Below are 56,631 nucleotides of genomic sequence, written 5' to 3' on the forward strand. Positions count from 1 at the left end.
GGTGGGGACACTGTCGCGCGGAGCGTGTCCGTCAGGGGCGGTGGTCGGGCTGGCGGGTGGGAATTCATGATGAGGCGATCCCACAGCCAGGGGCCGCCTCAGGTTCCTCTACCCGCACCGCCACGCAAACCACATTCGAAACACTTCCTAAGGGGTGCCGTGCGGGCGCTGGTAGTTGCCTTCGGCCAAGCCCTGGAGCAACGCCCGTCGCGCGGAGTGGACGTGTTCTTCGGCGACGGCGGCGAGGCGCTCGGTGTCCCCGGCGCGGATCAGTTCGGCCAGTTCGCGGTGTTCGTGCACGACGCGGGCCGCGTAGTGCTCATGGCCGTAGCGGATCCGGTGTGACTGGAACAGGTACACCTGCGAGCGCACGGCGTGCCAGGCTTCGAGCAGGCGCCGGTTGCCCGCCGCCCGGTAGACCGCCTCGTGGAAGTCGAGGTCGAGGGAAAGCAGCCGCGTGCCGTCGTTTTCCTCGGCCATCGCTGCCACCAGGCGATCCAGCTCGTCGAGGTTTTCGCCGCGCCCCGCGGCCGTGACCGCGGCCAGCCTGTCGAGCGCGGCGCGCACGGCGTAGACCTCCTCGACGTCGGCCTCGGTCAGCTCGATCACGCGGGTTCCCTTGTGCCACACCGAACGCACGAGGCCCTCGCGCTCCAGCAACGCCAGCCCTTCGCGCACGGAACCGCGGCTGACTTCCAGTGACGCCGCCAGCTCCACCTCGCGCAGGGCACTGCCGGGCGGCACCCGGCCGCTCAAGATCTCCTCGCGGATGCGGTCCGCCGCTTCCTCCGCGAGCCCGCGGCGTCGTGCCGGTCTCACCATGTCTGAATGTTGACATTAACCGTACCCGCAGGTCAAGCTGGGCGTATCCGCCACACAGAGGAGCTGCCGATGACACGCCCCGGTTTCCACCTGGCCATCCCGGTCGACGATCTGGCCCGCGCCCGCGAGTTCTACGGCGGTGTGCTCGGCCTGCCCGAGGGGCGCTCGGCCGAGGCTTGGGTGGACTGGAACTTCCACGGCCATCAGGTGGTCACGCACGTGGTCGCCGGTGCGCGCGCCGAGTCGGGGCGCAATCCCGTCGACGGGCACGACGTGCCGGTGCCGCATTTCGGGCTGATCCTGTCGGTCGAGGACTTCCACGAGCTGGCGGGCAAGCTCCGCGCGGCGGGCACCGAGTTCGTGATCGAGCCGTACCAGCGCTTCGCCGGTGAGCCGGGGGAGCAGTGGACCATGTTCCTGCACGACCCGGCCGGGAACGCCTTGGAGTTCAAGGCGTTCCGGGACGAGTCGCAGCTGTTCGCCCGATGAGCCGGGGCGTACTGGTCACCGGCGCGGCGACGGGCCTCGGCCGTGCGGTCGCGTTGGCGTTCGCCGGGCGCGGGGAGCGGGTGGCCGTGCACTACCGCTCCGGCCGGGCAGGCGCGGAAACGACGCTGGCCGCCTTGCCGGGCGAAGGGCACGCGCTCGTCCAAGGCGACTTGGCCCATGACGCGACGCAGATCGCGGACGCCGCCGAGGAAGCGCTCGGCGGGGTGGACGTGCTCGTGAACAACGCCGCCGTCGCGCCGGGCGACGACAACGCGCATCCGTTGGCCAGTACGGATTTCGAGCAGTGGCAGCGGGTGTGGCGGCAGTCGGTCGAGGTGAACCTGCTCGGCACGGCGGACCTCACCTACCGCGTCGCCCGGCACATGATCGCCCGCGGCGCGCCCGGCCGGATCGTCCACGTCGGTTCCCGCGGCGCCTTCCGCGGCGAGCCGGACTACCCGGCCTATGGGGCGACCAAGGCCGCGCTGCACGCCTTCGGGCAGTCACTGGCTGTTTCCCTTGCGCCGCATGGCATTTCGGTGGCTTCGGTGGCGCCGGGCTTTATCGCGACGGACCGGCAGGCCCACCGCCTCACCGGCGAAAGCGGCGAGGCACTGCGGACGCAGAGCCCGTTCGGTCGTGTCGCCGAGCCGGGCGAGATCGCCGACGCGATCGTGTACCTCGCGGATCCGGGCTCGTCGTGGGCTTCGGGAACAGTCTTGGACCTCAACGGCGCGTCGTATTTACGGACGTAACGCGCGGCTGTCGAACACCGCGCCCGCGCCACCAACGGCTGGGATCCGGATGCGCGAAGCGGGCGATGAGGCCATCATCGGTCGCATGCCCAAGCCTCTCAGCGAAGCAGCACGCCAGGAATTCCTCGCCGGCAAGCACGTCGCCGTGCTGTCCGTCGCGGCGAACGACGGACGCCCGCCGGCCAGCGTCCCGATCTGGTACGACTACACGCCCGGCGGAAACATCCGGATCAGCACCGGCGCCGGACGCCGGAAAGCCCGGCTCATCGAAGAAGCCGGTGTGGTGACCGTGGCGGTTCAGCAGGAGGAGCTGCCGTACAAGTACGTCGTCGTCGAAGGTACCGTCGTCGACATCAAGACCCCGTCTCCGCGGGACGCGCGAGAGGCGATCGCCGCCAACTACCTCGGCCCCGAGGAGGCGCGTGGCTTCGCGGAAAGCTCAGACGGCAGCGGCTCGGTCCTGTTCACGATCCGCCCCGACCGGTGGTTCACCCAGGATTTCTCGGGCGACCTCTGACGCGCTCACCCCACGGGCGGCGCGGAGCCGAGCACCTCGTCGAACGTTTCGCCCGCGTCCGGAGTCAGCGGCCCCGCGTACTCGATCCCGAGGCGTTCCGCGAGATCGCGGGTGTGCAGCCGGACGGCGGCTTCGACGAGCTGGGCGTACGTGTCCGTCGTCGCCCGGACGCGGCCGCGGGCGCCGATCGCGAGCACGACGGCGACCACGCCGGCGGGCCACCACAGGATCACGAGCGGCGCGTACAGCAGGGCCCAGGCGCCGAGTTCGGTCGCCCGGGTGATCGACGTGCGCGCCGCCGTGATCTCGGTCCGCTCCTGCTCCGGAAGCACCAGCCACAGGTGCGGCCACAGGAGTGCGAGGTCGAGGCGGTGGTCGCGCCGCAGGCGTTCCGATACGCCGTGGATGCGGTCGCCGCTCCACGTCGGCCTGTCCGGGCGTTCCGCGGCGATCGCCGACCTTGCCCGGAGCGCGGCGTGCCGCGGCTCGGCGTCTACCTTGCGCCCCAAGGCTTTCGCCTGCGCGGCTTCGGTCCAGGCGGCGCTGTATCCGGCATGCGCGTTGTCCCACCGCCTGCGCCGGGCCAGTGTGCGCCACTGAGCGAGCGGGCGGATCCAGCGCGGCCATGAATGCCAGCCCGCCGCCAGCACCACGCGCTCGATCCCGGCGCCGAGGACGCGCGCGACGAGACCGGTCATCACGGATCCCGCGAGTAGGGCCAGCAGCAACACCACCTGACCGCCGACGGTGCCGGCAGCCGGAGCGTGCGCCCACGCGGTGACCTGACGGACCAGCTGGGGAACGTCCAGCGCGTGCGACTGACCGAGCGCACCGGCAACGGCCACGACAGCGAGATACAGCGCGCCCGGGAGCGCCAGCAGGCCCAGCCACTTGTCGGCCAGGCTCTTGCCGAGCTGGCCGCCGAACCCGCCGAGAAACCCTGTCACGGCGCCAGCGTCGCACGTCGGAGGTGCGCGCCCGTCACTTCGCAGACCGGCGGTTCGCCTCGCCCCGGCCAGGCGAACCGGGCGCAGGGGTGACTCGCGCGCGGGCAGAGCAGCACCGGCTCGTGCGGGCGGTCGCGCTCGATCCCGGCCAGCGTGATCATCGACGCGTCCCTGGTGCGGCCGAACACGCCCAGCGCGTCCTGTGCGCGCCGCAGCGCGCGATGGACGGCTTCGAGGTGCTCGGCCGGGTCGGCTCCGGCGCGGAGCGCGGCCAGCAGTTCGTCCAGCTGCCGCAAGCCTTCCGCGGGGCCGCCGGCCAAGGTGGCGCGAAGGGAATCCCCGTGCTCGCAGACGTACGCGACGGCCTCCGCGATTTCTTCGCCCGACCTGTTCCCCACTGGACCTTCCCCGGAAAAACGACGAATACCCACGAATCCCAGCGCCGTGAGACGCGGTAATCGTACGCTGAAACAAGATCGCCACAAGGAGGACGGATGACCCGCCGCGACGAACTGACCGAGTTGCTCGCCGGGTTCGTCGGGCGGATCCGGGAAAGCGGCGACCCCGCGCAGGCGTTCGCGCCCGCCGTCACTTCGCTCGCCGCGGATCTGGCGCGGAGTATGGACGAAACCGCCCCGGACAACGTCGAGGCGTGGTATGTCCTCGGCTGGCTGAGGTGGCTCCAGGCCGAAGCGCTGACGGGGGAGGAGCGGCAGGCCGCGGCCGGGAATGCCTTGGGGCTGCTGCTTCCCGCCGCGAGTCTGCTCGGCAGGGCGGAGTTCCCCGCGCCGCTGCTGCCCGCGCTCGGGGACGAGATCATGCCGCAGCTGGCCGCCATGATCGGGCAGGCGAGCCGCGCCGGGAACACGGCGATGCTCTCGGAGGCGGTCGTCATCTTCGGCCACGTGCTGGCGGCGACCTACGAGGACAATCCCGATCTCCCGCAACGTCTCTCGCTGTTCGGTGCCGCGCTGATGACCCGGTTCCAGCTCGCCGGGGATGAGCGGGACCTCGAAAGCGCGCTGTCGGCCCTCCGCGACGCCGTGCGTCTCGGGGCCCGGGATCGCGGTCTCGACACCTATCTGCTGAACCTCTGCGCGACCCTCAAACTCCGGCACGGCCGGAACGGCGACCCGGCGGATCTGGACGAGGCCATCGAGGTCGGCCGGCGCGCCGTCGCCGCGTCGGAGGAGCGGGACAAGCTCGTGGCCGCGCTGACGAACCTGAACAGCGTGCTGCTGACGAGGTTCGCGCGCACGGCACGGCGGGAAGATCTGACGGAGGGCACCGACACGATCCGGCGAGCGATCGCCACCGCCCGCCCGGACGACCCGAACCGGCCCGCCATGCTGAACAACCTCGCCGAGGCGTTGCGCGAGAGCTTCGCCCACGGCGGCCCGGCGTCCGATTTGGACGAAGCGCTGCGTGCCGCCCGTCTGGCCGTGCAGACCGGCGAAGGCAGCCTGGACGCGCCGATGTTCGCGTCGAACCTGCAGCGGATCCTGCGGAGCAAGGTCGAGGTGGGCGGGTCCGCCGAGGAAACCGACGAGCTGATTTCCTTGCTGCGCAAGGCTGTCGCGGCCGACCCGGACAATTCCGCGCTCGCGACCGACTTCGGCTACCAGCTCGTGCGGCGGAACGCGGCGGGAGATCTGGACGAAGCCGCCGCCCTGGCCCGGCGTGCGGTCGCGCTCACCGATTCCGGGGAGGTGCACGTGCTCGCGCTGGTCCTGCTGGATCGCGCGCTTTCCCTTGGCGCGCCTGAACGACTGGACGAGGTGATCGCCACCCGGCGGGCGATCGTGGGGACGCTCCCCGCCGACGACGATGGCCTGTCCGAATCGCTGACGAGCCTGGCGTATGTGCTGCTGGACCGGTTCAAACGCACCGAGGACCCGCGGGATCTGGCCGAGGCCGAGGAAAGGGTCCGCGCGGCGTTCGAGGTCGCGCGCACCGAAACCGACCGCGCGTACTGCCTTTCCGACATCTGCGGGGTGCTCTTCGCCCGCTACACGCACGAGGGCAAGCGAGAGGCGCTGGACGAGGCGGCAGCCGTCGCGCGCGGCGTCGCTGACCAGCCCTTGCCGCCGGGCGTCCTGCTCAACCTGGCGCACCTGCTGGAACGGCGCGGGCAGGCGGCGGCGGAGCTGGACGACCTCGACGCGGCGATCGCGCTCGTCCGGCGTGCCGCCGCGGCGACGGCGGAAGGGCGGGAAACACCGCCACGGGTGTACATCCAGCTCCGGGCGTCGGACATCTGGAGCGCCCCGATGGCCGAGGAAGCGCTGGGGCACCGGGAAGTGCTGCAGCTGCTCGGCGCGTACCTGTTGCGGCGCTTCGAATGGACCAACGTGGCCGCCGACGCCGACGCGCTGGTGGACGTGCGGCGTCAGCTGGTCGCGACAGCCGACGGGGCGAACCAGGCCGCTGGCTTCGCGTCGCTGAGCTACGCGCTCAAGGCACGTTTTCTCGTGTCGGGCAACCACTCCGACCTCGACGAAGCGGTCGAGACGGGCCGGCGTGCCCTCGCGCTCGAACCCGAAAACGGCCTGTTCCTGGTGTCGTTGAGCGACACGGGCCGGATCCGGTTCGAGCACGGCGGCGACAAGGCCGATCTGGACGAGGCCATCGAAATGGGGCGGAGGGCGACTGCCCTTCCGCTGAAGGGCAGCAACCGCGCGCAGGCGTGGGTGAACCTGTCCGTGCTCCTGCGCACCAGGTTCGCCCGGGACAGATTCCCCGCGGACATCGACGACGCCGTGGACGCGGGGCGGCGCGCGCTCGAATTCGCTGACGAGGAGGACTACGACCGGCCGAACTGGATGCTGAGCTACGCGGAGGCGCTGATCACCCGGTTCCGGCGTGACGCGCGGCGGGCCGAACGCTCCACGGAAATGGAGGCGGACCGGGCGGAAGCGATCCGCGTGGCGTCGCGGCTCGCCGGCCGCGCCACCGCGTCGCCGAGGGCGCGGATCCGGGGCGCGAAGATCGGCGCCTGGCTGGCCGTCGAGGAGCGGGTGCCCGGCACGGAAGACCTGAAGACGGCGGCGGATCTGCTGGAGACAGCGGTGCACCTGATCCCCGAGGTGGCGCCGCGCAGTATGCGCCGCCGAGAGCAGCACGGCGCGCTCGAACTGGCCGAGGGCTTCACCGACGACGCCGCGGCGATGGCGTTGCTCGCCGAGGACCGTTCCCCGGAGGAACGGGCCCAGCGAGCGCTTTCCTTGCTGGAGGCGGGCCGCGCCGTGCTGTTGAGCCAACTCCTCGACACCCGTGGCGACCTCACAGACCTCCGGGATGCCCGCCCTGAACTGGCGGCCCGCTTCACCGGTCTGCGGGAACTCCTGGACGCCGACGACGAAAACGCGGACCGCATCGCCCTCGCCGGGGAGCTGGCGGCCACGCTCCGCGAGATCCGGAACGTCGACGGGTTCGGCACCTTCGCGCTGCCCCCGGGGCCGGCGGAGTTGCGGGCAGCCGCGGCCGAGGGGCCGATCGTCACCCTCAACCTCGCGCACGGGGGCCACGCGCTCTTGCTCACCACCGAGGGCGTCACGGCCTTGCCGCTGCCGGGCCTCACCGCGTCGGCGGTGATCGACCAGATCAACACCTTCCACGTGGCGCTGCGCGAAGCCTACGACCCGGACGCGGATCGAGCGGCAGCTCAGACGGTGTTGAGCGACGTGCTGAAATGGCTCTGGGACAACGTGACCGGCCCGGTACTCGACGAGCTCGGCTACCACGGAACGCCCGCGGACGGCGAGCCGTGGCCGCGGTGCTGGTGGGCGCCCGGCGGGTACTTCAGCCTGCTGCCGCTGCACGCGGCCGGGCATCACGACGACGCCGGTGGCCGTACGGTGATGGACCGCGTGGTGTCGTCGTACACGCCAACTATCAGGAGCCTGCGTCACGCGCGACGACGGCCTTCGGCGGAGCGGCCCTGCCGTTCGCTGATCGTCGCGATGCCTTCCACGCCAGGGCTTTCCGAGCTGCGGAACGTCCGCGCCGAGGCCGAGCTGCTGACCGGGATCCTGCCCGGCGCGATCACGTTGACCGAGCCGGAACGGGAGCAGGTGCTGGCGGAGCTGCCCCGGCACGCGATCGCGCATTTCGCCTGCCACGGCAGTTACGACGTGGAGAATCCGGCGGCCGGCAGGCTTTTGCTGCGTGACCACGAACGGAATCCGCTCACCGTGGGAGATTTCAACGCGGTCAACCTCGACGGCGCGCGGCTGGCGTATCTTTCGGCCTGCCACACCGCGGTGAACATCAGCGACACCTTGCTCGACGAGGCGATGCACCTGGCCGGTGCGGTGCAGGCGGCCGGTTTCCCGCAGGTGATCGGCACGCTGTGGGAGCTCGACGACGAGGTCGCCGTCGAGATCACCGGGGACTTCTACCGCGGGCTCGCCGAGCCGGGTGGCGCGCTCGACCCTGGCCGGGCCGCCCGCTCCCTGCACCGCGCGGTGCGGGCGCAGCGGGACCTTTACCCCGCCACGCCGTCACTGTGGGCTTCGCACCTGCACTTCGGCGCGTGATCAGAGCCTGCCGAAGACGATCTTGCGCAGCGACGGCAGGTACCGGACGAACGGGTCGTCCTGGAAGGACAGCGGGCCCGACCGCAGCGGCGTGGCGCCGAAGCCGGGGCTGTCGGGTCGGGGGCCGTGCACGCCGTCGGGTGTGCCGTCGCCGCCCGCGGAGGCCGCGTACACCGGGCCACCGAAACGCAGCTCACTCGCCGACTGCACGCCGACACCGGCGCAGCCGAGGAAGACCAGCGCATCCGCCGTCAAGCCGTGGTCCCGCGCCGTGAGCCCGGCGACGAGCCCGCCGTAGCCGCGCGCGACCACCACGACCCGGGCCGCTTTGCCGTAGCGGCCGTGCTTCGCCGTCACGGGCAGAGCGGCGAGAAAGCCGGCGAACTGGCCTGTCGCCGCAGCCGCGTGGGACGGATCCCTGGCGTCCGCCGCGCTTTCCGGCACTGTGTAGTCCGCCCAGGTGATCACGGAGACGTCGCGCTCGTCCTGACCGGCCGCGATCCTGCCGTGCAGGCTTTCCGCCTGCCCCTGGATCTTGTCGACGGCGAGGAACCCGCCGCCGATCCCGTGTACCAGGACGACGACGTAGCGCGCGTTGTCCGGGTTGTTCCGCGCGAGGATCAGGCGCTCTTCCTCAGGACGGAATCCGATGAGCATCATGCGTTCGTCGTCCGGCATTACCGCAGTGTGCCCGTTCGGGCGCGGCGGTGTGGTCGTTTTCGCTAACCTCGCCGATATGACCGAGGATGCCGTCGCGCTGGCCGCCGAGCTCGCCGAGGATGTGCTGTACCCGAACGCGATCGACGTGGACACCGGGCGGCGGCCGCTGTCGGCGAACCTGGACCTGCTGGCGGAGCACGGTTTCTATGGCGGGATGCTGCCGCGCGCGGCGGGCGGGCTCGGGCTTGATTTCGCGGCCGCGAACCTGGCGGCGGAGATCCTCGCCTCGGGCTGCCTGAGCACTACGCTCACCCTGGGCCAGCATCTGGGGATCACCACCACGCTCGCCCTGCAGGGCAGCCCGGAACAGCAGGCGCGCTGGCTGCCCGGGCTCGCGGCCGGGAAACTGCGCACCGGCGCGGCGTTCACCGGAGCCATCCCGGGCCCGCCGCGGCTGACGATCCGCGAAACCCCCGGCGGCCCGCGGATTTCCGGGACCGCGCCGTGGGTGAGCGGGTGGGGGATGATCGACCTGCTCGGCACCGCGGCCCGCGACGAGGACGACAACATCCGCTGGCTGCTCATCGACGCCGAGGAAGCGCCCACGCTGCGCGTCACGCCGCAGCGGATGCTCGCGGCCAACGCCAGCAACACGGTGGTCGCCGAGTTCACCGACCACCCCGTGCCCGCGGACAGGCTGATCACCGTGAACACGCCGGCCGATCACGCGGCGGGGGAGCCGTTCAGCAAGCGGCTCAACGGTTCCCTGGTGCTCGGCGTCGCACGGCGCGGCGTGGCCCTGCTCGACGATCCGAAGTGGACGGACGAACTCGACGCCGTGCGCGCGGATCTCGACGCGATGGCCGACATCGACGCGGCCCGCGCGCGGGCGGGGGAGTTCGCGGTGCGCGTGGCCACGGCTGCCGTGGTGCGCGGCGGTGGCCGCGGGGTGCTCGCCGACGCGCATCCGCAGCGGCTGTTGCGGGAGGCCGGGCTGATGCTGGTGTTCAGCTCCCGCCCGGCCATCCAGGACGGCATCCTGCGCCGTCTGTCCACTTAGGTCAGTTGACGTACCGGCCGAGCGCCGACTGGTAGTCGGCGAAGTCCGGGTCGGTGTGGATCCGGTCGCCGTTGTCCGGTACGAGCGCGGAGAAGGGGCAGTCCGGGTTCGTGCTGCCCGCGATCTCCCCGCTGCCGACCTCCTTGCCGGTTTTGGCTTCGTACACGGTGAAGTCGTACTCGCCCTGGTACAGCTTGAGGCTGTCCCCGTTGAAGTCGCAGTCCGTCAGGTACTGACCGTCGTCCGGGGCGTCCAGGCAGGCGATGAGCTGGACGTCGTGCGGGTCGAGGTCGTCCCCGCTCCAGTAGTCCGCGACGCCGGTGTCCGGGTGCATCTGGTTGACGTCGTCGGCCTCGCCGTGGTCGAACATGACGATCGGGTGCGGGCCGCTGCCGGTGTAGCCGGCGGTATCGGGGAAGTACTTGCGGCCGCCGGATCCGTAGCATCCGGCCTCCAGATCGGAGGCGCGCTCCAGGGCCTGGTCACTGGACTTCGGGGCGGCGAACACCCAGTACACGCCATAGCCGAGCACGGCGACGAGCCCGACCGCGACCAGCCGCAGCACCAGGGTCCGCTGCTTCCCGGCCGGTTTCCGCGGCTCGTTCCCGCGCGTCGCGGAGAAGTACGCGAGGTAGAGCAGCGGCGAGAGCGCGAGCAGCGCGAACACCACCCCGACGAAGACGTTGCCGTCCTTGAACCCCATCACCGAGAACAGCACGGAAAGGCCGATGAGCACGACGGCCAGCCTGATCATGAAAACACCCTCCGACGAATTCCGACGGGGCGGACGCTAGCGGCGGAGGATGAGTTCCCGATGACAACCGGATCGGCCGCGCGCGGCTTTTTTCGTTGCGGAAACCGGCATTTTGTGGCTCCCCCGGTGGCCGGTTAGCTTCGACGCCATGGAGTGGAACCTTCGGCCGGCCGGTGAGCTGGCGGCCGCGTTGCGTGCTGGTGAAGTGTCGTCGCTGGAGTTGACGGACGCGGCGATCGCCGCGATCGAGCGGGACGACGGGGCGGTCAACGCGATCTGCGTGCCGGACTTCGAGCGCGCGCGGGCGGCGGCGCGGCAGGCCGACCAGGCCCGTGCCCGGGGCGAGGACCGGCCGCTGCTGGGCATCCCGGTCACGGTCAAGGAGTCCTACAACCTGGCGGGCCTGCCCACGACGTGGGGCATGCCGCAGTTCCGGGACTTCGTGCCGGACGAGGACGCGGTCCAGGTGTCACGGCTGAAGGCGGCGGGCGCGGTGGTGCTCGGCAAGACCAACGTGCCCTTCGGGTTGCAGGACCTGCAGAGTTTCAACGAGATCTACGGCACCACGAACAACCCGTGGGATCACGCCCGCACCTCGGGCGGCTCCTCCGGCGGATCGGCGGCGGCGCTGGCCTCCGGCTTCGGTGCCCTCTCCATCGGCTCCGACCTCGCCGGTTCACTGCGCACCCCCGCGCATTTCTGTGGCGTCTACGCGCACAAGCCGACGCTCGGGCTCGCGGCGACGCGCGGGATGACCCCGCCGCCCGCTCGGGCATTGCCGACCGAAGCCGACCTTGCCGTCGTCGGCCCGATGGCGCGCACCGCCGGTGACCTGAGTCTTCTGCTCGACGTGATGGCCGGACCGGACCCGTTGACGTTCGGCTTGGCACACCAGGTGACGCTGCCGCCCGCGCGCCACGAAAGACTCGCCGAGTTCCGCGTCCTTATATTCGACGAGCATCCGTTCATCGGGACCGGGGCCGCGGTCCGGGCTGGCGTGGACCGCGTGGCCGACGCGCTTGTCGACGGCGGCGCCCGCGTCGAACGGCACAGTCCGCTGCTGCCCGATCCGGCCGAAGCCGCGCGGGTGTACACGCAGTTGCTGTTTTCCGGCTCCACGGCACGATTTCCGGTCGACGCGTACGAGCAACTGCGGACGCGCGCGGCCGGCCTGAGCCCGGACGACCAAAGCCTCGACGCGGCCCGGCTGCGGGGAATGGTGTTGAGCCACCGCGATTGGCTCGAACTGACCGACCGTCGTGAACTCCACCGCGACGGTTGGCGGCGGCTGTTCGGCGAGTTCGACGCCGTCGTGTGCCCGATCACGCCGACTCCGGCGTTCCCGCACGACCACAACCCGGATCTGCTGGCGCGCAGGCTCGACGTCGACGGTGTCGAATACCCGTTTTTCGACCAGCTCGTCTGGGCCGGTCTGGCCACCATGCCTGGCCTTCCCGCGACGGCCGTACCCACGGGCCGGTCCGCGGAAGGCCTGCCGGTCGGAGTGCAGCTCATCGGCCCGATGTTCGGGGACCGCACCACCCTGCGGCTCGCCGAACTGCTCGAACAGCGAATCGGCGGTTTCCAGCCCCCGAAGCAGAGCAGTCTCTAAGCGCGGTGCTCCAGCCGGATGACCACTGCCTTCGACACGGGCGTGTTGGACTTCTTCGCCGTGGAATCCAGTGGCACCAAGGCGTTCGCCTCCGGGAAGTACGCCGCCGCGCAGCCGGGCGCCGTCGAGTAAGCCACGATCCGGAACTTCTCGGCGCGGCGCTCGGCGTCCTCCCACTCCGACACGAGGTCGACGATCTCGCCGTCCGCGAAGCCCAGCTCGGCCAGGTCCTTCGCGTTCACCAGCACGACTCGCCGCGCGTCCTCGATCCCGCGGTAGCGGTCGGAGAGCCCGTAGATCGTGGTGTTGTACTGGTCGTGGCTGCGCAGCGTCTGCAGCAGCAGCCTGCCTTCGGGCACCTGCGGGAATTCCAGCTCGCTGCTGGTGAAGTTCGCCTTCCCGGTGCCGGTGCGGAACTCCCGCGAGTCCCGCGGCGGGTGGGGAAGCACGAACCCGTCCGGCCGCCGCACCTTCGCGTTGTAGTCGTCGCATCCCGGGACCACGCGGGCGATCCGGTCGCGGATCCGGTCGTAGTCCTGTTCGAACTCCCGCCACGGCACGACGTGATCTTCGCCGAGCACCGTGCGCGCGAGCCGGCACACGATGGCCACTTCGGACAGCAGGTGTTCGCTGGCGGGCTGGAGTCTGCCGCGCGAGGGGTGCACGCAGGACATCGAGTCCTCGACCGTCACGAACTGCCGCCCGGACGACTGCGCGTCCAGCTCGGTGCGCCCGAGCGTGGGCAGGATCAGCGCCTGTTTCCCGTGCACCACATGGGATCGGTTGAGTTTCGTGGACACCTGCACGGTCAGCTCGCAGGATTCCAGCGCCCGCTCGGTCAGCTCCGAATCCGGGGTGGCCGCGGCGAAGTTGCCGCCCATCCCGAAGAACACCTTGCCCCGGCCGTCCCGCATCGCGCGGATCGCGTCCACCGTGTCGAACCCGTGCTTGCGTGGCACGGGAATCCCGAACTCCCGCTCCAGCGCCGCCATGAACGGCTCGGGCATCTTCTCCCAGACGCCCATCGTGCGGTCGCCCTGCACGTTGGAATGCCCGCGCACCGGGCACAGTCCCGCGCCCGGCTTGCCGATCATGCCGCGGGCGAGCGCCAGGTTCGTGATCTCCTGGATGGTCGCCACCGCGTGCTTGTGCTGCGTGACGCCCATCGCCCAGCAGTACACGGTGCGCTCGGACTCGGCGATCATGCGCGCGATGCGGACGATCTGCTCGCGCGAAAGGCCGGTGGCGCTGTCGATCGCGGCCCAGTCGATCTCGCGCAGGTGCTTCGCGTAGTCCTCGAAACCGTGCGTGGCCGAGTCGATGAACTCGTGGTCGAGCACCGTGCCCGGCGCGGCTTCCTCCCACGACAGCAGGAGATGCCCGATCGCCTGGAACAGCGCCAGGTCCCCGCCGAGGCGGATCTGCGCGAACTCGTCGGCCAGCGGCGTGCCCTTGCCGATCACCCCGCGCGGGTTCTGCGGGTTCTTGAACCGCATGAGGCCGGCCTCGGGCAACGGGTTCACCGCGATGACGCGCGCGCCGTTGCCCTTCGCCTCCTCCAGCGCGGACAGCATCCGCGGGTGGTTGGTGCCCGGGTTCTGCCCGACGACGACGATCAGGTCGGCGTGGTGCACGTCGGCCAGGCTCACCGAGCCCTTGCCGATCCCGGTGGACTCCGTCAGCGCCGCGCCGGAGGACTCGTGGCACATGTTGCTGCAGTCCGGCAGGTTGTTGGTGCCGAAGGACCGCACGAGCAGCTGGTAGGTGAACGCGGCCTCGTTGCTGGTGCGGCCGGAGGTGTAGAAGATCGCCTCGTCCGGGCTCGCGAGGCCTTTCAGTTTCTCGGCGATGAGGCCGAAAGCGTCCTCCCACGAGATCGGTTCGTAGTGCGTGCCGTCCTCGCGCAGCACCATCGGATGCGTCAGCCTGCCCTGCTGGCCGAGCCAGTAGTCCGTCTTACCGGCGAGCTCGGCCACCGGGTGCGCGGCGAAGAACTCCGGCGTGACCCGGCGCTTCGTGGCCTCCTCGGCCACGGCCTTCGCGCCGTTCTCGCAGAACTCCGCCAGCTTGCGGTGCTCACCGTCGGCGGCCTGCGGCTCCGGCCACGCGCAGCCCGGGCAGTCGAACCCCTCGCGCTGGTTCAGCAGGCGCAGGGTGCGGACCGTCCGGCCGGTGCCCATCTGCTCGACGCTGCGCAGCAGCGACACCGCGACGCCGGGAACCCCCGCCGCCCAGTGCTTCGGCTTGTGGACTTCGAGTGCGGCCTCGTCGATGTCGTCGGTGGGTGCGTTGCGAGTCACCCCTTCATCCTGCGTCCTCGGCAGCTTCGACGCTATCCCGGGTGCGCCGCAAATTTCGGTCGAACACCGTCACCGCCAGCAGCAGCACCCCGATCCCGGCCAGCGCGAATGCCAGGTGGTGCAGGCCGGTGGACGTGGCCTGGTTGCCGAAGCACAGCGCGATCAGCGTGGACGCGCCGATCGCGCCCAGGTACTGCGCGGTGCGGAAGAGACCCGAGGCGGTGCCCATCTGCTCGGCGGGCGCCTGCCCGTACAACGCTGTCTGATTGGTCACGCTCGTGAGGCCCTGGCCGAGACCGAACACCGCGGCGACACCGATGAGCGCCAGGAACCACGTGCCGTCGCCGACGAACAGCAGCAGCGCGGAACCGGCGAGCAGGGCCAGCGAGTTGATCACCAGCCGGGGGAAGATCCCGCCCGGTTTGCCGCACGCGGCGGCCGCGAGCACCGCCACCGCCGACATCGGCAGCAGCAGCGCGCCCGCGCCGGACTCGCTCATCCCGCGCGCCGCTTCCAGCCACTGCACGTAGCCGAACATGATCGAGTAGACGATGAGGAAAGCCAGTGCCTGCCGGAGATAAGTGCGCAGCAGCGGGCGGTTGCCGCCCAGCATCTTCAGGTCGATGAACGGCTTGCCGGCACGCAGTTCGGTGGCGGTGAACACGGCGGCCAGCACGACGGCCACCCCCAGCAGGTACAGGTCGCTCAGCCGCGGCTCCATCACGAACAGCAGCACGACCAGCAGCGTCGCCGAGAACAGCACGATGCCGGGCACGTCGATGCGCGCCTTGGTCAGCGTTCGCGGGTCGTCCTTCGGGACCCAGAAAATCGCCAGCAGCAGGGCCGCGGCGGCGAGCGGGATGTTCACGGCGAAGATCGACTGCCAGCCGAACAACGCGATCAGCGCGCCACCCAGCGTCGGGCCGATCACCATGACCGTCTGCGAGGCCATCGCCAGTACGGAAAGGACGTGGCTCGGCACGCCCTGCCCGGCCGCGTCGGCGCGTTTGCGCAGCACCGCCATCGCGGCCGGGAACCCGGCACACGTGCCGATGCCCAGCACCACGCGGACGCCGATGAGCCAGGACAGCGAGAACGACAGCAGGCCGCCGATCCCGGCGAGCATCACGATGACCGCGCCGGTCAGCAGCACCTTGCGCGCGCCGAAGCGGTCCACGAACAGGCCGACCACGGGCTGGCCGACCGCGGTGGCCAGGTACAGCGACGTGATCAGCCAGGCGGTTTGTTCCGCCCCCGCGCCGAAGGCATGTCCGATCGGGACGAGCGCGACGGCGATGAGGGTCGAGTTGATGGGGTTGAGCACCGCGCTGGCGACCAGTGGGGTCACCAGGCGGGGGGTGAATCGGACAGAGGCTCGGGTCGCGAGCTGCTGCGACGTCGTACTCACCGCTCCCTTTCAGTGTTCGGCGAGCCGCTGCAGGAGCGGGATCGCCTCGGCCAGTTTCGCCCGCTCGGCAGGATCGAGCCCGGTCAGCGCGCCGGCCAGCCATTCCTCCCGGTGCTGGGCAACCCCGCGCACCGTCTTGGAACCGAGGTCGGACAAGGCGACGACCACGCGCCGCCCGTCCTTCGGGTCGCGCGTGCGTTCCAGATAGCCCAGCTCGTCGAGCGCGCCGAGCGTCGCCGCCATCGACTGCTGGCGGACGTGCTCCGCGGCGGCGAGCTGTGTCTGGGTGGCCGGGCCTTCCCGGTGCAGCCGCGCCAGCACGGCGGACTGCGAAGGCGTGAGGACCTCGGCGTTGTCCACCTGGCGGAGGCGCCGGTGCAACTGGCCGACCACGCCGCGCAGCCCACCGGCGAGCCGGGCCACTTCCTGCGTTGTGCGGGTCATATGCACAGTCTAGCCTGTGCAGTCTGGCCTGGGCGGGCTCAGGGACAATTCTCACCCGTCGGCATGGGTTGCGCGGGGTCGAACTGGCCGGGTTCGCCCGGCAGGCTCGAAACGACGAGCTGCTCGCTGAAGGCCGGGGCCACCTTGTCCTCGGCGCCGGCGCCGCACGCCACGTCCAGGAAATAGCGGTGGCTGCCGTCGAGCCAGAGCGCGCCGGAGTCGAGCGCGTAATCCTGCTGGTAGCGAAGGAAAGGCTCGATGTCGCCAGGGCCCTGGACCCGCTCGCTGCCGGGGTCGAAGGCGTAGGCGACCAAGTAGTCGGCGTGCACCAGGAGCTCACCCGCGCGGCCCGCGCTCACGGTCAGGGTGCCGTTGACACGCGGCGAAACGGGCAGCAGGCGGAAGCCGTCCGCGATCTGGACGGTGTACGACCCGGGTTTCGCGCGGACGTCCGCTCGCGCGCCGGGCGCGAGCAGTTTGGCGTACTTCTCGATGTTGTGCTGCTGGGTGACCTCGGGGTCGAGGGTGGCGGTTTCGATGGCGTGCCGCACCTTGTCCAGCGCGGAACCGACCTGCTGCGCGGAGAAGGAGCCGGTCTTGGCGGCGGGCGGGATGGTCAGCCCGGCGATGCCCTCCTTCCAGGCCTGCGCGGGCGTGTTGTCGAACGGATGGGAAAGATCGACGCGTGCATAGTCCGGCAACGTGGTCGGCGCGGGCGGCGTGGTGGTCACCCCGGCACCGCCGTCGCCGCCGGAGGACGCGGGGTCGTAGTGCTCGGAGGTCGACCTGCCCCATTGGACGAACGCGTAGCCGCCGCCGGCGAGGACGACGAGCACCGCGGCGATGATCGTCAGGCGTCTGCCGCGTCTGGCCTTGGCACGGTTCTTCCGGTAGTCGACCCAAGCCTCTTTCTCGGCGTGGCGCTGCCAGTCGGGGTCGAGCAGTTCGGGGTGGGGGTCGGGGAGGTCGTCGGTCACGCGGATAGATCGGCGGCCCCGTCCGTCCGTTACGGAATTTCAGGTCACGAAACGATGTCCGCCACCAGCTCCGGCCGCGAGACGTGCGGGCAGTGCCCGCCGGGCACCTCGACCGGCTCCACGCCGAGCCGCTCCCGCGCGACCCGGCGCATCCACTCCGGGCGCAGGGTCCGGTCCCCGGTCGGCAGCACGTACGTCGACGGCAGCGGCTCCCCGGTCACGGTCTCCCCGTACACCCCGCGCGGGTACCACGTCCGCACGGTCGGCAGCGCCCACCGCAGCGTCGCCAGATCGCAGTCGTGGAACAGGAAGTACGCCGCCACAACGGGATCCGACGCCGGCGGCTTCTCAAGACCCCGCCACTCCGGCGTGACCACCTCCGCGGCGGCCGCGCGCATCTCGGACAGGAACGGCAGCTCGCTCGGCACCGCCGCGGCCAGCCACACCAGCCGGCGGGCCTTCAGCGCCGCGCCGACCGCGGGCAGCACGAGCCCGGCGCCCGAGTGCCCGATCACGACGGGACTGTCCACATCCGTCTGTTCCACCGCGCAGCGGGCGTAGTCCTCGGAGAGCAGTTCGGGCCGGTTGGTCGGGAGATCGACCGTGACGGCCCGGTGTCCCCGCTTCTCCAGCACGCGCACCAGCCGCCCCCAGCCCGCCGGGGACTGGGTGGTGCCGTGGATCAGCACGAAGTCCATGCGGGGATCCTGCCCCGGCGAGGCCGTTCGCGCACCTGTTTCGCGGCACCGCCACCCCGGTCAGCGCAGCGCGGCCCGGATGATCCCCGCCATCCCGGTCATCCCGGACAGGAACGGGTGGTACGGCGCGGCGACGAGGCTCAGCGACTGCCCGTTGATCCACGCCGCCGCGCCGGCACAGGCGTCGTGCCCGAGCGACGGGGTGAATGTGTCCACATAGGACGAAGAGCCGTCGTCGGCCGCGGCCTTCGCGATCGCCGTGTTCAGTGCTTCCTCGACGCTGTTGAGCCAGGCGTAGTCCCCGTCGGCGAAGGGCAGCACGTCGGGGCAGGTCCCGCTCGGCGGCGCGATCCGCGGGTAGCCGATCGCGAGAACCTTCGCCTTCGGTGCCCTGGCGTGGATCTCGCCCAGCACAGTGGTGATCTTGGCCTGGGTCTGCTCGATCTCGGCCTTGATCGTGTCCACCCCATCGACCGTGAAGTGCCGCTGGCACGGGTTACCCGAAGGATCCGAGGCGCGCAGCGACGGGCAGGTGCCGACGACCGTGCCGAACACGGCGCCGTCGTTTCCGCCGATGCCGATCGTCACGAGGTCGGTGTCCGTGCGGAGCGCGTCGAGCTGCGGGGCGTTGGTGCCGAAGGTGATTGTCTGCGGCGACGTCATGTCGGTGGTGTCGGCGCCGCTGCAACTGACGTCGGTGTAGGAGGACACGCCCAGCCGGAAGGCGAGCTGCGCGGGGTAGTTCGACGTGGAGCGGAAGCAGCCCGCGGGGTCGAGCCGGGGGAGCGGGATCAGCGGCCCGGCGGTGTAGGAGTCGCCGAGCGCGACGTAACGGGAATAGTGCCGGGTGGCCGCGCCGGCCGGGAGGGCCGAGGCCAGCAGGGTCAGGGCGGCGAGAACAGCGACGGTGATGCTACGGCGTGCGCGCATGGTTCTTTCCTAGTCGCGCGCCACCTCGCCGGTCGCCGCCCGTTCGGGTGGAGTTACGCCCGGTACACGATCAGGTAGCGCCAGAAGACGAGTGGCCGCACCGTCCGCCCTGGCAGCAGCGCCGCCGACTCCCGGCGGACCGCGGTCATGGCCGGGAAGTCCATCCGCACCGGCGGCCGCGGCTCGGAACCGGCCCCGCCATTGAGCCGGTCGCCCGCGGCGACGGCCAGCCGCGCGGCCAGGTTGAGCGGCGGCGCGGCCAGCCACCAGTGCGCGAAATCCCGTGGCGCGCCCGGCCTGGCGACGCCCAGCACCACGAGCACACCACCCGGCGTAAGCGCTTGCCGGAGCTTCGTCACGGTGGCGAACGGGACGTGGTGCAGCGACGCGAGACACGAGATGAAGTCGTAGCGGCCCAGTTCCGCGGTCGTGATGTCGTCGTGCCGGTAGTCCTGCTCGCCGAGCGCGCGGGCGGTGTCGATCACCCGGCGGTCCGCGTCGATCCCCGTCACTTCGAGCCCCGCCGCGGCGAGGCGGCGGGCGAAGAGGCCGGTGCCGCATCCCACGTCCAGTGCGGTCCGGGCGCCGCGGGGCACCTGCCGCAGCAACAGCGGGTGGTAGTGGTGGTTGTGGTCAAAGGGCATGGGATCACGATGCCGGAAACCGCGAACGTAGACTTGACAACCGTGGAAGAGGAGTACCCAGCCGAGCTGTCCAGCGGCGACAACTTCGTGGCAGGGCCTCTGCCGGACGACCCAGAAGAGACCGAGACCGTCGACGTCGAGGCGGTCGAGAGGCAGGCCCGCCAGGAGCTGCTGGCGGTCGAGGCCGAGCTGAACCAGCGCTGGCCGGAGAGCCGCATCGAACCTTCGCTGGACCGGATCAAGGCACTGGTCACGGTCCTCGGCGACCCCCAGAAGACGTATCCGGTGCTGCACGTCGCCGGCACCAACGGCAAGGGCTCGACGGCCCGGATGATCGACGCGCTGCTGACCAGGATGGGCCTGCGCGTCGGCCGCTACACCAGCCCGCACCTGCAGCTGGTCACCGAGCGCATCGCGCTCGACGGCGCGCCCATCCCGGCGTCGCGCTACGTCGAGATCTACCGCGACATCGCGCCGTACGTGCACATGGTGGACGCGGCGGGCGGCCCGGCGATGAGCAAGTTCGAGGTGCTCACCGGCATGGCTTTCGCCGCCTTCGCCGACGCGCCGGTGGAGGCCGCGGTGGTCGAGGTCGGCCTCGGCGGCCGGTGGGACGCGACGAACGTGGCCGACGGCCAGGTCGCCACGATCACCCCGATCGGCATCGACCACGTCGAGTACCTCGGCGGCGACATCACCGGCATCGCGGGGGAGAAGGCCGGGATCATCAAGCCCGGCAGCGTCGCGGTGCTGGCCGAGCAGGAGCCCGAAGTCCAGAAGGTGCTGCTGGAGCGCGCCGTCGAGGTGGACGCCACGGTGGCCCGCGCGGGCAGCGAATTCGGCGTACTGCAAAGGGAAATCGCCGTGGGCGGGCAGCTGCTGAAGCTGCAGGGCCTCGGCGGCGTTTACGACGAGATCTTCCTCCCGCTGCACGGGGTGCACCAGGCCAACAACGCAGCGCTCGCGCTCGCGTCGGTCGAGGCGTTCTTCGGCGCGGGCAAGGACAAGCAGCTGGTGATCGAGGCCGTGCGCGAAGCGTTCGCGGAGGTCGAGACGCCGGGCAGGCTGGAGCGCGTGCGCGCGGCCCCGGCCGTGATGATCGATGCGGCGCACAACCCGCACGGAGCGCGGGCGCTCGCGGCGACGATCGCCGAGGAGTTCGCCTTCCGCCGCTTGGCGGCGGTGGTCGGCGTGATGGCGGAGAAGGACGCGCGCGGGATCCTCGAGGCGCTCGAGCCGGTCGTCTCGGAAATCGTGGTGACGCGCAACAGCTCCCCGCGCGCGATGCCGCTCGACGAGTTGAACGAGCTGGCACTGCTGGTGTTCGGCGAGGACAGGGTGGTCGCGGAGCCGAGCCTGGAGGCCGCGATCGAGACGGCCGTGGCGCTCGTCGAAGAGAACGACGACCCGGAGGAACCGCTGTCCGGCGGCGGTGTGCTGGTGACCGGTTCGGTGGTCACCGCGGGCGAGGCGCGGACGTTGTTCGGAAAGGAACCGGCGTGAGCGAAGAGCAGCAGGCCGTCCGGCCGCCGGCGAAGGACCCGATGAAGGGCTTCCGCGGCGTCATGTCCGGCACCCTGATCCTGGAAGCGATCACGGTCGGCCTCGCGGTGCCGGTGATCGCGCGGCTCGGCGGCGGCGTCGGCACCGCGAAGGGCTGGACGGTGATCGCGGTGGCCGTGCTGCTCGTACTGTGCTGCGGCGTGGTGCGGCGGCCGTGGGCGGTGCCGGTGATCCTGGCGCTGCAGGTCGTGCTGATGGCGTTCTTCTTCCTGAACCTCACCGCGATCGGCGTGATCGGCTTGCTGTTCCTCGCCTTCTGGCTGTGGGCGCTGTGGCTGCGCCGCGACGTCGCGCGCCGGATGGCCGCGGGCACGCTGCCGAGCCAGCAGCCGCCCGCGGCGTAACCCGTCAGACCTTTTCGGACATCCGGAACCACTGCCCGAGCGCCTCGGTGAGCCCGTCGCCGCCGGCCCAGGCCACATAGCCGTCCGGGCGGATGAGCACGGCGTCGGCGGGCGGCTCGGCGGTTTCGGCGCGCACGTAGTCCACCTGCTCGTGCTCGAAGCCGTCATGCGCACCCGTGAAGTCCAGCAGCACGGCGCGGCCGGAGCGCATCAGCTCGGCCACCCTCGTCACGCCATCGGCGCGTAGCGGGACATCCGGCATCCACCTGCCCAGCAACGGATGCGCGGGCGCGGTCAGGTCGTACCGCACGTCGGCCCCGGCGAGCATTTCCGCGATTCGTTGCCGCACAACGCTTTCGTCCAGCAGCTCGCCGAACAACGCGCGCACCGAGCCGACTTCCTCGCCGGGGGAGAGCAGCGTCATCTGTGCCTGGGTGTGCAGCAAAACCCTGCGTCCCAAGGGAAGCCGCTCGCTCTCGTACGTGTCGAGCAGGCCGGGCGGAGCCCACCCTCGCACCTCCGCGGCGAGTTTCCAGCCGAGGTTCACCGCGTCCTGCAGACCCAGGTTCAGCCCCGGCCCACCGACGGCGGGGTGGACGTGTGCCGCGTCGCCGAGCAGGAGCACCCGGCCTTCGCGGTAGCGCTCGGCCTGTCGCGCGTTGCTGCCGGTGCGGCGCCGCCACACGAGCGGATCGTCGTCCTCGGGCAGGCTCATCGGCAGGTCGCGGCCCAGCACCCGGCGCACCGCGGCGCGGAGTTCGTCGAGTGTCACCGGGATGTCCTCCGACACCGCGGGCCGGCCCCATTCGAGCAGGCTCACCCGGAAAACGCCGGGCTCGAACGGCGCCAGCGCGAACGCGCCCCGCGGTGACCGGTGCCATTGGAACGGCCGCACCGGACCGTCCGGGGTCTCGATCTCCCCACCCGTCGTGAAAGCCGACGGATCGAGCAACACGCGGCCCTGCACCGAAGTGAAGCTGTCGTCGCTGGTGCCGGGGAAGCCGATGCCCACCTGCTTGCGCACGACGCTGTGGCCGCCGTCCGCGCCGACGAGGTACCGCGTCTCCAGCGTGCCGTCGTTCGTCTCGACGACGACCTTGTCCTCGTCCTGGCTCAGCGACACCAGTTCCTGCCCACGCCGGATTTCGACGCCCAGCTCCAGCGCGTACTCGGTCAGGCGCGCTTCGAGCGTGCGCTGCGGGAGCGGCAGCACGTACAGCGGATGGTCGCCGAGCGAACGCAGCTCCAGCGGGAAACCGGCGAACTGGTAGCCGGGCGCCGGGCTGGGTTTCCCGGCGCCGGAGATCCGCTGGTACAGCCCGCGGTAGTCGAGCAGCTGCACCACGCGGCCGACGAGCCCGTTCGCCTTCGGGGTGCTCGGTGGCTCGGGAAGTCGTTCCAGGACAACGGGTTTCACCCCGGCGAGGCGGAGTTCACAGGCCAGGAACAGCCCGTTCGGCCCGGCGCCGGCGATGACGACGTCCTCGGTCATGACGGTCTCTTTTCGTCGAGTTCGATGTGGATCCGGGAAAGTGCTTGGCGGAGCAGGGTTTCCAGTGGCGCGGGCGGGTCGGCACGCAGCCACTGCTCGCTCGCGACCTGCACGGCGAGCTGGATCGCGCCCGCGACCAGCCTGGGTGTCAGGTCCTGTTCACCGAGGCCGAGCCGTTCGGCGACGGCCAGCGTCAGCTCGGCCTCGGCCGCACGGGAGCCGCGCAGGAATTCCCCTTGCAGCGCAGGGTTTTCCAGCATCATCCGCACTCCGGCGAGCCACGACTCGTCCGGCGTGTCGCGCGACGCGTGCTGCGTCAGCGTGGCTTCCGTGAGCGCCTCCCAGAGCGGCTCGCCGGACGGGCGCGCCCGGAGCTGCTCGGCGATGCCGGTGGTGCGCTCCGTCGCCCGCCACACGATCGCCGCCTGTTTGCTGGGGAAGTAGTTGTTGAAGGTGCGCGGTGAGACGTTCGCCGCCGCCGCGATGTCCTCGACGCGCACGTGCTCGAGCCCGCGCTCGACAGCCAGGTGCAACGCCGCGTCGCTCAGCGCCTGCCGCGTTTCTCGCTTCTTCCGCTCACGCAACCCCATGCCCTCGACTGTAGCGCAAAACTTGCGTGTTGCGCAAAGTTTCGCACTAAGCAAATAGAGAACAGTGCTCTTGACAATGACCGCTGCTCCAGTGTTGACTCGGCACATAGAGAGCGGTGCTCTCGAAAGTCATCGCTGATCTCGGAGGCTGAAAATGAAGAGAATCGCCAACGCCCTGCTCGCCGCGCTCCTGGTGCCGCTCGCCGTGTACGAGGCGTTCTCTTATGGCGGCTGGGTCGCGGTCGCGGTGGTGGCCGGGCTCATCGGCCCCGACCTGACGTTCCTGATCGGCATTGGTCAGCAGGCCGAGCACGGGGTGCTGCCGCGCCGGGTCGTGCCTTTCTACAACGCCCTGCACTTCTGGCCGGTGCCGCTGTTCGTCATGGTTTCGCCGTTGTTCCTCTACGACTCGAAAGCCGTGTACGCACTCGGTCTCGCCTGGCTCGCGCACATCTGCGCCGACCGCGCCTTCGGCTACGGCCTGCGCGCCGCCGACGGAACGCAACGCGCGGTCGCCCACAGCTAGGCGTTCCTGCGACGGCGCGCCCTCCGAACCCCGCGCTGTGGACGAGGACCCTGCGCCCACGGCGGTGAAGCACCGGCCGTTAGGCTGCGCCTAATTCGTCAGCCTTAATCGAGGAGTAAGAAAAGTCGTGAGTGAACGCACGCTCGTCCTGGTCAAGCCCGATGGCGTGAAGCGCGGACTCGTCGGCGAGGTCATTTCGCGGATCGAGCGCAAGGGCCTGACCCTGGCCGCGCTGGAACTGCGGACCGTCGCGCGTTCGATCGCCGAGGAGCACTACGCCGAGCACAAGGACAAGCCGTTCTTCGGCGACCTGCTGGAGTTCATCACCTCCGGCCAGGTCGTCGCCATCGCCGTGGAGGGCCCGCGCGCGATCGCGGCGTTCCGCCAGCTGGCCGGCGGCACCGACCCGGTGGAGAAGGCCACCCCGGGCACCCTGCGCGGCGACTTCGCCCTGGAGACCCAGTTCAACCTGGTGCACGGTTCGGACTCGCCGGAGTCGGCCGAGCGTGAGCTGAAGCTGTGGTTCCCGGACCTGTGAGCTGAACGGGCCGGTCCGGGACGCGGATCGATCACAAGCGTTGCGTCCCGGACCGGTACGGTCCACCATCACCCCATGACCGCCAGCGTCGGCGATTTGCCCAAATCGGTGCTAGCTCGTGGACTCCTGTTGCTGGACGCCTTCCAGTCGACGGACACCGAACTCACCCTCGCCGAGCTCACCGGCCGCACGGGGTTGCCGAAAGCGACCGCGCACAGGCTCGTCGGCGAGCTGGTCCGCTGGGGCGGGCTGGAGCGCTCGGGGCAGTCATACCGGCTGAGCATGAAGTTGTTCGAGCTGGGCCAGCGCGTGCCGCGAAGGCGTGACCTGCGCGAAGCCGCCCTCCCGTATCTGCAGGACCTCTACGAGTCCACGCACGAGAACATCCACCTTGCCGTACCGGACGGCGCGCAGACCCTGTTCCTGGAGAAGGTCACCGGCCACCGCTCCACGCCCGTGCTGTCGCGGGTCGGTTCCCGGATGCCGGTGCACTGCACCGCCACCGGCAAGATCTTCCTCGCGCTGGGGCCGCCCTCGTACTTCCGGCACATCGCCGCCGCGGGCCTCGTCCGCAAGACGGCGCGCACGATCGTCGCGCCGGGATTGCTGCGCCGCGAGCTGGATCGCGCGCAGGAGCGCGGTTACGGAGTGAACCGCGAGGAGGCGGAAGTGGGCGTCGCCGCCGTCGCCGCACCGGTCTACGACTCGAGCCGGCGGCTGCTCGCGGCCATCTCCATCACCGGCAGCGCCGAGCGGATGGATCTCGACAAGCTCGCGCCCGCGGTCCGCACCGCGGCCTTCGCGCTGTCACGGGAAATAGCGGGAAGCCGGTAAACCGGTCGAAAACTGTCGGTGCCCAGCCCTAATCTGCACAGCGTGGACGACGAACCGACACTGGTGCAGGCCAAGGCGCTGACGAAGCGTTTTGGGGAGTTCGAAGCCGTCCGGGGGATCGACGTCGAGGTCCGCCGAGGCGAGGCCTTCGGGTTCCTCGGGCCCAACGGTGCCGGGAAATCCTCGACCATGCGCATGATCGCCTGCGTCTCGCCGCGCACCGACGGCGAGCTGAAGGTGCTCGGCATGGACCCGGCCACCCGCGGCCCGCAGATCCGCGCGCGGCTGGGTGTCGTGCCACAGCAGGACAATCTCGACAACGAGCTGACGGTCCGCCAGAACCTTCAGGTATACGGCCGGTATTTCGGCCTGTCGCGCGCGGAAGTGAAGCGCAAAGCGGTGGAGCTGCTGGAGTTCGCGCAGCTGTCCGACCGCGCCGAGGCGGAGGTCGAGCCGCTGTCGGGCGGCATGAAGCGGCGGCTCACCATCGCGCGCTCACTGGTCAACGAGCCGGAGCTGCTGCTGCTCGACGAGCCGACCACAGGGCTCGACCCGCAGGCCCGGCATCTGTTGTGGGACAGGCTTTTCCGGCTCAAGGCCCAAGGCGTCACGCTCATCGTCACCACCCATTACATGGATGAGGCGGAGCAGCTGTGCGATCGCCTGGTGGTCATGGACCACGGCCGGATCGTCGCCGAAGGCTCTCCCGCCGAGCTGATCGCCCGCTACTCCACACGCGAGGTGCTGGAGCTGCGTTTCGCTACCGGGCAAGAAGTTCCGGCCGGTTTGGGGGAGCTGGCCGAGCGCGTGGAGACGCTGCCGGATCGCGTTCTGCTCTACACGGCGACGGGCGAGGCGGTGCTGGAGCGGGTACACGCGCGCGGGTTGCGCCCGGTGTCGAGCCTCGTACGCCGCAGCAGCCTGGAGGACGTGTTCCTCCGGCTCACCGGACGAACGCTGGTGGACTGATGGTCGTCTCCACGGGGCGGGTGGTCGGTTCCTGGCGCGCGGCCTGGCTGCGCGTCGAGGGAAGCTGGGCCTGGTACCGCCGGTACTGGAAGTCCAATCTGTACTCCTCGGGGCTGCAGCCGCTGCTGTTCCTGGTCGCGATGGGGCTCGGCTTCGGCTCGCAGGTACAGGCAGGGCCCGCCACCGGCGGACTGTCCTATCTGCACTACATCGCGCCGGCGTTGCTGGTTTCGGCGTCGCTGCAGAGCGCGGTGGGCGAGTCGACGTACCCGGTGCTGTCGGGGTTCAAGTGGCAGAAGGACTATCTGGCTGTCACGGCCACCCCGGTCACCGCGGGCCAGTTGCTGTGCGGCCACCTGCTGTGGGTCGGGTTGCGGTTGTCGATGAGCGGGATCGTGTATGCGTTGATAGCGCTGGCTTTCGGTGCCTGGCTGAACGCGGGGGCGATCCTCGTCGTGGCGGTCGGCGTCTTCACCGGGATCGCCTGCGCCGCACCGGTCACGGCCTTCGCGGCGACCACGTTCGACGAAGGCCACCGGTTCAACGCGCTGTTCCGGTTCGTGGTCATGCCGATGACGCTGTTCGCCGGCACGTTCTTTCCCATCGCGCAGATCCCGCTCGCGCTGCGCTGGCTCGCCTGGATTTCCCCGCTGTGGCACGGAAACCAGCTCGCCCGCGGGGTCACCCTCGGCGGGGTCGGGCCGTGGGCGATGCTCGGCCACTTCGCGTTCCTCGCGGCGCTGCTCGTACTCGGAATCCTGTTGGCACGCAGGTACTTCTACCGACGGCTGGTGGTCTGAGATGACAACGCTGGAGCAGCGGCCGGGGTTGCTGCTGCGCATCCTGCCGCCCGGGTTGTACGCGGGGCGCGCGAGCAAACTCATCGAACGCTCGGCGCTGGCGTACTCGCGGATGTGGCTGGTGTTCGTGTCCGGGGTGTTCGAGCCGCTGTTCTACCTCGTGGCGTTCCAGATCGGCTTCGGGAAACTGGTCAGCGAGGTCGCCGGGCCCGACGGGCGGCCGATGAGCTACGTCGCCTTCGTCGCGCCCGCGCTGCTCGCGTCCTCGGCGATGAACGGCGCCGTGTTCGACTCCACCTTCAACGTGTTCTTCAAGTTCCGCTACGCCAAGACGTACGACGCGATGCTGGCCACCCCGATCGGCCCGCTCGACATCGCGATCGGCGAGATCTCCTGGGCGGTGCTGCGCGGCGGGATGTACGGGGTGGCGTTCTTCGCGGTGATGCTCGCGATGGGGCTCGTCACGTCGTGGTGGGCGATCCTGCTGGTGCCCGTGGCGTTGCTGGTGGCGTTCGCCTTCGCGGCGATCGGCATGGCGTGCGCGACCTTCCTGCGCTCGCCGTCGCAGTTCGACTACATCAACCTCGCCGTGATGCCGATGTTCCTGTTCTCCACCACGTTCTACCCGCTGAGCGTGTACCCGGAGCCGTTGCGGGTCGTCGTGCAGTGTTTCCCGCTGTACCACGGGGTTCAGCTGATGCGGGAGCTGGCGACGGGCGCGCTGCACGTGGGGATGCTGGGCCATCTGGCGTATCTGGCCGCGCTGGCGGTGGTCGGCGTGTGGGCCGCGGCGAGGCGTCTCACGCACCTGCTCCTGCGCTGAGGCTTTTCAGCCCGCGGCGGCCAGCGCGCCGGGCAGGTCCACGAGCCCGTGGCCGTAGAAGCCGTTGTATCCGGTGTACCCCGCGCAGAACCCGTCCTGCTGGCCGTCGCCGTTGGGGTCGTAGTCGGCGGGGCAGGGGATCGCCCGCGTGCCCGCGTTCAACGCGTCGCGCAAGCCTTCGGGGCCGAGCCCCGGATGCTCGGACGCGACAGCCGCCGCCACACCGGCCACGTGTGGCGCCGCCATCGAGGTGCCGCACATCCGCCCGTAGCCACCCGGCACGGTCGAGAGCACGCAGTCTTCGCCGGAGCCGCCGGGCGCGGCGAGATCCACCACACCCAGTCCGTAGGAGCTGTAGCCCGCCTTGACGTCGTCCTGCCCGACGGCGGAGACAGTCACCACATCGCGCAAGCCCGCGGGCAGCGCTTCGCACCCCGAAGCGCTTGCGTGCGACGAAGGCGTCAGGTTCACCGACTCGTTCGACGCCGCGGCGACGTCCAGCGTGCCCGCCGTGGTCGAGTACTCCACGGCACGCGAGATCGCTTCGCGCACCACGTCCTGGCCGGGGCCGTGCGAGCACGCCAGGCCCCACGGGTCCACGACGAAACTGCTGTTCGCCACCGCCATGTGCCGCTGGGCCGCCCACATCAGCCCGCACACCGCCGCCTCCGGCGCGACGTACCCGCTGTCGTCGATCACCTTCACCGACGCCACCCGGACCCCGGGCGCGACGCCGGTCACCCCGCGCCCGTCGTCGGCCGCGGCGACGATGCCCGCCACGTGCGTGCCGTGCGCGGACGTCGTGGGCAGCCAAGCGTTTTCGTCCTGGTCGGGCTTCCCCGTGAGACAGCCGGCGGAGTCGTCGCGATCGATCGCCCGCGACAGCTCGGGATGATCGGCTTCGATACCCGAGTCCAGTACCCCGACCACCACGTCCGGGCTGCCGGCGCCCGGCGCGCCGATCGCGGCCATGTCCCACTGCTCTCCGGTGCGGTCCGCGCTGGACACGTCCCCGGGATCGGACTCCGGCAGCTTCGCCCGAGCCGACCGGTGCCCGGGCCGCGCGGCGAACACCCGGTCCGCCCCGAACCGGCCGGCGAACCCGGGGTCCGCCGCGGTCGCCACCCCGACGGAGATCTGGGGATAGAACACCGTCGTCGCCCCACAGGCGGCCGTGACCTGCCGGTTCGCCGCGTCCGGCGCCGTACCCTGGGGAAAGACGAGCAGGTAGCGCTGATCCTGCCCGGCCGTCGCGCAGGCCTCGTCCTCGGCGAACGCGGGCACGGGGACGGAGGCGGCCAGCACGGCGCAGGCCGCCAGCACCAGGGACCTTCCGCACCCGGACAAGCGGACCTCCACCGGGATCAGCAGTACGAGCGGCACCGTAGGGCACCCGGCGGGGCGCGGACAACAGGAACGGCCCAGCTTCGCCCGGCCGGAGGCGGAACGCGCCCGCGAAGCCTGTGAGTACGCGGTGCCGGGACGCCGTGTGGGATACTCGGGTGGGCCGCTGAGCCGGGACGTCCGCCCAAGGGTGTGCGCGTCGGCGCCGGTGGCCCGGTGACGTGCGGGAAGGGCTCCGGATCGTCGCCGCCCGGAACGGGTGGCGCGACGGCGTGGGAGGCGGAGTGGGAAGCCGCCGGCCCGGCCGGCACGTGATCGAGTCGACCTGCCTACGGCGGGTGCCGGGAAGCCGGTGCCTCCGTGGCGAGAGAGGCACAGGATTCCCGCCGGTGGTGACCACCCTGGCGGAACAGGACGGAAAGGGCCCCTGCGCGGCCGCGTCCTTCCAGCACAAGCTGGCAGACGCGCCCGGGGGCGGAGGAGACATATGTCGAACGCGGAAACACCCGCCGAGAACACCGGCGGGAGCACCGCCGCACCCGCGGCAGGCCCGCTGGGTGAGCTGCCCGCCAGGGTGCGGGTACACGCACTGGCCAAGCTGCTCGGCTCCAACAGCCGGGACGTGCTGGCGAAGCTGACCGAGCTGGGTGAGACAGCCCGCAGCGCGCAGTCCAGCGTGCCGCGCGAAGTGGCCGTGCGAGTGGCCGAGGCCCTCGCCGGCCCGGCCGAGGAGGCCGAAAGCCCGGCCGAGCCCGAGAGCCCGGCCGCCGAAAAGGCGCCCGCCGTCGAAAAGGCACCCGAGGCGGCGGCTCCCACCGCCGCCGAAGCCGCCCCGGCCACCCCGGAACCCACTCCGGCCCCGGAGCCCCAGCCCGAGCCCGAGCCGGTCCGCCCGATGGCGCACGTCCCGGTGTTCGCCGCCCCCTCGCCGGTCTTCCTGCCGCCCGAGCCGGCGGAGCGCACGGAGCCCAAGGCCCCGAAGGCCCCGAAGGCCGAGCCCGCGGGCGAAGAGCAGCCCGAGAAGGCCGAGAAGCAGGAGAAGGCCGAAAAGCCCGAGAAGGCCGAGCGGCCAGAGCAGGACAACGCCGACGACGATGACGCCGGTGGCCGTCGCCGCCGCCGTCGCGGGCGCCGTGGCCGCGGCCGGGGCAAGGGCGGCGACGAGGCCGGCGAGAACGAGTCGAACGAGCAGGACCAGGCCGAGGACGGCAAGTCCGAGGACGACGCCAAGCCCGGGCCCGAAGCCGAGCAGGACGACAGCGACGACGGAGACGACTCGGACAGCTCGAGCCGTCGCCGCAGGCGTCGCCGCCGGCGGAAGAGCGCCGACGACAACGACGACTCGTCCACCGACGACCCGCCCAACACCGTCGTCCACGTCCGCGAGGCCAAGGCCGAGCAGGAGAAGGAAAAGGACAAGGGCCCCAAGGGCGACGGCGTGCGCAGCGTCCGCGGCTCCACCCGGCTGGAGGCCAAGCGCCAGCGCCGCCGGGACGGCCGCGAGGCGGGCCGCCGCCGCGCCCCGATCCTGTCCGAGGCCGAGTTCCTCGCCCGCCGCGAGTCGGTGGAGCGCACGATGGTCGTCGCCGAGCGCGGCGACAACACGCAGATCGGCGTGCTGGAGGACGGGGTGCTGGTCGAGCACTTCGTGACGTCCTCGGGCAGCGGCTCGATCGTCGGCAACGTGTACCTGGGCCGCGTGCAGAACGTGCTGCCCTCGATGGAAGCCGCCTTCGTCGACATCGGCCGCGGCCGCAACGCGGTGCTGTACGCGGGCGAGGTCGACTGGGACGCCGCCGGGCTGGAGGGCAAGTCCCGCAAGATCGAGCAGGCGCTCTCCACCGGGGACAACGTGCTGGTGCAGGTCACCAAGGACCCGGTCGGGCACAAGGGCGCCCGGCTCACCACGCAGATCTCGCTGCCGGGCCGGTTCCTGGTGTACGTCCCGGCCGGGGGCGCCACCGGGATCTCGCGCAAGCTCCCGGAGAACGAGCGCCGCAGGCTCAAGGACATCCTCAAGCGGATCGTCCCCGAGGACGCGGGTGTGATCATCCGCACCGCCTCCGAGGGCATCAGCGAGGAGGAGCTCGAGCGCGACGTCCGCAGGCTGAAGGCCCAGTGGGAGATCATCAAGGAGAAGGCGGATTCGGCCGCGGGCAGCGGCAAGAAGTCCTCCGCGCCGACGATGCTCTACGAGGAGCCCGACCTGCTGGTCAAGGTCGTCCGCGACCTGTTCACCGAGGACTTCGCCAAGCTGGAGGTCCAGGGCGCCACCGCGTGGGAGACGATCAACGCCTACGTCGGGCACGTGGCCCCGGACCTCACGGACCGGCTCAAGCGCTACGTCGGGAACGGCGACGTGTTCGCCGAGCACCGGATCGACGAGCAGATCACCAAGGCCCTGGACCGCAAGGTGTGGCTGCCCTCGGGCGGGTACCTGGTCATCGACCGCACCGAGGCGATGACGGTGATCGACGTCAACACCGGCAAGTTCACCGGCTCCGGCGGCAACCTCGAGGAGACGGTCACCCGCAACAACCTCGAATCCGCCGAGGAGATCGTGCGCCAGCTCCGGCTGCGCGACATCGGCGGCATCATCGTGATCGACTTCATCGACATGGTGCTCGAGTCCAACCGCGAGCTGGTGCTGCGGCGGCTCACCGAATGCCTCGGCCGGGACCGCACCCGCCACCAGGTGGCGGAGGTGACCTCGCTCGGCCTGGTGCAGATGACCAGGAAGAAGGTCGGCACCGGGCTGCTGGAGGCGTTCTCCACCACGTGCGAGCACTGCAAGGGCCGCGGTGTGGTGATCTCCACCGAGCCGCAGCGCGCCGGTGGTGGCAACGGCGGGAACGGTGGCAGCGGCTCGAACGGCGGCGGTCACCAGCACGGTTCGTCCGGCTCGCGCCGGTCGCGCAACCGCAACAAGGCCGAAGAGCCGCAGCCGCAGCAGCAGGAGCAGCGCTCCGAGCCGGGCCCGACGGCGGAGCAGCGCGAGTCCGTGGTCACGGCCGTGCAGGCGATGGCGAACGCGGCCAAGCGCAAGCCCGAGGACGGGGAGCCGGCAGGCTCGCTCAACGGCCACGCGCCGGAGCCCGAGCAGCCCGCGAAGGAGCAGGCCGCCGAGCCCGCCGCGGAGACTGAGAAGGCCGCGCCGGAGCCCGCTGTCAGTGAGCCCGAGATCCCCGCGGCTGAGCCCGTCGTCAAGGACGACGCGCCCGCCACGGAGCCCGCGAGCGTCACCGGCAGGGTGCGGCCCCAGCAGCCCGCTGCCGACGCTCAGGCGGACGAGCAGGCCGCTGAGACCGCCCCGGAGCAGGCCGGGCAGCCGCAGGCGGACGAGCCCAAGGCGGAGCCTCAGGCCGAGGCCGCCGAGGAGCCGGAGCCCGAGGTCGACGTGCCGGCCCCGGCCGTCCGCTCGGCCCGCAGGCGCCCGCGCCGGGCGGCCTCGCGGCCGGCCGGCCCGCCGGTGCACGCGTCCGACCAGAGCTGATCACGGGTTACGCCACCCCGGTGCGACCAGCGACCGGGGTGGCACGTAACCTGTATGACGGCCCGCCACTGAGCGGGCTATGGCGCGATTACCGGACCGCTTCGAGCGGGCCGTGTCGCAAGCCCTCACCCATTGTCGAGTAAGCAGGAGACTTCCGTGTCGGCGTACGCGATCGTCAAGACCGGCGGCAAGCAGTACAAGGTGGCCGTCGGCGACGTCGTCGAGGTCGAAAAGCTCGAGGGCGAGCCGGGCACCGAGCACACCTTCCCCGCCGTGCTGTACGTCGACGGCGGCGAGGTCACCACGGACGCCGACGCGTTGGCGAAGGTCTCGGTCACCGGCAAGGTCGTCGAGCAGACCAAGGGTCCGAAGATCCGGATCCACAAGTTCAAGAACAAGACCGGCTACCACAAGCGCCAGGGTCACCGGCAGAAGCTGACCCGCGTCGAGGTCACCGGAATCAGCAAGTAAAGGAGCTGAGCAGGCATGGCACACAAGAAGGGTGCTTCCAGCTCCCGCAACGGGCGTGACTCCAACCCGCAGTACCTCGGCGTCAAGCGTTTCGGCGGCCAGGTCGTCCAGGCGGGCGAGATCCTCGTCCGGCAGCGGGGCACCAAGTTCCACCCCGGCGTGAACGTCGGCCGTGGCGGTGACGACACGCTGTTCGCGCTCGCCGCCGGCGCGGTCGAGTTCGGCGCGAAGCGTGGCCGCAAGACGGTCAACATCGTCCCGACCGAGGCCTGAGGCCCGGTTCAGACGTAGAGCTTCTCCCACGAGGGGCGGGCCCGGAACACTTCTGGGTCCGCCCCTCGTTGGCGTCTTAGGACAGTTTTCGGTACCAGTGAAAGGTAAGACATGGCGTCCCGGTTCGTTGACCGCGCGGTGATCGAGGTGGCCGCCGGCAACGGCGGGAACGGCTGTGCCTCCGTGCACCGCGAAAAGTTCAAGCCGCTCGGCGGGCCCGACGGCGGCAACGGCGGGCACGGCGGCGACGTGCTCCTGACCGTCGACCCGAACGTGCACACCCTGCTGGACTTCCACTTCCGCCCGCACGCCAGCGCGGGCAGCGGGAAACAGGGCCAGGGCGGCCATCGCGCGGGCGCGGCGGGAGAGACGCTGGAGCTGAAGGTCCCGGCGGGCACGGTCGTGCTCACCGAGGACGGCGAGATCCTCGCGGACTTGACCGGCCCCGGCGCCACTTTCGTTGCGGCACAAGGCGGCCGGGGCGGGCTCGGCAACGCGGCGCTCGCGTCGCGCGCCCGCAAGGCGCCCGGTTTCGCGCTCCTCGGCGAGCCGGGCGAGGCCCGCTCCCTGGTGCTGGAGCTGCGTTCGGTCGCCGACATCGGGCTGCTCGGGTTCCCGTCGGCCGGCAAGTCCTCGCTGATCTCCGTGCTTTCCGCGGCCAAGCCGAAGATCGCCGACTACCCGTTCACCACGCTGGTGCCGAACCTCGGCGTGGTCACGGCGGGGGACACGGTGTTCACGATGGCCGACGTGCCCGGGCTGATCCCGGGCGCCAGCGAGGGCAAGGGCCTCGGGCTCGACTTCCTCCGTCACATCGAGCGCTGCGCCGTGCTGGTGCACGTGGTCGACTGCGCCACCTTCGAGTCCGACCGTGACCCGGTGTCCGATGTGGACGCGCTGGAGGCGGAGCTCGCCCGCTACACCCCGGCGCTCGGCGGAGACCTGGAGAAGCGGCCGCGGGTCGTGGTGCTGAACAAGATCGACGTGCCCGACGCCGCCGAGCTGGCCGAGATGGTCAAACCCGAGCTGGAGGCGCGCGGGCTGCCCGTGTTCGAGGTGTCCACGGCGAGCCGGAAAGGCTTGCGGGAGCTCACTTTCGCGCTCGGCGCCATCGTCGAGGAACACCGCGCCGAGCAGCCCGCCCCGGAGGCGGAGCGCATCGTGCTGCGCCCCGTCGCCGTGGACGACGCTGGGTTCACGGTGGAGCCGGACGAGGAGGAGCCGGGCGGTTTCGTGGTGCGCGGCACGCGCCCGGAGCGCTGGATCCGGCAGACGAACTTCGCGAACGACGAGGCCGTCGGCTACCTCGCGGACCGGCTCAACCGGCTCGGCGTGGAGGAGCAGCTGGCGCGTAAGGGCGCGAAACCGGGCTGCCCGGTCACCATCGGTGGCGTCACGTTCGACTGGCAGCCGTCCACGCCCGGGGTCGTCCAGCACCTGTCCGGGCGCGGCACGGACGTGCGGCTGGAGGACCACAGCCGCGTCAGCGCGTCCGAGCGCAAGGAAGCCCGCCGGATCCGCCGGGACGGCGTCCCCGACGAGACGGACGCCGCCGAGGACGAAGAGGCGTGAGCGTCACCAGGAAAGCCGTCGCCGCAGCCGAACGGATCGTCGTCAAGGTCGGCTCGTCGGCGCTCACCACGGCCGGAGCGGGCCTGGACACCGGGCGGCTCGACGCGCTCGTGGACGCGATCGCGGACCGGATCGGGCGGGGCAGCCAGCTGGTCCTGGTTTCCTCGGGCGCGATCGGCTCCGGCCTCGCGCCGCTCGCGCTGAAGAAGCGCCCCCGTGATCTGGCCACGCAACAGGCCGCCGCGAGCGTGGGACAGCTCGCCCTCGCCCACGCGTATGCGGAGTCGTTCGGCCGGTATTCGCTGACGGTCGGGCAGGTCCTGCTGACCTCGGACGACGTGGTCCGGCGGTCCCACTACCGCAACGCGCAGCGCACGCTTTCGCGGTTGCTGGCGCTTGGCGCGGTGCCGGTGGTGAACGAGAACGACACCGTGGCCACCGAGGAAATCCGCTTCGGTGACAATGACCGCCTGGCCGCGCTCGTCGCGCACCTCATCGGTGCCGACGCGCTCCTCCTGCTGTCCGATGTGGACGGTCTGTACGACGGCGACCCCCGCGACGGAGCCACCCGCAAGATCACCGAGGTGACCGGGGATGCCGACGTGGACGGCATCAGCGTCGGCATGTCCAGCTCCGGCCTGGGCACCGGCGGCATGGTCTCGAAGCTCGCGGCGGCCCGGACGGCCGCGGCGGCGGGGATCCCGGTCCTGCTCGCGGCCGCGGACCAGGCGGCCCACGCCCTGACCACGGCCGACGTGGGCACGGCTTTCGTCGCCGCGGACACCCGGTTGTCCGCTCGCCGGTTCTGGCTCGGTTACGCCGCCGGTCCCACCGGCCGCCTCCAAATCGACGACGGGGCGGTCGCGGCCGTGGTCCGGCGGCGCAGGTCTCTGCTGGCCGCGGGGATCACCGGGGTCGACGGCGATTTCCAGGCGGGCGACGTGGTCGAGCTGGTCGACGCCGCGCAGCGCGTGGTGGCCCGTGGCGTCGTCAACTTCGACGCGGGGGAGCTGCCGGAGCTGATCGGCCGGTCCAGCCACGAACTCCCGCCCGAGCAACGCCGTGAGGTCGTGCACGCCGACGATCTCGTTCCGCTTCGCCGCGCGTCTGCTTAGGACGCCGCGGGGAAACCGCGCGTTCCGCCGCATCGCTCGTCTGTTTGTGCTGCCACCGTCCCGGGAATCCACCCTGTCCGATGAGGATTGCGCGGGATTCGGCAGAATCGTCCTCGAATCCGGTTTGGGTAATGTGACCGGGACCGGTGGGGGACGGTTTTGCGAACGAGGGGGATATGGCAGCGACAGCGACGATGGAGCCTGCTTATCGGCAGGCGACCGGGAAAACCCGCGGGGGAACGGGAAAATGGGCCGGCGCGGCCGCTGTCGCCGGGGGCACCGCGCTGATCGGCGGGCACGCCTGGCTGTACGGGAACTGGATCGTCGACGACGCGGCCATCACGTTCGCCTACGCGCGCAGCATTTCCGAGGGGCTGGGCCCGGTCGTGGCGCCGGGTTCGGAGGCGGTGGAAGGGTTCTCGAATCCCACGTGGACACTGCTGCTCACGGTGGGCAGGCTGCTGGGCCTGTTCGACCGGGGGCTGTTGTTCGGCGTGCCGGACTACGTGCTGTTCCCGAAGCTGCTCGGTTTGCTCTTCTGCGCCGGGATTCTCGTCGCCTGCCACCTGGCCGCGAAAGCGGTGACGCGCTACGCGTGGCTGGTGACCCTGGCCGTTGGCGCGGTGCTCTCGGTGATCCCGTCGTTCGTGATCTGGTCCTTTTCCGGGCTGGAGAACTCGCTGTTCGCGTTTCTCGTGACGTGCCTCGCGGTGGTGTTGTTCCGCGCCACGCTGGCGGGGACGCTCCTCACGCCCAAGGTCGCCGTGTGGGCCGGGGTGCTGGCCGCGCTGGCGGCGTTGACCAGGCCGGACGGCATGATCTACGTCGGCGCCTACGGGATCCTGGTGCTGCTCAGGATTCGCCGGAACACCGTGTGGCCCAGCGTCCGGAACGTGTTGTGGTCGCTGGCCGCGTTCGCGGTGCCGTACGGGCTTTACGTGCTGTGGCGGTTCATCGAATTCGGCCGCCTGCTGCCGAACACCGCGGTGGCGAAGAACCAGCAGCTTCCCGAGCCGGAGGACCTGACCCGCTCCAGTGATCTCGTCGGCTACATCGGCGCGCCCTTCGTGCTCGTCGTCGCGCTGGTCGCCGGTATCGCGCTCGCCCGGCAGTCGGCGCGGCGGGCGGCATTGGTCGCGCCGATGGTGCCGCTGGTGCTGGCCGCGCTCACCTACAGCGTGCTGGAACCCGACTGGATGGAGCAGCTCCGGTTCGCCACCCCGTTCTGGGCGCTGGCCGCGCTGACCGGTGCGCTCGTGACGACGGAGGCGCTCCGCGACGCCCGTGGCCGTGTGCTCGTGCTGCTGGCGTTGGTGGTCGCGGGGATCCCGTCGCTGGCGCTGTCCGTGGGGCACGCGCGTGAGTTCCGTGGCGCGCCCACCATTCCGACGTGCTACATCGCCGACAGGTTCGGCCGCGTCTTCAACTCCTACGCCGACATCCTCGAGCTGAGCGAAGCGTCGGTGCTCGAACCCGATCTGGGCGGTTCTTCGCTGACCAGCAGGCTGCACATCGTGGACATGGCCGGGCTGGCGGACTCGAAGATCGCCGAGTTCTATCGCGGCGACCGGGACATGCCAGGCTTGCGGAACTACGTCTACGAGACGGTGAAGCCCACGTTCATTCATTCCCGCGGCCCGTGGGGCCCGGGCACAGGCATCGCGCGCGATCCGCGGCTGGGCACGGACTACTACCCGATCCTCCGCTACGGCGACGAAGACCTGCCCGTCGGCGACGGCGACTGGGTGCGGAAGGACGCGGTGCTCGACCAAGTGCACCTCGACGCCGTCCGCGCCTACGCCGCCGACACGGTGCCGGCGATCGACGGCCGGCAGCTCGACTGGCCGCTGAGGTCATGCGGGGACGTGCTGCGCCCAGGCCAGACCGAGGTCAACCTAACGTAACCGCCGCGCCGGGCGCGGTGGTCGAGACGCTGTCGAGGCGGTGGTCGAGGTCGCGCGGAGGGGACCGGCACAGCTCGACCACACCAACCCGCGTCCTCGGTTTGGCCGCCTGCGGCGGGTGGACAGTGCAGCCCGGCGACGGTCTGAGCCGTCGGCGCGGTCGCGGTGCGCTGCGTGGGCTGTGCGGCCTTGGCTTGGGCGGCGTGCATGTGTCGTCAGGGTGGCACTCGTGCGATGCGTGGGCGGCGCAGTCCTGGCGACGGTCAGGCTCGACGGTGCGGTCGCGGTGCGCTGTGCGGCCCGTGGTCCCGGCGGCGTGCATGTGCCGTCGGCGCAGCCATCGTGCGCCGCGCGCAGCCCGGCCCCCACCCCGCGTCAGCAGCTCGACCACACCAACCCGCGTCTCAGCGCAGCTCCATCGCCTTCGTCTCCGGCAGCGTCAGGATCACCACGAACGCGATGGCCGCGCCCCCGGCCACGTACCAGAAGAACGCGATCGAGGCGTTGGCCGCCGCCAGCGCGCTGATCACCAGCGGCGCCGTGCCGCCGAAGACCGCGACGGTCAGGTTGTACCAGGCTCCGATTCCCAGGCCACGCAAGGAAGTCGGGAACAGCTCGCTCATGATCGCGGGCGCCAGCGAGGCCATCGCGGCATACAGCCCGAGCCCGACGCAGAACACCACGACGAGCCCGCCGAGCCCTGGACCGACCAAAAAGGACAGTGGCACGATCAGGATCGCCGTGGCCGCCGACCACACCAGCAGCTGCGGTTTACGCCCGACCCGGTCCGACAACATCCCATACGGATACTGCAGCAGCACGAACAGAGCCGTCCCGATCGACAGCGCGAGGAACACGTCCACGTCACCCGCGTGCCGCGTCTTCACCGCGAACGGCGTCAGCGCGCTGAAGAACGTGTAGTAGCACAACGTGTTCAGCATCGTGATGCCCACGAGCTGCCCGACCGCCCGCGGATGGTGCCGCAGGGTCGCGAGCAGCGGCCTGCGCACCCGCTGGGCCGTGGACTTGCTCTGCTCGAACAGTTCGGTCTCGGCCAGGCTGCGCCGCAGCCACAGCCCGATCATGCCGAGCACACCGCCCAGCAGGAACGGGATCCGCCAGCCGAACGAGCTCAGCTCGGCTTTGTCCATCGTCCGCGCCAGCACGAACCCGAGCACCGAGGCGAGCAGCACCGCCGTGCCCGTCGAGATGTAGAAGAACGACGAGTACCGGCCCCGCCACTTGGGCGGCGCGATCTCACCCAGGTACGCCGACGCGTTCGACACCTCGCCGCCCAGCGACAGCCCCTGCGCCACCCGTGCCAGCACCAGCAGGGCGGGCGCCAGCCAGCCGACCATCTGGTACGTCGGCAGGATGCCGATCACCACTGAACCCCCGGCCATCAGGCTGATGGTCAGGATCATCGCCGGTTTCCGGCCCCGCACGTCCGCGAACCTTCCCAGCAGCATCCCGCCCAGTGGACGGAAGAAGAACGCCAGCGCGTAGGTGGCGAAGGTGTTGATCTGCGCCAGTGTGTCGTTGCCGGAGGGGAAGAAGGCCGTCGCGAAATAGATGCTGAAGGTGGCGTAGATGGTCCAGTCGAACCATTCCAGCGCGTTGCCGACGCTCGCGGCGAAGAGTTTCCGGACCGGCAGGCGATGCCGGACCGCCGAACCCACCGCTGCTTCCGACTCGGTCATGGGAACCTCCACGCCACTGCCCGGTTGGTGGGAGATTGCCATACGAAGGCCCGTTTCGGAAGACTTCCGGCAAATCAGGCCGTACTCGCCAACGCGAAGGGCAACACCTCCCCGGCGCCGGCCCGGCGCAGCAACCGGGTGGCCATCGTCATTGTCCAGCCGGTGTCCACCACGTCGTCCACGAGCAGCACCGGACCATCCACAGTGGACAGTTCCTGCCCGAGCTCCGGTGGCAAAGCCAGGCGTGGCCACAGATCCGCGACCCGCTGCGCGCTGTTGGCCCGGCGCGGTGGTTCGCCGTGCGCCTCCAGCGTGCCCAGGAAGCGAAGCCGCCCCACCTCCGCCAGCCGCCGCGCCAGGCCGGCCGTCAGCTTCGGCCTCCCGGCCGAGGGAAGCGCGACGACGGCGACCGGGCGCTGTTCCCATTCCCACGCCGCCAGCACCGCGACACAGGCCTTGAACACTGTTGCCGGCACCTCGGCGTCCGTCGCACCCACACCGACGAGCTCCCGCAACCGGTTGCCCCAGCCGACATCCGTGAGCCTGCCGAGCGCCCGCCCGATGCCCGCCTGTTCCTCCTTCGGGATCCGGCCCGACAGCGGAACGTCCAGCGTGCCGAGCCCCGTCGGCCACTGTCGGCGTGGCGCGAGTTCGACCCCAGGCCGCTGCAACCGTTGCCCGGTCGCTTCGACCACGCTCGCCGAGATCTCCGTGGCGCGATGCTGCCCGGTGCAGTTGTCACAACGGCCGCACGGCGCCGCGTACGGATCATCCAGCTGGCGCAGCAGGAATTCCATCCGGCAGCCCGATGTCTGCTGGTAGTCGAGCATCGCGCTCTGCTCGGCCTCGCGCGCCTTGCCCACTCGCTCGTAGCGCTCCGCGTCGTACTGCCACGGCTCGCCGGTGGATTCCCAGCCGCCCTTGACCCGCCGCACGGCCCCGTCGACGTCGAGCACCTTGAGCACCATCTCCAGCCGCGACCGGGACAGCTCCACCATCGGCTCGAGCGCGGCCGTCGAAAGTGGACGGCCGGCCCCGGCGAGCGCGTCGAGCACCTGGCCGACCCGTCGCTCGTCCGGGAAGGCCAGCGAGCTGAAGTAGTTCCAGATCTCGCGATCTTCCTTGCCCGGCAACAGGATCACCTCGGCGTGCCGCACGCCGCGGCCGGCGCGGCCGACCTGCTGGTAGTACGCGATCGGCGAGGAGGGCGCGCCGAGGTGCACCACGAAACCCAGGTCCGGTTTGTCGAACCCCATGCCCAGCGCCGAGGTGGCCACCAGCGCTTTGACGTTGTTCGCCAGCAGGTCGTCCTCCGCGGCGGCACGCTCCGCCGGATCCGTCTTGCCCGTGTACGCCGCGACCGGATATCCCTGCTCGCGCAGCAAACCGGCGATGTCGTGCGCCGCGGCGACGGTGAGCGTGTAGATGATCCCGGACCCCGGCAGCTCCGCGAGCTGTTCGGACAGCCAGGCTATCCGCGCCTCCGGCGTGGGCAGCGGGACCACGGAAAGGTGCAGGCTTTCCCTGTCCAGCGGGCCGCGCAGCACCAGCGTTTCCGCTCCGTCGCCTATGCCGAGCTGTTCGGCGACGTCGGTGACCACCCTGTCGTTTGCCGTCGCGGTGGTGGCGAGCACCGGAACTCCTTCCGGCAGACCGGATAGCAGCGTGCGCAGCCGCCGGTAGTCCGGACGGAAATCGTGCCCCCAGTCGGAGATGCAATGCGCCTCGTCCACCACCAGCAGGCCCGCGGTGGCGGTGAGCTTCGGCAGCACCGTGTCCCGGAATTCGGGGTTGTTGAGCCGTTCCGGGCTCACCAGGAGCACGTCCGTGCCGCCATCGGCGATGCTCGCCTGCACCTCGTCCCACTCCTGCGGGTTGGCCGAGTTCATGGTGGCGGCGTGGATCCCGGCGCGGGCGGCGGCCGCGATCTGGTTGCGCATCAGGGCCAGCAGCGGGGAAATGATCACCGTCGGCCCGGCGCCGCGTTCGCGCAGCAGCGCGGTGGCGAGGAAGTACACCGCGGACTTTCCCCAGCCGGTGCGCTGCACGACGAGGGCACGCCGGTGCTCGGCGACCAGCGCGGCGATCGCCGTCCACTGGTCCTCGCGCAGCTCGGCGTCCGCACCGGCGAGTGCGCGGAGCGACGTTTCGGCTCGTTCTCGTAATTGCTGGAGATCCACGCGTCCACCTCTACCGCATCCGTCCGACAACCTCAGCACGGGAAGTGCATGAATGGACCATTCACGCGTACTGTGATGCAGAACACGCCTCGGAGCACCGTGGGAAGGGTAGCCCACCCGGTGCCCCGGTCCGCGTGTGTCGGGCCGGCCGCCTCCGAAGGTTCCCCTCGGTCCATCGGCGGCGAAGGTGCGTGGGCCCTTTCACCGGGAGCGGGGAAGGGCCCACGCATGCCAGGTAGATACGCTCGATGCCATGTCACCACGGCGTATCGGGGTCATGGGCGGCACTTTCGACCCCATCCACCACGGCCACCTCGTGGCGGCCAGCGAGGTACAGGCCCGGTTCGGGCTCGACGAGGTGCTCTTCGTGCCCACCGGGCAGCCGTGGCAGAAGTCCGGCCGCACGGTGACCAGGGCCGAGGACCGCTACCTCATGACGGTCATCGCCACCGCGTCCAACCCGGTGTTCTCGGTCAGCAGGGTGGACATCGACCGCGGCGGCGAGACGTACACAGTGGACACTCTGCGGGACCTGCACCAGGAGTTCCCCGGCGACGAGCTGTACTTCATCACCGGGGCCGACGCGCTGGAGCAGATCCTGACCTGGCACAACGCGGACGAGCTGTTCACCTACGCGCATTTCATCGGGGTCACCAGGCCCGGGTACCGGCTCAACGACCACCACCTGCCCAGCGGGAAGGTCAGCCTCGTCGAGGTCACCGCGATGGCGATCTCGTCCACGGCCTGCCGCGAGCGCGTGGAGAACAACGAGCCCATCTGGTACCTCGTGCCCGACGGCGTCGTGCGATACGTGGACAAGCGCCGCCTGTACCGCAAACCGGAATGAGCGCTACAGCTTCGCGGAACGTCCCCAGCCGCGGCTGATCCGCCAGCCCGCGAGCAACGCCGCTGCGGCGGCGAAGGCGAGCAGCACGGCGGAGCCGCGCCAAGCGGCTGCCGCGTCGCCTGTCGTCGCGCCGCGCAATGCCGTGACAGCCCAGTATCCGGGCGAAACGGGGGCGATCGTGGCGAGCCAGCCGGGCATCGCGCTGATCGGCACCAGCGCCCCGCCCAGGCTGCTGAGCACGAGCCCGCCGACGTCGTAACTCGCCGACAGCGCCCCATAGCTTCCGGCGAACACGCCGAGCGTCGCGCCGAGCGCGAGCAGGAGCAAGGTCCACGCCAGCAGGGAAATCACCAGCAGGGCAGGGGATGCCACTCGCATGCCGAGCACCAGCACTCCGAAAACGAGCACTACGGCCTGTTGAGCGAGCAACGCGCCGAGGGCCGGAATCCCTTTCCCGGCAAGGATTTGCGCGGGCCGCAGCGTTGTGGCGCGCAACCTGTTCCAGGTGTGCCAGACCCGTTCGTTGAGCATCGAGGCGCCGACGATGCTCATGGCCAGCAGCGAGAAGGTGATCAGCGCGCCGAGTACGGCCTGCGTGGTGCCGCCGATGGTGCCCTGCGCGGCGGTGTAGAGCGGGCGCAGGGCGAGCAGGAACGCGAGCGGCAGGATCATCCGGGACAGCAACGGCCCCGGCTCGCGCACCAGAAGCGTGGCGTTGTGCCGGATCAGGGCGGTCACCTCAGGCATCGACGGTCTCCAGGCTCCGGTAGAGGTCGTCCAGATCGGGCCGGCGCACGTCGACCGTGACCGGCATCAGCCCGGCGGCCAGCAGTGAGCCGAGGTCGGCCGGCGCGTCGGCGGTGGTGATCCGGAATTCGCCGTCGACCGTGCGCGCCCGTTCGCGCAGCGGGGCGGGCAGTTCCCGTGGTCCGTCGAACGCGACGCGCAGCTCGCCGGGCAGGTCGCGGGTGAGCTCGTGACGGGTGCCGCGCGCGACGACGCGGCCGGCGCGCGCGACGGCGAGCGTGGCGTCGAGGTCCACGAGTTCCGGCAGGTAGTGAGTGGTGTAGACGACCGCGGCCCCGGCCTCCGCGCGGGCACGGACGGCGTCGAGCAACGCGCCGCGGGTCTGCGGATCGGCGCCCGCGGTCGGCTCGTCGAGCAGGAGCAGGGGAGGGTCGCCGATCATCGCCGTGGCCGCCTGCGTACGCCTTCGCTGCCCGCCGGAGAGCAGGCCCGTCGGCGTGTCGAGGCAGTCGGACAGCTGCAGTTGCGCGGCCAGGTCCGTAATCGCCCGTTTCCCGGCTCCGGCGAGCGCGGCGAAGAGCCGCATGTTCTCTCTCACGGTCAGGCTCGGGTATAGCGCCAGTTCCTGTGGCGCGTAACCGATCTTGGCACGCGCGGCCCGCCCGGCGGAGCGCCCGCCGACGAGGACGAGCCCGGAGTCCGGCCGGACGAGGCCGGTCACCACTTCGACGAAGGTCGTTTTGCCCGCGCCGTTGTGGCCGATCAGGCCGGCGATTTCCCCCGGCTCGACGGTGAGGTCGAAACCGTCGAGCGCGAGCCGCCCGCCGTACCGCTTGCGGAGCCCTTCGACCTGGAGCACAGCCACCTCCGAAGTTGATCTACACTGTAGAGTACTCTACACTGTATACCCGTGGCTGACAGGCGGGAAGAGATTCTGGACGCGGCGGTCGCCCTCGCCGACGAACACGGGCTCGACGCGGTGTCCATGCGCGCGGTCGCGCAACGGGTCGGCGTCACGCCGATGGCGCTGTACCCGCACATCGGCGGCAAGAGCGGGCTGCGCGACGCGATGGTCGGCAGGCTGCTCGCGGGGCTGCCGCCCGCCGGTGAACCCACGGGCGGCGCGCGTTATCTGCGAGATTTCGCTCACGCCACGCGCAAGCTCGTCCTCGGCCATCCGTGGGCGGCCACGCTGTTGTTCGACCGCTCGGCGGTCACCGCGGAGGCGGTCGGCGCGGTCGACCGGATCTACCAGGCCCTGCTCGCCCTCGGGGTGCCCCCGGCGGAGATCGCCCGGCTCGAACGCCTGGTGAGCACCTTCGTCATCGGGTTCGCGGTCTCCGAAACCGGCGGCCGGTTCCAGGCGCACAACCCGCGCGGCCGTCGTGACGAGGCGTCCGGGCAAGCGCTTCCCGGGCACGAGGCGATCGCCGGGACGCTGGAAACCGAAGTCGACTGGGACGCGGAATTCGAGGCCGACCTCGACGATCTCGAGGCGATGATCCAAGCCGTCGTAGCCCGGGCGGCGGGGGCGCCAGGTACCCTCGACGAACCGAACGACGCCTATCCGTGAGGGAGCAGGAGTGGCAGCGACGTCCGAGGCCCGTGAGATGGCCAGCGTGGCCGCGCACGCGGCGGCCGACAAGAAGGCCACCGACGTCGTGGTGCTGGACGTCTCCGATCAGCTCGTCATCACCGATGCCTTCGTCATCGCCTCCGCCCCGAACGAGCGCCAGGTGGGCGCCATCGTGGACAGCGTCGAGGAAAAGCTGCGCGTGGCTGGGCACAAACCGGTGCGCCGTGAGGGCGCCCGCGAGGGCCGCTGGGTGCTGCTGGACTACGTCGACGTCGTGGTGCACGTCCAGCACGACGAGGAGCGTTCGTTCTACGGCCTGGAAAGGCTGTGGAAGGACTGCCCGCGGATAGCCGTCCCGGAGCTCGACGGCGGCGAGGAAGCCAGGTGAGTCTGGACCGCCTCGTGCTGTGGCGGCACGGGGAAACCGACTACAACGCCGCGGGGCGGATGCAGGGGCATCTCGACTCGGCGCTCACCGAGGTCGGCTGGAACCAGGCGCGGTTCGCCGTGCCGGCGCTGGCCCGGTTCGAGCCGGATCTCGTCATCGCGTCCGATCTGCGCCGGGCCACGGACACCGCGACGGTGCTGACCGAGGCGATCGGCGTGCCGCTGCGCATCGACAAACGCTTGCGGGAAACGCATCTCGGCGAGTGGCAGGGCAAGACGGGCGCCGAGGTGGACGCCGACTACCCGGGCGAGCGGGACCGCTGGCGCACCGACGCGACGTGGGCCCCGCCCGGCGGCGAGTCGCGCGTGGAGGTGGCCGAGCGGGCCGCCGGAGTGGTCGACGACCAGACCGCCTCCAACGAACCCACGGAGACGGTGCTGCTGGCCGCGCACGGCGGGCTGATCACCGCGCTGACGGCCCAGCTGCTCGCGCTGCCGGTGGCGGCCTGGCCGCAGCTGGGCGGAATCCGCAACTGCCACTGGGTGGAGCTGACCCGGCGAGACGGCGCGTGGCGGCTGAACGCCTACAACGCGGGCATGCCGGGGTGAGCCCGAGGCTGCTCGTCCTGGGCGACTCGCTGAGCTTCCACGGCCCCGAAGGCCCTTGCGCCGCCGACGAACCCCGGCTGTGGCCGAACGTCGCGGCGGCCGAACTCGGCGGCACGGCGGATCTCGTGGCGGGCATCGGCTGGACCGCCCGCGACGCGTGGTGGGCACTGACCGGCGACCCGCGGGTGTGGGCCGACCTCCACCACGTCGACGCGATCGTGCTGGCCGTCGGCAGCATGGACACGCTGCCGTCGCCGCTGCCGACGTATCTGCGCACCGGTTTGCGGTACCTGCGTCCCGACGGGCTGCGACGCGTGGCGCGCAAGGCTTATCAGGCTGCGCAGCCCCGGCTCGCGGTGGCGATGCGCGGCCGGCCCACGGTGCTGCCGCCGAAGCTGACCGTGCGCTACCTCGACGATTCGGTGGAGGCGTTGCGGGTCCTGCGGCCGGAGGTGCCGATCATCGGCATTCTGCCGAGCGTGCACCGCGCCGCGTCGTACGGCGGCGTGCACACGGCGCGCGCCGCCACCACGGCGGGGATCGAGTCCTGGGCCGAGCGGGTGAAAGTGCCGGTGCTCGATCTGTCGGCCGTGGTGGGCGAGCACGTGCTCGCCGGACGGGGAAATCCCGACGGTATGCACTGGGGCTGGGAGGGGCACGAGTCCGTCGGCAAGGCGATGGCCGCGCTGATCGGACCACTGCTGGCCCCGGACGATCCGCCGGACGCCCCGTAGGCTGGCTGGCGTGCCGGTCGCCGTCATCACCGACTCCACCGCCCATCTCCCGGAGGGCTTCGCCGAGCGGTTCGCCGTCCGGGTCGTCCCGCTGCACGTACTCATCGACGGCGCCACGGCGCTCGACGGCGTGGATGTCGGCCCGGTGGCGCTCGCCGAGGCGCTCGGCCAGCGGCGCATCGTCACCACGTCCCGGCCGACGCCGGGGGAGTTCGCCGCCGCGTTCCGCGAGGCGCTGGACGCGGGCGCGGATTCCGTCGTCTCGGTTCATCTTTCGAGCGAAATCTCGGGCACCTGGGAGTCCGCGGTGCTGGCCGCGCAGGAGGTCGGACCGGACATCGTGCGCGTGGTCGATTCCCGCACCACGGCGATGGGCCTGGGCTTCGCGGTGCTGCACGCGGCGCAGGCGGCCAGCGGGGGAGCCGCCCCGGAGGACGTGGAGCGCGCCGCCGTGTCGGCGGCGGGTTCGTCCAAGACTTTCTTCGTGGTCGAGACGCTCGAATACCTCCGGCGGGGCGGGCGGATCGGGGCGGCCGCCGCGCTGCTGGGCACGGCGCTGGCGGTGAAACCGTTGCTGCACATCGACGACGGGCGGATCGGGCCACTGGAGAAGGTCCGCACGATGAACCGCGCGATAGCCCGGATGGTCGAACTGGCCGGCGCGTCGGCGAAGGAGGAGCCGGTGGAGGTCGCCGTGCACCACCTGGCCTCGCCCGAGCGCGCGGCACAGCTGGCGAACTCTCTCGAAGAGCGGCTGACGGTGTCCGGTGGCTGCCTCGTTTCGGAACTGGGCGCGGTGATCGGCGCGCATACCGGGCCCGGGGTCGTCGGCGTGGTCGTGCAGCGGAAGCCGGACTTCTCGGGCTGATTTTCCTTTCGCCGCCGGAATTGTTCTTTCGGTGGCGCTCGGAAACTTCGTTCCCGCACGGTTTCGCGGGTTGGCGTTACGTGGCTTTTCCTTTGCTCGCAACACAAATCGCCAGTCATGACCGCGCCGGTTCCCGGGTTGCCCGGTGCCTCACGGCGACTTGTCCACACACCCCCACTTGTCCACAGCCGACCCGATTCCCCCTTTCCTCACCCGTGCCGCTCCTCGTAGCGTCGAAAACGTGTTCGAACAAACCATCCCCGAAGTCCCGGCACGTACCCGTCTCGAGCAGCTCGCGGGCCAGGCGCTCGCCGGTCAGCGCGAACCGCCGTCCGCCGGAAGGCTCGTCGAGCGCTGGGTGCCCGCCGCGCTCGCCCGAAGCCCGCTCCGCCGCAGGGTTACCGCGATAGTCGCGGCTCTCGTCGCGGTGGTCGTCCTCGTCGTCGGCTCGGTCCTCGTGCTGGGCGGCAGTCCACCCGTCGAACGCGCGCCGGTGCTCCCGGCCGCGCGGGACAAACCCGCGGCGGTCGCCGGGGCGCCGTCCAAGGTCGCGGACAGCTCGCTGGTCGTCAGCGTGGTCGGCAAGGTGCGCAAGCCGGGGCTGGTCAGTGTGCCCGGCGGTGCCCGTGTCGCGGACGCCCTAAGCGCAGCCGGAGGCCCGCTCGACGGCACGGATGTCACCTCGCTGAACCTCGCCCGCAAGCTCACCGACGGCGAGCAGCTCTATGTGGGCATCCCGGCCCCGCCGCCCGTGGCCGCGCAGGCCTCCGGTCCGGTTGGCTCGGGGGATCCCGCTGCGCCGGCCGGAAAGCTTGATTTGAACACCGCTTCGGCAGAGCAGCTCGATGCCTTGCCCGGTGTCGGCGCGGTGACGGCGAAGCGCATCATCGACTGGCGCACCCAGCATGGGTCCTTCGCCGCCGTCGACCAGCTTCAAGAGGTTGACGGAATCGGCGCCACGCGGTTCGCCAAGCTTCGTGACGAGGTGACGGTTTCGTGAGCGCGCTCCTCGCGTTTTCGATAGTCGGCTTCCGTTGTGTGTCAGCGGGATTTCCTTCGGGCCGCGACGATGGGTGCTGCTTCGGCGCTGTGTCGTCCGGCCGATGCGGCGAACGAATGCACCGCGATCGGCCGCTCGTTGCTGGGCCGCGGGTTCCCGATCGATCGCCGTGTCCGGCGGAGTCCGGCGCTTCTCGTGGTGAGGCGGCGTCATGATCGGCGAGTGGGAAACGGGGCCACGGCAGGATTTCCGGCTCGTCCCGGCCGCGCTCACGTTGTGGCTCGGTGTCTTGCTGGGGCTTCTGCTGGGGTGGTGGGCCGCGCTGGCCGCGGCGGTGGTCGCTGTTCTACTGGCGTCAGGGCTGCTTTGGCGCTGGCGAAAAGTGAAGCCTCGGTGGTTCGCCGGCGCGGCCGCGTTGCTCGTCGCCGGGTTGCTTCTCGGCGGTCCGCTGGCAGCGCGCCTGCTGGGGGCGGAACAGGATCCGTTGCGCGCCTTGGCTGCCCGTGGTGCTCCGGTGACGTTGCGGGTCACTGTGGACGAGCGGCCGAGGCCGGTGCACTCGGCCGGTTATGCCGCTCAGCAGGCGGGCACGCGCACGGTCGTCATCGCGGCGACGGTCCTGCGCGGTGAGTCTGCCGGACGTCCGGTCGCCTCGGCGGGCCGCGTGGTCCTGCTCGCGCCCTTCCCGCAGTGGGCGAAAGTGCTGCCCGGTCAGGAAGTCACGGCGAAGGGCTCGCTCGCGCCCGCCCGGGGTGCGGATCTCACGGTCAGCGCTGTGTACGTGCGAGGGCCGCCGGTCGATCCCGGTGAGGCGCCGTGGTGGCAGCGTGCGGCGGAGTCGGTCCGGGCTGCGCTTCGTGACGCTTCCTCGGTCCTGTCCTCCGATGCGGCCGGGTTGTTGCCCGGGCTGGTCGTGGGCGACACGAGCGGAGTGTCCGAACAGGTCCAGCGCGAGTTCACCGATGCCGGCCTGTCCCACCTGATGGCTGTCAGCGGCAGCAACCTCGCCGTGGTGGCCGGTGCGGTTTTGTTGCTCCTGCGGGTTTTCCGGGTCGGACCACGAATGTCCGCTTCGGTGGCGGGTCTGTCGCTGATCGGGTTCGTCGTCCTCACCGGCGGCGAGCCGAGCGTGCTGCGAGCCGGTGCCATGGGTGCCGTGGGTCTGCTCGCGCTTGCCTTGGGGCGGCAGCGATCCGTGTTACCGGCCTTGGCGACGGCGGTGTGCGTACTGGTGGCGTACGACCCGGCGATGGCCGTGAACTTCGGCTTCGCGTTGTCGGTACTGGCAACGGCCGGTCTGGTGTTGCTCGCGCCGCAGTGGGCGCGGGCGATGACGAGGCGCGGAATTCCGCCCGGCTTCGCGGAAGGGTTGGCGGTCCCGCTCGCGGCGTTCGTGGTGACCGCACCGGTCATCGCGGGGATGGCGGGCACGGTCAGCGTCGTCTCCATCGCGGCCAACGTGCTCGCTGCGCCGGTCGTGGCTCCGGCCACGGTGCTCGGTGTGGTCACGGCGGTGCTGGCGACGTTCTGGCCGGCGGCAGCGCGGCTAACGGCACACGCGGCGGGCCCGGAGGCCGAATGGTTGTTGCTCGTGGCCCGGCACGCGGCCCGGGTTCCGGGTGCGGTCGTGCCCTGGCCGAGTGGCTGGTGGGGCGGCGTGCTGGCGTTGGTGGTCGTGGCCGTACTCGCGCTCGCGGTACGGCGGCCAAGGCTGCGGATCTGGTTGGCGCTGTTGCTGGTTTGCGTCCTGTTGGTCGTCGTGCCCGCGAAGGTGATCGCGCCGGGCTGGCCCCCGGCGGGCTGGGCGTTCGTGGCGTGCGACGTAGGACAGGGCGATGCCGAAGTCCTGCCTCTCGCGGAAGCCGGGCGTGCCGTGCTCGTGGACACCGGGCCGGAACCGGGGCCTGCCGACGAATGCCTGGCGAGGCTCGGCATCGACCGGCTCCCGCTGGTGGTGCTCAGCCATCTGCACGCCGATCACATCGGAGGCCTCGACTCGGTCTTCGACGGGCGGTCGATCGGTGCGGTCGCGGTCGGGCCGGGCCGGTTGCCCGGCTGGGCCTGGCGTCAGGTGGCGGAGGTGGCGGCGCGCCACGGCGTCCCGCTGGTGGAACTGGAACTCGGCACGCGCCTGGATTGGCCGGGCCTGACCTTGGAGGTGCTCGGACCGCGATACATCAACCTGGATCCTGACGAGAACGCCGCCGACGGCACGGAAATCAACAACACGTCGCTCGTGCTTCGGGCCACCACTCCGGCGGGCCGGGTGCTGCTCACCGGTGACGTCGAGCTGCTCGCGCAAGGGGATCTGCTCGCGGATGGCGTCGATGTGCGTGCGGACGTACTGAAAGTGCCACACCACGGGTCGAGGTACTCGCTGCCGCCGTTCCTGGCGGCGGTGGGGGAGAAGCTGGCGATGATCAGCGTCGGCGCGGGCAATCCCTACGGGCACCCGAGCAAGTCCACTGTGGACACGATCGCGGCAGGCGGTGCGCTCGTCGCGCGCACGGACACCGATGGCGACGTAGCCGTCATCCCGGACAACGGAGAGCCTGCGATGGTGCGACGAGGAAAGTGAGGCCTGGCCGCGCGCTCAGGCGACTCGGGTGCGGCCGGAACCATTGGGTGGCTTCGGCCGCGCCCGGGTCGGCACAAGCACGGCGTGGAACGAGAAAGGAGTGCTGCGAACGGACTGATGCTCAGCTTTCGAGAGCCTTGCGGACCGCGTCGGCCGACGGCGGAACGGTGGCCTTCGGGCCGACCCGGCCTTCGATGGCGTCCAGCGTCTTGAGGCCGTCACCGGTGATGAGCAGGACTGTCTCGGCCTCCGGGTCGAGCTTGCCGGTCTCGATCAGCTTCTTCGCGGTGGCCACGGTGACGCCGCCGGCGGTCTCGGTGAAGATGCCCTCGGTGCGGGCCAGCAGCCGGATGCCCTCGACGACCTCTTCGTCGGACACGTCCTCGATCGCGCCGCCGGTGCGGCCGACCGTGTCGAGCACGTAGGGGCCGTCGGCCGGGTTGCCGATCGCCAGCGAGCGGGCGATCGTGTCCGGCTTGACCGGCTGCACCACGTCGTGGCCGTTGCGGAAGGCGGTGGATACCGGCGAGCACCCGGTGGCCTGCGCGCCGAAGACCTTGTATGGGGTCTCCTCGACCAGGCCGAGCTGGCCGAACTCGCGGAAGCCCTTGTCCACCTTGGTCAGCTGCGAACCCGAGGCGATCGGGACGACGATCTGTTCCGGCAACCGCCAGCCGAGCTGCTCGGCGACCTCGAAGGCGAGGGTCTTCGAGCCCTCGGAGTAGTACGGCCGGACGTTGACGTTCACGAACGCCCACGTCTCGTTCTCGGCCGCGAGCTGGGTGGCCAGCCGGTTGACGTCGTCGTAGTTGCCGTCGACCGCGATGAGGTTGCCGTCGTACACGGCGGTGGTCAGCACCTTGGCGCGCTCGAGGCTGGACGGGATCAGCACCACCGACTGCCAGCCGGCGCGGGCGGCCGCGGCGGCCACGGCGTTGGCCAGGTTGCCGGTCGAGGGGCAGGCGAGGGTGTCGAAACCGAACTCGCGGGCGGCGGCCAGCGCGACGGCGACCACGCGGTCCTTGAACGAGTGGGTGGGGTTGCCGGTGTCGTCCTTGACCCACAGGTTCTTCACGCCGAGAGCCTTGGCGAGCCGGTCGGCCTTCACCAGCCTGGTACAGCCGGGCTCGGTGTTGGGGATCTCCTCGACGTTCGAGGGCACGGGCAGGAGCTTCTTGTAGCGCCAGATGTTGTTCGGGCCCGCCTCGATGTCCTCCCGGCGGATGCGGCCGAAGTCGTAGGCGACCTCGAGCGGGGAGAAGTCCTCGGCGGAGACGAACTCGGGCGCCAGCGGCTGGCGGTGGCCCTCTTCCTTGGAGATCAGCTCGACGGCGGGGCCGAGGTCCAGCGCGCGCTTCGTGGAAGAGTTGAGGGCTGCAGTCATCGCGAGGTCCTTTCCTCATCTGTCCCGCTGACGCGGGCCGGAATTGGCACCGTGGTCGTCAGCTACCTCGCGGAATCGAGATGACAGGCTGACGCCGGTTGCCGGGGCTTCATCGGGCCGTTCCCTCTGCCCCTCTGGATGAGCTGTATTCGGTTGTCCGCTTACACGGGGTGCAATGCGTCGGTAACAAAGATACGTCACGCGGATCGGCTCACGCCATGCCCATGCGGCATTCGTCACCGTGGGAGGATCGGGGGGTGACAGCTTCCACCACCACGGCGCCGCTGCAGCTCGTTCTCGGCGAGGAGGAGCTGCTCGTCGAGCGAGCCGTACGCGCGGCGCTCGACTCGGCGCGCCAGGCCGACCCGGCCGCCGAGCTCACCCGGACGAAGGTGTCGGAACTCACCGCTCCCGCGCTGGCCGAGCTCGTCAGCCCGTCGCTGTTCAGCGAGGGGCGCGTGATCGTGCTCGAAGCAGCGCAGGACATCTCGCAGGAGCTTTCCGACGCGGTGCTGTCCTACGCCAAACAGCCTGCCGAGGGTGTGGTGCTGGTCGTCGTGCACACCGGGGGTGGCCGCAGCAAGGCCGCGAAGGCGCTGCCCGCGGCGTTGAAGAAGGCCGGGGCGCAGATCACCGAATGCCCGAAGATCACGAAGCCCGCCGAGCGGGAAGCGTTCGTACGCAACGAGATCCGGCAGGCCGGCGGGAAGATCGACCCCAGCGCGGTCGGCGCGCTGATCGACGCGGTCGGCTCCGACCTGCGTGAGCTGGCCTCGGCCTCGGCGCAGCTCGTCGCCGACGCCGGGGGCAAGGTCGACGAGCAGGCCGTCCGCCGGTATCACCGGGGCCGGGCCGACGTGACCGGGTTCGCGGTCGCCGAGCAGGCTGTCTCGGGGGACAGGGCGGCCGCGCTCGAAGCGATGCGGTGGGCCGAGCAGATCGGCGTCCCGCACGTGCTGGTTGCCGACGCGCTCGCCGACGCGGTGCGCACCATCGCGAGGGTCTCCGCGGCGGGGCGGGGCAACCCGAACCAGATGGCGGGTGAGCTGGGTATGCCGCCGTGGAAGATCCGGAAGGCGCAGGGGCAGGCGCGCGGCTGGAACGCGGCGGGCCTGAACAAGGCGATGGCCGTGGTGGCCAGGGTGAACGCCGAGGTCAAGGGTGCCGCGGCAGACCCGTCCTACGCACTGGAGAAGGCCATTCTCGACCTCGCCACCGCCCGCGAACTCCGCTGAGCCGAGCCCGCGCCGCGGCGGTTGACCTGAGCGACGGCAGATTCGCGCCGGGGAGGTGCGCTGGCGGGCTGGCCAGCGGGCAGCTCCGGGCGAGCTGCTCTGTGAGGTGCGCCGGGAGCACTGCCCGGCGGATCGCCCCGCGAGGACCACCTGGCGGAGCCCGGCGCCCCCCGCAGACCGGCCGCGGGAGGCAACCCCGTCCCACCGCCCCGGGAGGCAACCCCGGCACAACCACCCCGAGCGGGCCAGCGCCGGACCGCACGACCGCCTCGAGGGGCAACCCCACCAGCCAACCCGAGCGGGGTCAGCGCCGGACCCCACAACCGCCCCGGGAGGCGCCCCCTCCAGTCAGCGCGAGCGGGCCACCGCCGGACCTCACAACCGCCGCGAGGGGCGCCCCCTCCAGTCAGCGCGAGCGGGCCACCGCCGGACCTCACAACCGCCGCGAGAGGCGCCCCCTCCAGTCAGCGCGGACGCGGCCCAGCACCGAACCCCACAACCGCCCCGGGAGGCGACCCGCTCCGACCAGCGCGAGCGGCTCACCGCCGGACCGCAACACCGCCCCGAGAGGTAGCCCCTCCACCAGCCTGAGGGGGGCGAGCGGCGGACTTCGCGAACCGCCCCGGGAGGCGACCTCTCCGACGGGCGCGGGCGGGCCAGTGCCCGACCGCAGCACCACCCCGGGAGGCGATCCCTCCAACCAGCGCGAGCGGCTCACCGCCAGACGCAGCGCCGCCCCAAGAGGCAACCCCTCCCACCGACCCGAGCGGGCCAATGCCCGACCGCAACACCCACCCGAACGCGACGAAGGCCCGCCGCGGGTGCGGCGGGCCTTCGTGCGAAAGCGTCAGGCGTTGGAGCCACCTGCTCAAGCGAGCCGGCTGCTCAAGCCGTCGAATCGGAGGTCAGAGCGAGTTGGCCCGCTTGGCCATCGCGGACTTCTTGTTCGCGGCCTGGTTCGCGTGGATGACACCCTTGGACGCGGCCTTGTCGAGCTTCTTCGCGGCTTCCTGCTGCAGCTCGATGGCCTTCGCCTTGTCGCCGGAGTCGGCGGCCTCGCGGAACTTGCGGATGGCGGTCTTCACCGAGGACTTGATCGCCTGGTTGCGCTGGCGAGCCTTCTCGTTGGTGGTGATGCGCTTGATCTGGGACTTGATGTTGGCCACGCGGGCGCTCCTTGATCTTCCGGCTTTATTCCGTCACCGCGTTCTGCTGGCCCCGGAACCCCGGGTTTCCTCCCTGGCGGAATGCCACACGGCAACGGTCGATAAGATTACCAGCCGGGGTAAGGTCACCCTCGTAGTGCCTAGGGTTCCGTCGCCGTCCCGCCCACCGGACCCACAACCAGGGGCGGCGAGTCCGGTCCGAGCGGCACCGGCCGGGGGAGCGGGATCCCACCGGTACACCTGATCGGGACAAAAGCCTAGAGGGGCCTGGACCTTTCGCGCCCGCGAAAGGCCGGAAAGGCTCCGTGAACGGCACCGCCCTGTCCCTTGTCCTCGTCGCCGCCTTCGTGCACGCCGGCTGGAACTTCGCCGCCAAGCGCGTTCCGGACGGCGGCAGCGCCTTCGCTTTCCTCTACTACACCGTGGGCGCCGTCGTGTGCGTGCCGGTGTGCGCCGTCTCCCTGCTGATCGACCCCGTCCGTCCACAGTGGACCTGGCTGCTTGCGGCGGTGCTGACGGCCGTCTTCCACGTGCTCTACTCCGTTGTCCTGCAACGGGGTTACCAGGTCGGCGACCTGTCCGTCGTCTACCCGCTCGCCCGGGGCAGCGGCCCGCTGATCTCCGTGTGCGTCGCCGTCCTCTTCCTCGGGGAACGGCCCGGCCTCGCCGGGCTGGCCGGGGCCGTGCTCGTCGTCGGCGGGGTGCTGGTGATCAGCAGCGGAAAGGGTTCGCAGGACCGCGCGGCGCGCCGGGCGGGCGTGGTGTGGGGGCTCCTCACCGGTGCCACCATCGCGGCCTACACGATCTGGGACGACCACTCCGTCAACGCGCTCGCCGTGCCGCCGCTGGTCTACTTCACCCTCGGCACGGTGCTGCAGTCCGCGTTCCTCGCCCCCGCCGCGCGGCGCCGCGGCGACGTCGCCGAGATCTGGCGCGGGCACTGGCGCGAGGTGGTGATCGTGGGCATCTTCTCCCCGGTCGCCTACCTGCTGGTGCTCTACGCCATGCGGATGGCACCCGTGAGCCTCGTCGCCCCGGCGCGCGAGGTCAGCATCGTGCTGGGCGGGCTCGCGGCGTGGAAGCTGCTGGGCGAGGCGAACCCCGGCCGCCGGATCGCGGGCTCCCTTGTCGTGCTCGCCGGAATCGCCGCGATTGCCGCATCTTGAAGCGCAGGGTAGGTATGGCCTCATGCAGGTGTTGAGCAGCCGGGTCCTGGTGCGGCCCGCCGATGCGGAGAAGTCGACGGCGTTCTACCGGGACGTGCTGGGCCTGGCGGTCTACCGGACCTACCCCGGCGGCACCGTGTTCTTCCTCGGCCAGGGGTTCCTCGAGATCGCCGCGCACGGGGAGGCCGGCGTGCAGGGCGAGGGCCTGGCGCTCTGGATGCAGGTCCGCGACCTGGCCGAGGCGGTCG

Annotated in this window: 52 protein-coding genes and 1 riboswitch (1 of these 53 only partly in view); of the genes, 31 read left to right on the forward strand and 21 right to left on the reverse strand. The window is 70.9% G+C overall.

Translation table 11 applies throughout. The features are described from left to right. Positions 1 to 147: 147 nt before the first annotated feature. A complete protein-coding gene (locus FPZ12_RS22175; RefSeq protein ID WP_144747509.1) occupies positions 148 to 822 on the reverse strand; it encodes a GntR family transcriptional regulator in 675 nt (224 codons plus the stop codon). 69 nt (positions 823 to 891) lie between these two features. On the opposite strand from FPZ12_RS22175, the gene FPZ12_RS22180 reads away from it, so the two are divergent. The 3 genes from FPZ12_RS22180 to FPZ12_RS22190 all read left to right on the forward strand — a co-directional run bounded on the left by FPZ12_RS22180 (position 892) and on the right by FPZ12_RS22190 (position 2,583). Then, a complete protein-coding gene (locus FPZ12_RS22180; protein WP_144747508.1) occupies positions 892 to 1,311 on the forward strand; it encodes a VOC family protein in 420 nt (139 codons plus the stop codon). Further along, entirely contained in the window at positions 1,308 to 2,066 is a 759-nt protein-coding gene (locus FPZ12_RS22185) for an SDR family NAD(P)-dependent oxidoreductase (protein ID WP_144747507.1), read from the forward strand. Before FPZ12_RS22180 ends, FPZ12_RS22185 begins: the two co-directional genes overlap by 4 nt. Before the next feature lie 85 nt (positions 2,067 to 2,151). Next, positions 2,152 to 2,583 carry a pyridoxamine 5'-phosphate oxidase family protein gene (locus FPZ12_RS22190; RefSeq protein ID WP_144747506.1) on the forward strand — a complete coding sequence of 144 codons (432 nt, stop codon included), beginning with the start codon at positions 2,152 to 2,154 and terminating at the stop codon, positions 2,581 to 2,583. A gap of 5 nt (positions 2,584 to 2,588) precedes the next feature. Here FPZ12_RS22190 and FPZ12_RS22195 read toward each other — a convergent pair whose 3' ends face one another. After that, positions 2,589 to 3,530: a hypothetical protein gene (locus tag FPZ12_RS22195; protein WP_144747505.1), complete on the reverse strand. Its 942-nt coding sequence runs from the start codon at positions 3,528 to 3,530 to the stop codon at positions 2,589 to 2,591. After that, positions 3,527 to 3,928 carry a hypothetical protein gene (locus FPZ12_RS22200; protein ID WP_144747504.1) on the reverse strand — a complete coding sequence of 134 codons (402 nt, stop codon included), beginning with the start codon at positions 3,926 to 3,928 and terminating at the stop codon, positions 3,527 to 3,529. Before FPZ12_RS22200 ends, FPZ12_RS22195 begins: the two co-directional genes overlap by 4 nt. A gap of 96 nt (positions 3,929 to 4,024) precedes the next feature. On the opposite strand from FPZ12_RS22200, the gene FPZ12_RS22205 reads away from it, so the two are divergent. Then, positions 4,025 to 8,068, forward strand: coding sequence for a CHAT domain-containing protein (locus FPZ12_RS22205; RefSeq protein WP_144747503.1), 4,044 nt, complete (start codon positions 4,025 to 4,027; stop codon positions 8,066 to 8,068). Here the strand turns inward: FPZ12_RS22205 and FPZ12_RS22210 are convergent, their stop codons facing one another. Beyond that, positions 8,069 to 8,746: an alpha/beta hydrolase gene (locus tag FPZ12_RS22210; protein ID WP_144747502.1), complete on the reverse strand. Its 678-nt coding sequence runs from the start codon at positions 8,744 to 8,746 to the stop codon at positions 8,069 to 8,071. 58 nt (positions 8,747 to 8,804) lie between these two features. Here FPZ12_RS22210 and FPZ12_RS22215 point away from each other — a divergent pair, with 58 nt between their 5' ends. Then, positions 8,805 to 9,788, forward strand: a complete 984-nt coding sequence (locus FPZ12_RS22215) for an acyl-CoA dehydrogenase family protein (RefSeq protein ID WP_144747501.1) — start codon at positions 8,805 to 8,807, stop codon at positions 9,786 to 9,788. A 1-nt stretch (position 9,789) separates the two neighbouring features. Here FPZ12_RS22215 and FPZ12_RS22220 read toward each other — a convergent pair whose 3' ends face one another. After that, a complete protein-coding gene (locus FPZ12_RS22220; RefSeq protein ID WP_144747500.1) occupies positions 9,790 to 10,542 on the reverse strand; it encodes a hypothetical protein in 753 nt (250 codons plus the stop codon). A 148-nt stretch (positions 10,543 to 10,690) separates the two neighbouring features. On the opposite strand from FPZ12_RS22220, the gene FPZ12_RS22225 reads away from it, so the two are divergent. Further along, entirely contained in the window at positions 10,691 to 12,154 is a 1,464-nt protein-coding gene (locus tag FPZ12_RS22225; protein WP_144747499.1) for an amidase, read from the forward strand. Here FPZ12_RS22225 and FPZ12_RS22230 read toward each other — a convergent pair. The 7 genes from FPZ12_RS22230 to FPZ12_RS22260 all read right to left on the reverse strand — a co-directional run bounded on the left by FPZ12_RS22230 (position 12,151) and on the right by FPZ12_RS22260 (position 19,555). After that, on the reverse strand, positions 12,151 to 14,454 hold the full coding sequence (locus FPZ12_RS22230) for an FdhF/YdeP family oxidoreductase (RefSeq protein WP_144747498.1): 2,304 nt from the start codon (positions 14,452 to 14,454) through the stop codon (positions 12,151 to 12,153). The two genes, FPZ12_RS22225 and FPZ12_RS22230, sit on opposite strands and share 4 nt — an antisense overlap. 4 nt (positions 14,455 to 14,458) lie before the next feature. Next, a complete protein-coding gene (locus tag FPZ12_RS22235) occupies positions 14,459 to 15,802 on the reverse strand; it encodes an MFS transporter (RefSeq protein ID WP_144747497.1) in 1,344 nt (447 codons plus the stop codon). A gap of 69 nt (positions 15,803 to 15,871) precedes the next feature. Then, positions 15,872 to 16,306: a MarR family winged helix-turn-helix transcriptional regulator gene (locus FPZ12_RS22240; protein WP_144747496.1), complete on the reverse strand. Its 435-nt coding sequence runs from the start codon at positions 16,304 to 16,306 to the stop codon at positions 15,872 to 15,874. Between the two features lie 38 nt (positions 16,307 to 16,344). Beyond that, complete coding sequence (locus FPZ12_RS22245; protein WP_144747495.1) at positions 16,345 to 17,283, reverse strand: hypothetical protein; 939 nt, start codon at positions 17,281 to 17,283, stop codon at positions 16,345 to 16,347. Between the two features lie 44 nt (positions 17,284 to 17,327). After that, positions 17,328 to 17,981 carry an alpha/beta fold hydrolase gene (locus FPZ12_RS22250; protein ID WP_144747494.1) on the reverse strand — a complete coding sequence of 218 codons (654 nt, stop codon included), beginning with the start codon at positions 17,979 to 17,981 and terminating at the stop codon, positions 17,328 to 17,330. A 60-nt stretch (positions 17,982 to 18,041) separates the two neighbouring features. Beyond that, positions 18,042 to 18,911, reverse strand: coding sequence for an SGNH/GDSL hydrolase family protein (locus FPZ12_RS22255; RefSeq protein ID WP_144747493.1), 870 nt, complete (start codon positions 18,909 to 18,911; stop codon positions 18,042 to 18,044). Between the two features lie 53 nt (positions 18,912 to 18,964). Beyond that, a complete protein-coding gene (locus FPZ12_RS22260) occupies positions 18,965 to 19,555 on the reverse strand; it encodes a class I SAM-dependent methyltransferase (protein WP_144747492.1) in 591 nt (196 codons plus the stop codon). A gap of 9 nt (positions 19,556 to 19,564) precedes the next feature. Here FPZ12_RS22260 and folC point away from each other — a divergent pair, with 9 nt between their 5' ends. Further along, on the forward strand, positions 19,565 to 21,058 hold the full coding sequence (folC, locus tag FPZ12_RS22265) for a bifunctional tetrahydrofolate synthase/dihydrofolate synthase (protein WP_208025952.1): 1,494 nt from the start codon (positions 19,565 to 19,567) through the stop codon (positions 21,056 to 21,058). Positions 21,059 to 21,099: 41 nt separating this feature from the next. Further along, positions 21,100 to 21,462, forward strand: a complete 363-nt coding sequence (locus tag FPZ12_RS22270; protein WP_144747516.1) for a DUF4233 domain-containing protein — start codon at positions 21,100 to 21,102, stop codon at positions 21,460 to 21,462. 4 nt (positions 21,463 to 21,466) lie between these two features. On the opposite strand, the gene FPZ12_RS22275 is transcribed toward FPZ12_RS22270, so the two are convergent. Then, complete coding sequence (locus tag FPZ12_RS22275) at positions 21,467 to 22,954, reverse strand: FAD-dependent monooxygenase (RefSeq protein ID WP_144747490.1); 1,488 nt, start codon at positions 22,952 to 22,954, stop codon at positions 21,467 to 21,469. Further along, positions 22,951 to 23,544: an acyl-CoA-like ligand-binding transcription factor gene (locus FPZ12_RS22280; RefSeq protein WP_144747489.1), complete on the reverse strand. Its 594-nt coding sequence runs from the start codon at positions 23,542 to 23,544 to the stop codon at positions 22,951 to 22,953. The genes FPZ12_RS22275 and FPZ12_RS22280 overlap by 4 nt, the downstream gene beginning before the upstream one ends. Positions 23,545 to 23,698: 154 nt before the next feature. On the opposite strand from FPZ12_RS22280, the gene FPZ12_RS22285 reads away from it, so the two are divergent. The 6 genes from FPZ12_RS22285 to FPZ12_RS22310 all read left to right on the forward strand — a co-directional run bounded on the left by FPZ12_RS22285 (position 23,699) and on the right by FPZ12_RS22310 (position 28,034). Then, on the forward strand, positions 23,699 to 24,070 hold the full coding sequence (locus tag FPZ12_RS22285; RefSeq protein WP_144747488.1) for a DUF4260 family protein: 372 nt from the start codon (positions 23,699 to 23,701) through the stop codon (positions 24,068 to 24,070). 127 nt (positions 24,071 to 24,197) lie between these two features. Continuing rightward, complete coding sequence (ndk, locus tag FPZ12_RS22290; protein ID WP_144747487.1) at positions 24,198 to 24,608, forward strand: nucleoside-diphosphate kinase; 411 nt, start codon at positions 24,198 to 24,200, stop codon at positions 24,606 to 24,608. A gap of 75 nt (positions 24,609 to 24,683) precedes the next feature. Continuing rightward, complete coding sequence (locus FPZ12_RS22295; protein WP_144747486.1) at positions 24,684 to 25,442, forward strand: IclR family transcriptional regulator; 759 nt, start codon at positions 24,684 to 24,686, stop codon at positions 25,440 to 25,442. A 42-nt stretch (positions 25,443 to 25,484) separates the two neighbouring features. Next, positions 25,485 to 26,411, forward strand: coding sequence for an ABC transporter ATP-binding protein (locus FPZ12_RS22300; RefSeq protein WP_208025953.1), 927 nt, complete (start codon positions 25,485 to 25,487; stop codon positions 26,409 to 26,411). Then, positions 26,411 to 27,211, forward strand: coding sequence for an ABC transporter permease (locus FPZ12_RS22305; RefSeq protein WP_166462863.1), 801 nt, complete (start codon positions 26,411 to 26,413; stop codon positions 27,209 to 27,211). Before FPZ12_RS22300 ends, FPZ12_RS22305 begins: the two co-directional genes overlap by 1 nt. 1 nt (position 27,212) lies before the next feature. After that, the gene (locus tag FPZ12_RS22310; RefSeq protein WP_144747485.1) at positions 27,213 to 28,034 is read left to right on the forward strand and encodes an ABC transporter permease; all 822 of its coding nucleotides are present in this window, start codon (positions 27,213 to 27,215) and stop codon (positions 28,032 to 28,034) included. A 6-nt stretch (positions 28,035 to 28,040) separates the two neighbouring features. On the opposite strand, the gene FPZ12_RS22315 is transcribed toward FPZ12_RS22310, so the two are convergent. Next, complete coding sequence (locus FPZ12_RS22315) at positions 28,041 to 29,381, reverse strand: S8 family serine peptidase (RefSeq protein ID WP_144747513.1); 1,341 nt, start codon at positions 29,379 to 29,381, stop codon at positions 28,041 to 28,043. A 484-nt stretch (positions 29,382 to 29,865) separates the two neighbouring features. Between FPZ12_RS22315 and FPZ12_RS22320 the strand changes: the two genes are divergently transcribed. The 6 genes from FPZ12_RS22320 to FPZ12_RS22345 all read left to right on the forward strand — a co-directional run bounded on the left by FPZ12_RS22320 (position 29,866) and on the right by FPZ12_RS22345 (position 38,206). Then, the gene (locus FPZ12_RS22320; protein ID WP_144747484.1) at positions 29,866 to 32,871 is read left to right on the forward strand and encodes an Rne/Rng family ribonuclease; all 3,006 of its coding nucleotides are present in this window, start codon (positions 29,866 to 29,868) and stop codon (positions 32,869 to 32,871) included. Positions 32,872 to 33,027: 156 nt separating this feature from the next. Further along, positions 33,028 to 33,342 carry a 50S ribosomal protein L21 gene (gene rplU, locus FPZ12_RS22325; RefSeq protein WP_091512575.1) on the forward strand — a complete coding sequence of 105 codons (315 nt, stop codon included), beginning with the start codon at positions 33,028 to 33,030 and terminating at the stop codon, positions 33,340 to 33,342. A 15-nt stretch (positions 33,343 to 33,357) separates the two neighbouring features. Next, positions 33,358 to 33,615, forward strand: a complete 258-nt coding sequence (rpmA, locus tag FPZ12_RS22330) for a 50S ribosomal protein L27 (protein ID WP_144747483.1) — start codon at positions 33,358 to 33,360, stop codon at positions 33,613 to 33,615. 111 nt (positions 33,616 to 33,726) lie between these two features. Further along, positions 33,727 to 35,187, forward strand: coding sequence for a GTPase ObgE (gene obgE, locus FPZ12_RS22335; RefSeq protein ID WP_144747482.1), 1,461 nt, complete (start codon positions 33,727 to 33,729; stop codon positions 35,185 to 35,187). Next, complete coding sequence (gene proB / locus FPZ12_RS22340) at positions 35,184 to 36,302, forward strand: glutamate 5-kinase (RefSeq protein WP_144747481.1); 1,119 nt, start codon at positions 35,184 to 35,186, stop codon at positions 36,300 to 36,302. The genes obgE and proB overlap by 4 nt, the downstream gene beginning before the upstream one ends. Before the next feature lie 176 nt (positions 36,303 to 36,478). Beyond that, positions 36,479 to 38,206, forward strand: a complete 1,728-nt coding sequence (locus FPZ12_RS22345) for a hypothetical protein (protein WP_243769971.1) — start codon at positions 36,479 to 36,481, stop codon at positions 38,204 to 38,206. Positions 38,207 to 38,610: 404 nt separating this feature from the next. On the opposite strand, the gene FPZ12_RS22350 is transcribed toward FPZ12_RS22345, so the two are convergent. Further along, positions 38,611 to 39,906 carry an MFS transporter gene (locus tag FPZ12_RS22350; RefSeq protein ID WP_144747480.1) on the reverse strand — a complete coding sequence of 432 codons (1,296 nt, stop codon included), beginning with the start codon at positions 39,904 to 39,906 and terminating at the stop codon, positions 38,611 to 38,613. 74 nt (positions 39,907 to 39,980) lie between these two features. Then, positions 39,981 to 42,086 carry a RecQ family ATP-dependent DNA helicase gene (locus tag FPZ12_RS22355; RefSeq protein WP_144747479.1) on the reverse strand — a complete coding sequence of 702 codons (2,106 nt, stop codon included), beginning with the start codon at positions 42,084 to 42,086 and terminating at the stop codon, positions 39,981 to 39,983. A gap of 253 nt (positions 42,087 to 42,339) precedes the next feature. Between FPZ12_RS22355 and nadD the strand changes: the two genes are divergently transcribed. After that, positions 42,340 to 42,933, forward strand: a complete 594-nt coding sequence (nadD, locus tag FPZ12_RS22360) for a nicotinate-nucleotide adenylyltransferase (protein WP_144747478.1) — start codon at positions 42,340 to 42,342, stop codon at positions 42,931 to 42,933. Positions 42,934 to 42,936: 3 nt separating this feature from the next. On the opposite strand, the gene FPZ12_RS22365 is transcribed toward nadD, so the two are convergent. Both FPZ12_RS22365 and FPZ12_RS22370 read right to left on the reverse strand, forming a co-directional pair. Beyond that, the gene (locus tag FPZ12_RS22365; RefSeq protein WP_144747477.1) at positions 42,937 to 43,680 is read right to left on the reverse strand and encodes an ABC transporter permease; all 744 of its coding nucleotides are present in this window, start codon (positions 43,678 to 43,680) and stop codon (positions 42,937 to 42,939) included. After that, entirely contained in the window at positions 43,673 to 44,545 is an 873-nt protein-coding gene (locus FPZ12_RS22370; RefSeq protein ID WP_243769972.1) for an ABC transporter ATP-binding protein, read from the reverse strand. Before FPZ12_RS22370 ends, FPZ12_RS22365 begins: the two co-directional genes overlap by 8 nt. 45 nt (positions 44,546 to 44,590) lie before the next feature. Here FPZ12_RS22370 and FPZ12_RS22375 point away from each other — a divergent pair, with 45 nt between their 5' ends. From FPZ12_RS22375 to FPZ12_RS22405, 7 genes are all read left to right on the forward strand, one after another. Then, a complete protein-coding gene (locus FPZ12_RS22375) occupies positions 44,591 to 45,253 on the forward strand; it encodes a TetR/AcrR family transcriptional regulator (protein ID WP_144747476.1) in 663 nt (220 codons plus the stop codon). A 10-nt stretch (positions 45,254 to 45,263) separates the two neighbouring features. After that, positions 45,264 to 45,644, forward strand: a complete 381-nt coding sequence (gene rsfS, locus FPZ12_RS22380; RefSeq protein WP_144747475.1) for a ribosome silencing factor — start codon at positions 45,264 to 45,266, stop codon at positions 45,642 to 45,644. After that, complete coding sequence (locus tag FPZ12_RS22385; RefSeq protein WP_144747474.1) at positions 45,641 to 46,252, forward strand: histidine phosphatase family protein; 612 nt, start codon at positions 45,641 to 45,643, stop codon at positions 46,250 to 46,252. Before rsfS ends, FPZ12_RS22385 begins: the two co-directional genes overlap by 4 nt. Further along, positions 46,249 to 46,986: a diglucosylglycerate octanoyltransferase gene (gene octT, locus FPZ12_RS22390; RefSeq protein WP_144747473.1), complete on the forward strand. Its 738-nt coding sequence runs from the start codon at positions 46,249 to 46,251 to the stop codon at positions 46,984 to 46,986. Before FPZ12_RS22385 ends, octT begins: the two co-directional genes overlap by 4 nt. A 10-nt stretch (positions 46,987 to 46,996) precedes the next feature. Further along, complete coding sequence (locus FPZ12_RS22395; RefSeq protein WP_144747472.1) at positions 46,997 to 47,854, forward strand: DegV family protein; 858 nt, start codon at positions 46,997 to 46,999, stop codon at positions 47,852 to 47,854. A 241-nt stretch (positions 47,855 to 48,095) separates the two neighbouring features. Continuing rightward, positions 48,096 to 48,854 (forward strand): ComEA family DNA-binding protein, encoded by a 759-nt coding sequence (locus tag FPZ12_RS22400; protein WP_144747471.1) that lies wholly within the window; start codon positions 48,096 to 48,098, stop codon positions 48,852 to 48,854. 211 nt (positions 48,855 to 49,065) lie between these two features. Further along, positions 49,066 to 51,432, forward strand: a complete 2,367-nt coding sequence (locus tag FPZ12_RS22405; protein WP_144747470.1) for a ComEC/Rec2 family competence protein — start codon at positions 49,066 to 49,068, stop codon at positions 51,430 to 51,432. Between the two features lie 121 nt (positions 51,433 to 51,553). Here FPZ12_RS22405 and thrC read toward each other — a convergent pair whose 3' ends face one another. Continuing rightward, positions 51,554 to 52,816, reverse strand: coding sequence for a threonine synthase (gene thrC, locus FPZ12_RS22410; protein WP_144747469.1), 1,263 nt, complete (start codon positions 52,814 to 52,816; stop codon positions 51,554 to 51,556). A 12-nt stretch (positions 52,817 to 52,828) separates the two neighbouring features. Further along, positions 52,829 to 52,961: riboswitch (SAM riboswitch) on the reverse strand. Positions 52,962 to 53,040: 79 nt separating this feature from the next. Between thrC and holA the strand changes: the two genes are divergently transcribed. After that, positions 53,041 to 54,051: a DNA polymerase III subunit delta gene (gene holA, locus FPZ12_RS22415; protein ID WP_166462864.1), complete on the forward strand. Its 1,011-nt coding sequence runs from the start codon at positions 53,041 to 53,043 to the stop codon at positions 54,049 to 54,051. A 905-nt stretch (positions 54,052 to 54,956) separates the two neighbouring features. Here holA and rpsT read toward each other — a convergent pair. Continuing rightward, positions 54,957 to 55,217 carry a 30S ribosomal protein S20 gene (rpsT, locus tag FPZ12_RS22420; protein WP_144747467.1) on the reverse strand — a complete coding sequence of 87 codons (261 nt, stop codon included), beginning with the start codon at positions 55,215 to 55,217 and terminating at the stop codon, positions 54,957 to 54,959. A gap of 305 nt (positions 55,218 to 55,522) precedes the next feature. Between rpsT and FPZ12_RS22425 the strand changes: the two genes are divergently transcribed. Next, positions 55,523 to 56,383: an EamA family transporter gene (locus tag FPZ12_RS22425; RefSeq protein ID WP_144747466.1), complete on the forward strand. Its 861-nt coding sequence runs from the start codon at positions 55,523 to 55,525 to the stop codon at positions 56,381 to 56,383. A gap of 22 nt (positions 56,384 to 56,405) precedes the next feature. After that, positions 56,406 to 56,631: the 5' portion of a VOC family protein gene (locus tag FPZ12_RS22430; protein WP_144747465.1), read on the forward strand. It continues 158 nt past the right edge of the window; the window shows 226 of its 384 coding nt (coding positions 1–226); its start codon is at positions 56,406 to 56,408; the stop codon falls past the right edge of the window.

Origin of the sequence: Amycolatopsis acidicola, from assembly GCF_007713735.2 — a bacterium.
GTDB lineage: Bacteria > Actinomycetota > Actinomycetes > Mycobacteriales > Pseudonocardiaceae > Amycolatopsis_E > Amycolatopsis_E acidicola.

Excerpts from the sequence above, each read along its gene's own strand:
- thrC (WP_144747469.1), bottom strand. The coding sequence starts at position 52,816 with ATGACTGCAGCCCTCAACTCTTCCACGAAGCGCGCGCTGGACCTCGGC.
- FPZ12_RS22275 (WP_144747490.1), bottom strand. The coding sequence starts at position 22,954 with ATGACCGAGGACGTCGTCATCGCCGGCGCCGGGCCGAACGGGCTGTTC.
- obgE (WP_144747482.1), top strand. The coding sequence starts at position 33,727 with ATGGCGTCCCGGTTCGTTGACCGCGCGGTGATCGAGGTGGCCGCCGGC.
- FPZ12_RS22260 (WP_144747492.1), bottom strand. The coding sequence starts at position 19,555 with ATGCCCTTTGACCACAACCACCACTACCACCCGCTGTTGCTGCGGCAG.
- FPZ12_RS22175 (WP_144747509.1), bottom strand. The coding sequence starts at position 822 with ATGGTGAGACCGGCACGACGCCGCGGGCTCGCGGAGGAAGCGGCGGAC.
- rpmA (WP_144747483.1), top strand. The coding sequence starts at position 33,358 with ATGGCACACAAGAAGGGTGCTTCCAGCTCCCGCAACGGGCGTGACTCC.
- FPZ12_RS22180 (WP_144747508.1), top strand. The coding sequence starts at position 892 with ATGACACGCCCCGGTTTCCACCTGGCCATCCCGGTCGACGATCTGGCC.
- FPZ12_RS22255 (WP_144747493.1), bottom strand. The coding sequence starts at position 18,911 with ATGCGCGCACGCCGTAGCATCACCGTCGCTGTTCTCGCCGCCCTGACC.
- FPZ12_RS22190 (WP_144747506.1), top strand. The coding sequence starts at position 2,152 with ATGCCCAAGCCTCTCAGCGAAGCAGCACGCCAGGAATTCCTCGCCGGC.
- FPZ12_RS22220 (WP_144747500.1), bottom strand. The coding sequence starts at position 10,542 with ATGATCAGGCTGGCCGTCGTGCTCATCGGCCTTTCCGTGCTGTTCTCG.
- FPZ12_RS22365 (WP_144747477.1), bottom strand. The coding sequence starts at position 43,680 with ATGCCTGAGGTGACCGCCCTGATCCGGCACAACGCCACGCTTCTGGTG.
- FPZ12_RS22310 (WP_144747485.1), top strand. The coding sequence starts at position 27,213 with ATGACAACGCTGGAGCAGCGGCCGGGGTTGCTGCTGCGCATCCTGCCG.
- FPZ12_RS22295 (WP_144747486.1), top strand. The coding sequence starts at position 24,684 with ATGACCGCCAGCGTCGGCGATTTGCCCAAATCGGTGCTAGCTCGTGGA.
- folC (WP_208025952.1), top strand. The coding sequence starts at position 19,565 with ATGCCGGAAACCGCGAACGTAGACTTGACAACCGTGGAAGAGGAGTAC.
- FPZ12_RS22205 (WP_144747503.1), top strand. The coding sequence starts at position 4,025 with ATGACCCGCCGCGACGAACTGACCGAGTTGCTCGCCGGGTTCGTCGGG.
- FPZ12_RS22320 (WP_144747484.1), top strand. The coding sequence starts at position 29,866 with ATGTCGAACGCGGAAACACCCGCCGAGAACACCGGCGGGAGCACCGCC.
- FPZ12_RS22225 (WP_144747499.1), top strand. The coding sequence starts at position 10,691 with ATGGAGTGGAACCTTCGGCCGGCCGGTGAGCTGGCGGCCGCGTTGCGT.
- FPZ12_RS22350 (WP_144747480.1), bottom strand. The coding sequence starts at position 39,906 with ATGACCGAGTCGGAAGCAGCGGTGGGTTCGGCGGTCCGGCATCGCCTG.
- FPZ12_RS22285 (WP_144747488.1), top strand. The coding sequence starts at position 23,699 with ATGAAGAGAATCGCCAACGCCCTGCTCGCCGCGCTCCTGGTGCCGCTC.
- FPZ12_RS22240 (WP_144747496.1), bottom strand. The coding sequence starts at position 16,306 with ATGACCCGCACAACGCAGGAAGTGGCCCGGCTCGCCGGTGGGCTGCGC.
- FPZ12_RS22345 (WP_243769971.1), top strand. The coding sequence starts at position 36,479 with ATGGCAGCGACAGCGACGATGGAGCCTGCTTATCGGCAGGCGACCGGG.
- FPZ12_RS22250 (WP_144747494.1), bottom strand. The coding sequence starts at position 17,981 with ATGGACTTCGTGCTGATCCACGGCACCACCCAGTCCCCGGCGGGCTGG.
- FPZ12_RS22185 (WP_144747507.1), top strand. The coding sequence starts at position 1,308 with ATGAGCCGGGGCGTACTGGTCACCGGCGCGGCGACGGGCCTCGGCCGT.
- FPZ12_RS22305 (WP_166462863.1), top strand. The coding sequence starts at position 26,411 with ATGGTCGTCTCCACGGGGCGGGTGGTCGGTTCCTGGCGCGCGGCCTGG.
- FPZ12_RS22270 (WP_144747516.1), top strand. The coding sequence starts at position 21,100 with ATGAAGGGCTTCCGCGGCGTCATGTCCGGCACCCTGATCCTGGAAGCG.
- FPZ12_RS22405 (WP_144747470.1), top strand. The coding sequence starts at position 49,066 with ATGATCGGCGAGTGGGAAACGGGGCCACGGCAGGATTTCCGGCTCGTC.
- nadD (WP_144747478.1), top strand. The coding sequence starts at position 42,340 with ATGTCACCACGGCGTATCGGGGTCATGGGCGGCACTTTCGACCCCATC.
- holA (WP_166462864.1), top strand. The coding sequence starts at position 53,041 with ATGCGGCATTCGTCACCGTGGGAGGATCGGGGGGTGACAGCTTCCACC.
- FPZ12_RS22215 (WP_144747501.1), top strand. The coding sequence starts at position 8,805 with ATGACCGAGGATGCCGTCGCGCTGGCCGCCGAGCTCGCCGAGGATGTG.
- FPZ12_RS22280 (WP_144747489.1), bottom strand. The coding sequence starts at position 23,544 with ATGGGGTTGCGTGAGCGGAAGAAGCGAGAAACGCGGCAGGCGCTGAGC.
- FPZ12_RS22210 (WP_144747502.1), bottom strand. The coding sequence starts at position 8,746 with ATGCCGGACGACGAACGCATGATGCTCATCGGATTCCGTCCTGAGGAA.